Origin of the sequence: Mesonia phycicola, from assembly GCF_900141885.1 — a bacterium.
Lineage (GTDB): Bacteria > Bacteroidota > Bacteroidia > Flavobacteriales > Flavobacteriaceae > Mesonia > Mesonia phycicola.
The window spans coordinates 403,700-461,370 of sequence record NZ_FQYY01000001.1 but is presented as its reverse complement, the minus strand read 5'-3'; the positions used below and the strand labels follow the sequence as shown (position 1 = coordinate 461,370).

General features: G+C 32.0%; 55 protein-coding genes and 1 tRNA gene (2 of these 56 running past the window's edge). 21 read left to right on the top strand and 35 right to left on the bottom strand.

Going from position 1 to position 57,671, the window contains the following annotated elements:
* Positions 1 to 607: the final stretch of a hypothetical protein gene (locus tag BUC03_RS02175; RefSeq protein ID WP_073147769.1), read on the top strand. Its footprint begins 929 nt before the window's first position; the window shows 607 of its 1,536 coding nt (coding positions 930-1,536); its start codon lies beyond the left edge, outside the window; the stop codon is at positions 605 to 607.
* Positions 608 to 623: 16 nt separating this feature from the next.
* Here the strand turns inward: BUC03_RS02175 and BUC03_RS02170 are convergent, their stop codons facing one another.
* The 17 genes from BUC03_RS02170 to BUC03_RS02080 all read right to left on the bottom strand — a co-directional run bounded on the left by BUC03_RS02170 (position 624) and on the right by BUC03_RS02080 (position 22,761).
* Positions 624 to 1,124 (bottom strand): GNAT family N-acetyltransferase, encoded by a 501-nt coding sequence (locus BUC03_RS02170; RefSeq protein ID WP_073147767.1) that lies wholly within the window; start codon positions 1,122 to 1,124, stop codon positions 624 to 626.
* Positions 1,124 to 2,257 (bottom strand): MFS transporter, encoded by a 1,134-nt coding sequence (locus BUC03_RS02165; RefSeq protein ID WP_073147765.1) that lies wholly within the window; start codon positions 2,255 to 2,257, stop codon positions 1,124 to 1,126. The genes BUC03_RS02170 and BUC03_RS02165 overlap by 1 nt, the downstream gene beginning before the upstream one ends.
* Positions 2,258 to 2,385: 128 nt before the next feature.
* On the bottom strand, positions 2,386 to 4,299 hold the full coding sequence (gene acs, locus BUC03_RS02160) for an acetate--CoA ligase (RefSeq protein WP_073147763.1): 1,914 nt from the start codon (positions 4,297 to 4,299) through the stop codon (positions 2,386 to 2,388).
* 12 nt (positions 4,300 to 4,311) lie between these two features.
* Positions 4,312 to 6,213: an AMP-binding protein gene (locus tag BUC03_RS02155; RefSeq protein WP_073147761.1), complete on the bottom strand. Its 1,902-nt coding sequence runs from the start codon at positions 6,211 to 6,213 to the stop codon at positions 4,312 to 4,314.
* A 272-nt stretch (positions 6,214 to 6,485) separates the two neighbouring features.
* The gene (locus tag BUC03_RS02145) at positions 6,486 to 6,851 is read right to left on the bottom strand and encodes a response regulator transcription factor (protein WP_073147757.1); all 366 of its coding nucleotides are present in this window, start codon (positions 6,849 to 6,851) and stop codon (positions 6,486 to 6,488) included.
* Between the two features lie 17 nt (positions 6,852 to 6,868).
* On the bottom strand, positions 6,869 to 9,559 hold the full coding sequence (locus BUC03_RS02140; protein WP_073147755.1) for an ATP-binding protein: 2,691 nt from the start codon (positions 9,557 to 9,559) through the stop codon (positions 6,869 to 6,871).
* Between the two features lie 275 nt (positions 9,560 to 9,834).
* Positions 9,835 to 11,610: a sodium:solute symporter family protein gene (locus BUC03_RS02130; RefSeq protein ID WP_073147751.1), complete on the bottom strand. Its 1,776-nt coding sequence runs from the start codon at positions 11,608 to 11,610 to the stop codon at positions 9,835 to 9,837.
* 27 nt (positions 11,611 to 11,637) lie between these two features.
* Positions 11,638 to 11,895 carry a DUF4212 domain-containing protein gene (locus BUC03_RS02125; RefSeq protein WP_073147749.1) on the bottom strand — a complete coding sequence of 86 codons (258 nt, stop codon included), beginning with the start codon at positions 11,893 to 11,895 and terminating at the stop codon, positions 11,638 to 11,640.
* Positions 11,896 to 11,906: 11 nt separating this feature from the next.
* Complete coding sequence (locus BUC03_RS02120) at positions 11,907 to 13,130, bottom strand: hypothetical protein (RefSeq protein WP_073147747.1); 1,224 nt, start codon at positions 13,128 to 13,130, stop codon at positions 11,907 to 11,909.
* Between the two features lie 108 nt (positions 13,131 to 13,238).
* Positions 13,239 to 13,658 (bottom strand): transposase-like zinc-binding domain-containing protein, encoded by a 420-nt coding sequence (locus BUC03_RS02115; protein ID WP_073147745.1) that lies wholly within the window; start codon positions 13,656 to 13,658, stop codon positions 13,239 to 13,241.
* Between the two features lie 145 nt (positions 13,659 to 13,803).
* On the bottom strand, positions 13,804 to 15,066 hold the full coding sequence (gene ilvA / locus BUC03_RS02110; RefSeq protein WP_073147743.1) for a threonine ammonia-lyase IlvA: 1,263 nt from the start codon (positions 15,064 to 15,066) through the stop codon (positions 13,804 to 13,806).
* Positions 15,067 to 15,212: 146 nt separating this feature from the next.
* On the bottom strand, positions 15,213 to 16,259 hold the full coding sequence (gene ilvC, locus BUC03_RS02105; protein WP_073147741.1) for a ketol-acid reductoisomerase: 1,047 nt from the start codon (positions 16,257 to 16,259) through the stop codon (positions 15,213 to 15,215).
* Between the two features lie 118 nt (positions 16,260 to 16,377).
* Positions 16,378 to 16,917: an acetolactate synthase small subunit gene (gene ilvN, locus BUC03_RS02100; protein ID WP_073147739.1), complete on the bottom strand. Its 540-nt coding sequence runs from the start codon at positions 16,915 to 16,917 to the stop codon at positions 16,378 to 16,380.
* Between the two features lie 12 nt (positions 16,918 to 16,929).
* Positions 16,930 to 18,645 carry a biosynthetic-type acetolactate synthase large subunit gene (gene ilvB, locus BUC03_RS02095; protein WP_073147737.1) on the bottom strand — a complete coding sequence of 572 codons (1,716 nt, stop codon included), beginning with the start codon at positions 18,643 to 18,645 and terminating at the stop codon, positions 16,930 to 16,932.
* Positions 18,629 to 20,320 carry a dihydroxy-acid dehydratase gene (ilvD, locus tag BUC03_RS02090; RefSeq protein WP_073147735.1) on the bottom strand — a complete coding sequence of 564 codons (1,692 nt, stop codon included), beginning with the start codon at positions 20,318 to 20,320 and terminating at the stop codon, positions 18,629 to 18,631. Before ilvD ends, ilvB begins: the two co-directional genes overlap by 17 nt.
* Positions 20,321 to 20,637: 317 nt before the next feature.
* Complete coding sequence (locus BUC03_RS02085; protein ID WP_073147733.1) at positions 20,638 to 21,759, bottom strand: alpha/beta hydrolase; 1,122 nt, start codon at positions 21,757 to 21,759, stop codon at positions 20,638 to 20,640.
* Positions 21,760 to 21,780: 21 nt separating this feature from the next.
* Positions 21,781 to 22,761: a helix-turn-helix domain-containing protein gene (locus tag BUC03_RS02080; RefSeq protein WP_159432687.1), complete on the bottom strand. Its 981-nt coding sequence runs from the start codon at positions 22,759 to 22,761 to the stop codon at positions 21,781 to 21,783.
* Positions 22,762 to 22,999: 238 nt separating this feature from the next.
* Here BUC03_RS02080 and BUC03_RS02075 point away from each other — a divergent pair, with 238 nt between their 5' ends.
* From BUC03_RS02075 to BUC03_RS02060, 4 genes are all read left to right on the top strand, one after another.
* Entirely contained in the window at positions 23,000 to 25,336 is a 2,337-nt protein-coding gene (locus BUC03_RS02075; protein ID WP_073147729.1) for a TonB-dependent receptor, read from the top strand.
* 18 nt (positions 25,337 to 25,354) lie between these two features.
* The gene (locus tag BUC03_RS02070) at positions 25,355 to 26,635 is read left to right on the top strand and encodes a DUF4374 domain-containing protein (RefSeq protein ID WP_073147727.1); all 1,281 of its coding nucleotides are present in this window, start codon (positions 25,355 to 25,357) and stop codon (positions 26,633 to 26,635) included.
* Positions 26,636 to 26,940: 305 nt separating this feature from the next.
* Positions 26,941 to 27,258, top strand: coding sequence for a TRL-like family protein (locus BUC03_RS02065; RefSeq protein WP_073147725.1), 318 nt, complete (start codon positions 26,941 to 26,943; stop codon positions 27,256 to 27,258).
* Between the two features lie 49 nt (positions 27,259 to 27,307).
* Entirely contained in the window at positions 27,308 to 27,802 is a 495-nt protein-coding gene (locus BUC03_RS02060) for a hypothetical protein (RefSeq protein WP_143159121.1), read from the top strand.
* A 400-nt stretch (positions 27,803 to 28,202) separates the two neighbouring features.
* Here the strand turns inward: BUC03_RS02060 and BUC03_RS02055 are convergent.
* Positions 28,203 to 28,276 (bottom strand) — tRNA-Arg (locus BUC03_RS02055).
* 115 nt (positions 28,277 to 28,391) lie between these two features.
* On the opposite strand from BUC03_RS02055, the gene BUC03_RS02050 reads away from it, so the two are divergent.
* On the top strand, positions 28,392 to 28,901 hold the full coding sequence (locus tag BUC03_RS02050) for an adenine phosphoribosyltransferase (protein WP_073147721.1): 510 nt from the start codon (positions 28,392 to 28,394) through the stop codon (positions 28,899 to 28,901).
* Here the strand turns inward: BUC03_RS02050 and BUC03_RS02045 are convergent.
* From BUC03_RS02045 to BUC03_RS02010, 8 genes are all read right to left on the bottom strand, one after another.
* Positions 28,898 to 29,083, bottom strand: a complete 186-nt coding sequence (locus tag BUC03_RS02045; RefSeq protein WP_394333495.1) for an SsrA-binding protein — start codon at positions 29,081 to 29,083, stop codon at positions 28,898 to 28,900. The genes BUC03_RS02050 and BUC03_RS02045 overlap by 4 nt on opposite strands.
* A gap of 75 nt (positions 29,084 to 29,158) precedes the next feature.
* Positions 29,159 to 30,154, bottom strand: coding sequence for a metal-dependent hydrolase (locus BUC03_RS02040; RefSeq protein ID WP_073147717.1), 996 nt, complete (start codon positions 30,152 to 30,154; stop codon positions 29,159 to 29,161).
* A gap of 163 nt (positions 30,155 to 30,317) precedes the next feature.
* On the bottom strand, positions 30,318 to 32,093 hold the full coding sequence (locus BUC03_RS02035) for a MutS-related protein (protein WP_073147715.1): 1,776 nt from the start codon (positions 32,091 to 32,093) through the stop codon (positions 30,318 to 30,320).
* Positions 32,094 to 32,146: 53 nt separating this feature from the next.
* Positions 32,147 to 32,524 carry an MmcQ/YjbR family DNA-binding protein gene (locus BUC03_RS02030; RefSeq protein WP_073147713.1) on the bottom strand — a complete coding sequence of 126 codons (378 nt, stop codon included), beginning with the start codon at positions 32,522 to 32,524 and terminating at the stop codon, positions 32,147 to 32,149.
* Complete coding sequence (locus BUC03_RS02025) at positions 32,525 to 33,166, bottom strand: DUF4230 domain-containing protein (protein WP_073147711.1); 642 nt, start codon at positions 33,164 to 33,166, stop codon at positions 32,525 to 32,527. It abuts the gene before it with no gap.
* A 54-nt stretch (positions 33,167 to 33,220) separates the two neighbouring features.
* On the bottom strand, positions 33,221 to 33,580 hold the full coding sequence (locus tag BUC03_RS02020) for a DUF4260 domain-containing protein (protein ID WP_073147709.1): 360 nt from the start codon (positions 33,578 to 33,580) through the stop codon (positions 33,221 to 33,223).
* A 128-nt stretch (positions 33,581 to 33,708) separates the two neighbouring features.
* Positions 33,709 to 34,455, bottom strand: a complete 747-nt coding sequence (locus BUC03_RS02015; protein ID WP_073147707.1) for a cyclase family protein — start codon at positions 34,453 to 34,455, stop codon at positions 33,709 to 33,711.
* 61 nt (positions 34,456 to 34,516) lie between these two features.
* Positions 34,517 to 34,702, bottom strand: coding sequence for a hypothetical protein (locus BUC03_RS02010; protein ID WP_073147705.1), 186 nt, complete (start codon positions 34,700 to 34,702; stop codon positions 34,517 to 34,519).
* Between the two features lie 34 nt (positions 34,703 to 34,736).
* On the opposite strand from BUC03_RS02010, the gene BUC03_RS02005 reads away from it, so the two are divergent.
* Entirely contained in the window at positions 34,737 to 35,123 is a 387-nt protein-coding gene (locus BUC03_RS02005) for a pyrophosphohydrolase domain-containing protein (protein ID WP_073147703.1), read from the top strand.
* A gap of 234 nt (positions 35,124 to 35,357) precedes the next feature.
* On the opposite strand, the gene BUC03_RS02000 is transcribed toward BUC03_RS02005, so the two are convergent.
* The 4 genes from BUC03_RS02000 to BUC03_RS01985 form a co-directional block, all read right to left on the bottom strand.
* Positions 35,358 to 35,774, bottom strand: coding sequence for a hypothetical protein (locus tag BUC03_RS02000; protein ID WP_073147701.1), 417 nt, complete (start codon positions 35,772 to 35,774; stop codon positions 35,358 to 35,360).
* 80 nt (positions 35,775 to 35,854) lie between these two features.
* On the bottom strand, positions 35,855 to 36,247 hold the full coding sequence (locus BUC03_RS01995; protein WP_073147699.1) for a hypothetical protein: 393 nt from the start codon (positions 36,245 to 36,247) through the stop codon (positions 35,855 to 35,857).
* 126 nt (positions 36,248 to 36,373) lie between these two features.
* On the bottom strand, positions 36,374 to 38,077 hold the full coding sequence (locus BUC03_RS01990) for a BamA/TamA family outer membrane protein (RefSeq protein WP_143159120.1): 1,704 nt from the start codon (positions 38,075 to 38,077) through the stop codon (positions 36,374 to 36,376).
* A 310-nt stretch (positions 38,078 to 38,387) separates the two neighbouring features.
* Entirely contained in the window at positions 38,388 to 39,455 is a 1,068-nt protein-coding gene (locus tag BUC03_RS01985; RefSeq protein ID WP_073147695.1) for a branched-chain amino acid aminotransferase, read from the bottom strand.
* 108 nt (positions 39,456 to 39,563) lie between these two features.
* Here BUC03_RS01985 and BUC03_RS01980 point away from each other — a divergent pair, with 108 nt between their 5' ends.
* The 3 genes from BUC03_RS01980 (at position 39,564) to BUC03_RS01970 (ending at position 41,949) form a co-directional block, all read left to right on the top strand.
* The gene (locus BUC03_RS01980) at positions 39,564 to 40,097 is read left to right on the top strand and encodes a DUF4920 domain-containing protein (protein WP_073147693.1); all 534 of its coding nucleotides are present in this window, start codon (positions 39,564 to 39,566) and stop codon (positions 40,095 to 40,097) included.
* A 174-nt stretch (positions 40,098 to 40,271) separates the two neighbouring features.
* Positions 40,272 to 40,952: a tRNA (5-methylaminomethyl-2-thiouridine)(34)-methyltransferase MnmC2 gene (mnmD, locus tag BUC03_RS01975; RefSeq protein WP_200799119.1), complete on the top strand. Its 681-nt coding sequence runs from the start codon at positions 40,272 to 40,274 to the stop codon at positions 40,950 to 40,952.
* A gap of 94 nt (positions 40,953 to 41,046) precedes the next feature.
* Positions 41,047 to 41,949, top strand: a complete 903-nt coding sequence (locus BUC03_RS01970) for a TIGR01777 family oxidoreductase (protein WP_073147689.1) — start codon at positions 41,047 to 41,049, stop codon at positions 41,947 to 41,949.
* 52 nt (positions 41,950 to 42,001) lie between these two features.
* Here the strand turns inward: BUC03_RS01970 and BUC03_RS01965 are convergent, their stop codons facing one another.
* A complete protein-coding gene (locus BUC03_RS01965) occupies positions 42,002 to 42,673 on the bottom strand; it encodes a YceI family protein (protein ID WP_073147688.1) in 672 nt (223 codons plus the stop codon).
* A gap of 160 nt (positions 42,674 to 42,833) precedes the next feature.
* On the opposite strand from BUC03_RS01965, the gene BUC03_RS01960 reads away from it, so the two are divergent.
* From BUC03_RS01960 to BUC03_RS01935, 6 genes are all read left to right on the top strand, one after another.
* Positions 42,834 to 43,409: a nucleotide exchange factor GrpE gene (locus BUC03_RS01960; RefSeq protein WP_073147687.1), complete on the top strand. Its 576-nt coding sequence runs from the start codon at positions 42,834 to 42,836 to the stop codon at positions 43,407 to 43,409.
* Between the two features lie 28 nt (positions 43,410 to 43,437).
* Positions 43,438 to 44,565, top strand: coding sequence for a molecular chaperone DnaJ (dnaJ, locus tag BUC03_RS01955; RefSeq protein ID WP_073147685.1), 1,128 nt, complete (start codon positions 43,438 to 43,440; stop codon positions 44,563 to 44,565).
* 188 nt (positions 44,566 to 44,753) lie between these two features.
* On the top strand, positions 44,754 to 45,683 hold the full coding sequence (locus tag BUC03_RS01950) for an ABC transporter ATP-binding protein (protein ID WP_073147683.1): 930 nt from the start codon (positions 44,754 to 44,756) through the stop codon (positions 45,681 to 45,683).
* Positions 45,676 to 46,977: an ABC transporter permease gene (locus BUC03_RS01945; protein ID WP_073147681.1), complete on the top strand. Its 1,302-nt coding sequence runs from the start codon at positions 45,676 to 45,678 to the stop codon at positions 46,975 to 46,977. The genes BUC03_RS01950 and BUC03_RS01945 overlap by 8 nt, the downstream gene beginning before the upstream one ends.
* A gap of 130 nt (positions 46,978 to 47,107) precedes the next feature.
* Positions 47,108 to 48,007: a DUF6268 family outer membrane beta-barrel protein gene (locus tag BUC03_RS01940; RefSeq protein WP_073147679.1), complete on the top strand. Its 900-nt coding sequence runs from the start codon at positions 47,108 to 47,110 to the stop codon at positions 48,005 to 48,007.
* A gap of 2 nt (positions 48,008 to 48,009) precedes the next feature.
* Positions 48,010 to 49,173: a sigma-54-dependent transcriptional regulator gene (locus BUC03_RS01935; RefSeq protein ID WP_073148010.1), complete on the top strand. Its 1,164-nt coding sequence runs from the start codon at positions 48,010 to 48,012 to the stop codon at positions 49,171 to 49,173.
* A gap of 79 nt (positions 49,174 to 49,252) precedes the next feature.
* Here BUC03_RS01935 and BUC03_RS01930 read toward each other — a convergent pair whose 3' ends face one another.
* Positions 49,253 to 49,858, bottom strand: coding sequence for a hypothetical protein (locus BUC03_RS01930; protein WP_073147677.1), 606 nt, complete (start codon positions 49,856 to 49,858; stop codon positions 49,253 to 49,255).
* A gap of 272 nt (positions 49,859 to 50,130) precedes the next feature.
* On the opposite strand from BUC03_RS01930, the gene BUC03_RS01925 reads away from it, so the two are divergent.
* Entirely contained in the window at positions 50,131 to 51,660 is a 1,530-nt protein-coding gene (locus BUC03_RS01925) for a GH3 family acyl-acid amido synthetase (protein ID WP_073147675.1), read from the top strand.
* A gap of 228 nt (positions 51,661 to 51,888) precedes the next feature.
* On the opposite strand, the gene BUC03_RS01920 is transcribed toward BUC03_RS01925, so the two are convergent.
* Entirely contained in the window at positions 51,889 to 52,488 is a 600-nt protein-coding gene (locus BUC03_RS01920) for a hypothetical protein (protein ID WP_073147673.1), read from the bottom strand.
* 72 nt (positions 52,489 to 52,560) lie between these two features.
* Between BUC03_RS01920 and BUC03_RS01915 the strand changes: the two genes are divergently transcribed.
* From BUC03_RS01915 to BUC03_RS01900, 4 genes are all read left to right on the top strand, one after another.
* Positions 52,561 to 53,280 (top strand): hypothetical protein, encoded by a 720-nt coding sequence (locus BUC03_RS01915; RefSeq protein ID WP_073147671.1) that lies wholly within the window; start codon positions 52,561 to 52,563, stop codon positions 53,278 to 53,280.
* Positions 53,281 to 53,366: 86 nt separating this feature from the next.
* Entirely contained in the window at positions 53,367 to 54,728 is a 1,362-nt protein-coding gene (locus BUC03_RS01910) for an MATE family efflux transporter (protein WP_073147669.1), read from the top strand.
* A gap of 10 nt (positions 54,729 to 54,738) precedes the next feature.
* Positions 54,739 to 54,972 (top strand): hypothetical protein, encoded by a 234-nt coding sequence (locus BUC03_RS01905; protein ID WP_073147667.1) that lies wholly within the window; start codon positions 54,739 to 54,741, stop codon positions 54,970 to 54,972.
* A complete protein-coding gene (locus BUC03_RS01900) occupies positions 54,972 to 55,532 on the top strand; it encodes a phosphatase PAP2 family protein (RefSeq protein ID WP_073147665.1) in 561 nt (186 codons plus the stop codon). Before BUC03_RS01905 ends, BUC03_RS01900 begins: the two co-directional genes overlap by 1 nt.
* Here BUC03_RS01900 and BUC03_RS01895 read toward each other — a convergent pair.
* Positions 55,529 to 57,151, bottom strand: a complete 1,623-nt coding sequence (locus BUC03_RS01895) for an ArnT family glycosyltransferase (RefSeq protein WP_073147663.1) — start codon at positions 57,149 to 57,151, stop codon at positions 55,529 to 55,531. The genes BUC03_RS01900 and BUC03_RS01895 overlap by 4 nt on opposite strands.
* Positions 57,141 to 57,671, bottom strand: partial view of a lipid-A-disaccharide synthase N-terminal domain-containing protein gene (locus BUC03_RS01890; protein ID WP_073147661.1) — the 3' portion only. It continues 93 nt past the right edge of the window; 531 of the gene's 624 nt are visible here — the last part of the coding sequence; its start codon lies beyond the right edge, outside the window; the stop codon is at positions 57,141 to 57,143. Before BUC03_RS01890 ends, BUC03_RS01895 begins: the two co-directional genes overlap by 11 nt.

The window sequence follows — 57,671 nt, the reverse complement described above, 5'->3', positions numbered from 1 at the left end:
AAATATACTGGTTTTGTCTTTTATGTATCTCTACTTTAATAAATTGAATTTACGATTTATGAAAGGTGAATTTGCTAATGGAGATAGCTTGGTAAACGAAATTACACGTAAAATTAAACTTTACCAAAACTCTTTAGATGAACATCATATTATGGTGTTGTATTATAAAATAGCATCGCTATATTTTGGTGATGATAATTATGAAAAGTGTATTGAATTTCTTCAGAAAATAATTCAGAATAAATCGCTAGAAATGCGAGAAGATTTAATGTGTTTTAGTAGAATTTTAAATCTTGTAGCGCATTATGAAGCTGGTTTAGATTATCAATTAGATAAATTAATACGTTCTACCTATCGGTTTTTAATTAAAATGAATGATTTACATGAAGTGCAAAAAGAAATGATTAAGTTTTTAAGGCACTTGCCTAATGTTTACCCTTCTGATATTAAGGCAGAATTTAAAAAACTTAGAGATCGGTTAAAAGTGTATGAAGAACACCCGTTTGAACGTCGCGCATTTTTATATTTAGATATAATTTCTTGGTTAGAAAGTAATTTTGAAAACAGACCCGTAGCAGAAATTATTAAAGAGAAATTTAATGAGTAAAATTGTTTTGGAAAGTTTACAAATTCAATTGTAGAAATACTAAATCTAACCACCTGTCAAATTTATAACCAACCTCTTTTAAATAGCCCACTTCTTGAAAACCTAGATTTTTATGAAATTGAATGCTAAATTTATTTTCAGCATCTATGCCTGCTACCATATTATGGCAATCTCTTTGTTTGGCAAGTGTAATTAATTTTAAAATAAGTTGTTTACCAATACCTTTTCCTTGAAAATCTGGCGATACGTAAACAGAGTGTTCTATACAATATCTATATGCTTCGTGTGGTCTAAACTGTCCAAAGGTACCATATCCCACTACGTCGTTGTCTAACTCTGCTACTAAAATAGGAAACTTCAAGTTTTGTTTTTCTAGAAACCAATCTTTCATTTCTAAAAGACTTTTGGTATTGTAATTATAAATTACTGTGGTGTGTAAAATATGATGATTTAATATTTCTAAGATTGCTGGTAAATCTCTTTCTTGAGCTTCTCTAAGTATTACGTTGTTATCCATTAATTGTAAAGTTTAAAAAGTTTCTTTGAAAAAGGAATAAGCATTACTCCGCAAATTAGAAATAGTAAAAAGGCAAGTCTTAAACTAAAAATTTCAGCTAAATAACCAATTAGCGGCGGACCTAATAGTCTGCCTAAAATACCGTACGTAGAAATGATAGAAATAGCCATACCTGCAGAATATTTTTTAGAGTCTCCAGCAGAAGTAAAAATCATAGGAATTACTGCTGCCACTCCTAAACCTATTAAACTAAAACCAATTAATGCAGGCCAAAAATAAGGTAGAAGTATTACGGTAGTTATGCCAACTACAATTAAACTAGCGCTGAGGTAATAAGATTTTTGCATACCTATTTTTTCTATCACGCGGTCTGAAGAGAAACGAGACAATGCCATAAAAATCATAAATGTAAAGTAGCCTAGCGTAAAAATATCTTCTTCAATAACATCTTTAAAATAAACGCTACTCCAGTCAAACATACCACCCTCACAAACTGAAGCAAAGAAAATTAGAATACCTAAGTAAAAAATAAAAGGATCTGGTTTGCCAAGCTTTATTTTGTTTCCTGCGGTGGCTTTGTCATTTTTTAGTAAATAAAAATACGCTGCAATAGCACCTACAAAAGTTATTGTGGTAACCATTAACATATGAAGCTCAAAAGAAATATTCAGTTTTAAAATTAGTGTACAAAAAGCTACTCCAGCTAAACCACCTGTGCTCCATATACCGTGAAAAGAGCCAATAATTTTTTTAGTGAATTTTTTTTGAAGGGTTATGGTTTGCGTATTCATAAAAATATTAATGATACGCATACAAAATGAGAATACAGAAACTGCCGCAATAAGAACTATAATATTAGAAGTATAGCCTAAAACTAAAAGAGAAGCTCCAAAAAATAACATAGAAAGTACTAACGGATTTCTACTGCTAAATTTGGCTACCATCCATCCAGAAATAGGTAGACCAATTAAAGAGGCTATAGGCATAACCAGAAGAAGGTTTCCTAATTCTGCTTCGCTTAAATTAAAGTTATCTTTAATAGTGGGTATGCGTGAAGCCCAAGAAGAAAAGCAGAATCCAGCTAAAAAAAAGCAAGTGCTTAAGGCAATGCGTTGTTTTACTTTTAGCTCCATATTTTTCAAAATTTTAAAACAGCAAATATGCTTCACTTTAAGAACATAGAAAAGCCTTTTTATTTTTTATAACAAAAAAAAGCCGCATCTTTTATAAGGGCGGCTTTTTGGTAAAAAGTTTCTTCAACTTATTTGTTTAATGAATTCTCTATAATTTCTTGAACAACTTCTGGATTAAGTAGTGTACTTGTATCTCCTAAATTGCTAGTGTCTTTACTAGCAATTTTTCTTAAAATTCTTCTCATAATTTTACCAGAACGTGTTTTAGGTAAGCCAGAGACAAATTGTATTTTATCTAATTTAGCAATTGGCCCTATGTGCTCTGTAATTAATTGGTTAATTTCTTTTCTTACATTTTCGTGCTTACGGTATTCTCCCACTTCTTTTAAAATTACAAATCCGTAAAGAGCATTTCCTTTTACATCGTGCGGAAATCCAACAATAGCAGACTCTGCTACCGCTTGGTGTTCATTAATAGCATCTTCTATTGGAGCAGTACCTAAATTGTGTCCAGAAACTATAACCACATCATCTGCACGACCTGTTATTCTATAATAACCTACATTGTCTCTCAAAGCGCCATCTCCTGAGAAATATTTATTTTCATAAGCAGAAAAATAGGTGTCTTTGTAACGTTGGTGATCTCCCCAAACAGTTCTAGCCATACCAGGCCAAGGGAATTTTATACATAATTTTCCTTGTACTTGATAACCCTTTAGTTCTTTTCCTTCTTCATCCATCAATGCTGGTTGAATACCAGGTAATGGTAAAGTTGCATAAGTTGGTATAGTTGGGGTAGAGTGCGGAATTGGAGAAATCATAATTCCGCCAGTTTCTGTTTGCCACCATGTATCTACAATTGGGCAATTTTTTTCACCCACATTATCATTATACCAGTGCCATGCTTCTTCGTTAATAGGTTCTCCTACGGTACCCAATACTTTAAGAGAAGAAAGGTCATGAGATTCTATATATTCAATATTTTCTTTTGCCAATGCTCTAATTGCAGTTGGTGCAGTGTAAAATTGATTTACTTTATGTTTTTCTACAATATCCCAAAAACGTCCAAAATCTGGGTAACTTGGTACGCCTTCAAACATTACGGTAGTAGCACAATTAATTAATGGACCGTAAACAATATAACTATGACCAGTTATCCATCCAATATCTGCCGTACACCAATATACATCTCCTGTTCTGTAATTAAATACATTTTTAAAGGTATAAGCGCTATATACCATATAACCACCACAAGTGTGCATCATACCTTTTGGTTTACCTGTAGAGCCAGAGGTGTAAAGAATAAATAATGGGTCTTCTGCATCCATCATTTCTGGTTCACAAATTTCTTCTGCTTTGTCTAGTAAAGGCTGCAGCCACTCGTCTCTGCCTTCTTTTAATTGTATATCTGAATTTATTCTTTTAGCAACCAAAACTTTTGTTACTTCTGGACATTTTTCTAAAGCGGCATCTACAATACTTTTTAAATCGATAGTTTTAGAACCTCTGTATGAACCATCTGATGTAATTACCATTTTACAATCGCTGTCTAATATTCTAGTAGCTAATGCAGAAGAAGAGAAACCTGCAAAAACAATAGAATGTATAGCGCCAATTCTAGCACAAGCCAGCATGGCTACAGAAAGTTCAGGAATCATAGGTAAATAAATACATACACGATCTCCTTTTTTAATGCCTTGGTTTTTTAGTACGTTGGCAAATTTGCAAACTCTACGGTGCAATTCATTATAAGAAATATGTTGAGCTTCTTCATCTGGATTATTAGGTTCAAAAATAATTGCAGTATCATCTCCGTGAGAAAATAAGTGTCTGTCTATACAATTTTCTGTAATATTAAGTTTAGCTCCTTGATACCATTTTACTTCTGGTTTGCTAAAATCCCACTCTAGTACTTTATCCCATCTTTTTCGCCATAAAAAATGTTCTTCAGCAATTTCTTCCCAAAATTTTTCTGGATACCTAACAGATTTTCTGTAGACTTGAAAGTATTCTTCTAAATGTTTTATGTGGTAATTGCTCATAGTATTTAAGTTTTAGTTTTTTGTAAATCTTCCTATTTGTTGTTGTTGATATAGTTCTTGAATTTCTGAAATTATTTTGGGATCGTCAATAGTAGAAGGTGTATTAAAATTAATTTCATCGGCAATATTTCTTAAAAGTTTTCTTAAGATTTTACCAGATCTAGTTTTTGGTAAACGCTCTACGACTAATACTTTTTTAAAACTAGCTACCGCTCCTATATCAGTTCTTACACGTTGTATAATTTCTTTTTCTAATAAATTATGATTGGTGTCTACATCAGATTTCAATACAATAAGCCCAATAGGAATTTGACCTTTAATATCGCAATGAATACCAATTACAGCACATTCTGCTACCGTGGGGTGAGAAGCGACAATCTCTTCCATTTCTGCGGTAGATAGTCTATGCCCTGCTACGTTAATAATATCATCTACGCGACCTGTAATAAAAACGTAGCCATCTTCATCTTTATAACCTCCGTCTCCAGAAAAATAATATCCAGGAAATTTTTTAAAGTATCCTGCTTTAAAGCGAGCGTTGTTTCTCCAAATATCTGTTAAGCACCCTGGTGGTAACGGTAATTTAATGGCTACCAAACCTTCAGTATCGTCTGCAGCAATTTCTCCTTCTTCATTAAGTATTTGAATATCGTAACCGCAAACGGGTAAGCCTGCCGAACCTGGTTTTATTTCTTGTAACTCTAAACCAGCCATATTTGCAAGCATTGGCCAACCACTTTCTGTTTGCCACCAATGGTCTATTACTGGTATATTAAGTTTTTGCTCTAGCCAATTAAGGGTAGTAACATCACAACGTTCTCCTGCTAAAAATTGAAATTTATAGTGTGATAAATCGTATTTAAAAATAAATTTACCTTGCGGATCTTCTTTTATAATAGCTCTAATAGCTGTAGGAGCTGTAAACATAGTTTTTACTTTGTACTCACTTATTATTCTCCAAAAAGTAGAAGCATCTGGTGTTTTAATTGGTTTTCCTTCAAAAAGTACGGTAGTACTTCTATTAATAAGTGGAGCGTAAACTGTGTAACTGTGTCCAACTGCCCAGCCTAAATCACTTGCAGCCCAAAAAACATCTTCAGGGTTTACAGCATAAATATTTTGAATAGAAAATTTCATAGCAACAGCATGACCGCCAGTATCTCTAATTACTCCTTTTGGTTTTCCTGTAGTTCCAGAAGTGTAAAGTATATAGTTTGGGTGCGTAGATTTTACAGCAACAGGGGCTGCCGGTTTTGATTTTTTACATAATTCTTCAAAATCTATATCGTAATCTTTCTTCGGAATTTCTACATTTTGTTTTCTATCAAATGTAATGACGTGTTGAGGTTGATGAGAAGAAATTTGAATGGCTTTATCTACATAAGGTTTATACGGAATAATTTTGTTGATTTCTATTCCGTTAGATGCAGTGATGATTGCTTTAGGTTGGCAATCGTCTATTCTAATAGAAAGTTCTTTCGGGGCAAAGCCTCCAAATACTACAGAGTGTGTTACTCCAATTCTAGCACAAGCTAATATGGCATAGATAGCTTGCGGAATCATGGGCATATAAATAATGGTAGTATCTCCCTTTTGTAGACCTAAACTTTGTAGCCCTCCAGCAAGTTTACTTACTTCTTGTTGAAGTTGATTAAAATTAATTTTTTGTTTGGTGTTGGTTACGGGAGAGTCATAAATTATAGCTATTTGCTCTCCAAAACCATCTTCAATATGTTTGTCTATACAGAGGTAGCAAATATTTAACTCTCCGTCTTCAAACCATTGCGGGTAGTCATTTTTATCTTTAGATAAAATAACTGTAGGCTCTTTATACCAAGAAATGTTTTTAGCTTGTTCTTGCCAAAATTTTTCAGGATTATCTATACTGTTTTTATAAAGCTTAGTATAACTCATGAGTTAGATTTTTTAGTTTTAAAAAGTCCAAACCAATTAGGATTTAAAACCTTTAGCTTTACCAAAACCCATAAAATTGTTAAAAAACAAGCGCCTATTATTAAAGAATGAATAGGGGATATGTACGTTTCAAATTCTAATTTAAGACGTATAAATAGAGATATACCCACGTAAAGACAGATAAAAATATCTGAAGCTAAGGGACTTAATTGTATTTTCATAACAAACTCCTTTTAAATTAATTACTGGTTGTTTGCACACAAAACCAATTATTAATCAAGCAGTTGTTTTACTTCGCCAATTACTTTTTTTACAGAAAATGGCTTCGTTATGTATTTGTCTGCTCCCATATTAAGACCTTTCTCAATATCTGAAGCTTTATTTTTTGCAGAAATAAAAACAACTTTTGTATGTTCTAATCCGCTAGTATTTTTTATAAACTTTAAAGTTTGATACCCATCTACTTTAGGCATCATTACATCAAGTAAAACTACTTGGGGTAAAGCTTTTTCTAAAATTATTTTAGCCTCGCTGCCGTCTCTTGCAATAAACACTTCAAAATTTTGCTTTCTAAAAGCGTACTCTAAAGTCATTACAATATTTGGCTCATCATCTACAATTAAAACTTTTTTCTTCATAGCCTTACTCTTGCAATTTAATAAATTGGTAAAAGAAAAACAATTTTTGCGCCACTTTTAAATGTTTTATCTGCCCATATTTTTCCGTTGTGTTTTTCTATTATTTGTTTGCTAATGGCTAAACCTAAACCGCTACCTTCTGGTTTAATGGTGTTTTGGTTTTTAGATTGGTAAAATTTATCAAAAATAAAATCAATATCTTCTTCTGGTATGCCTTTGCCGTTATCTTGTACTACTACTTTTAAAAAGGGATTTTCTCTAGTATATTCAATTTTAATAGTGCCATTTTTTTCAGGAGAAAATTTTATGGCGTTAGATATTAAGTTGGTAAGCACTTGTAAAATACGGTCTTCGTCATAAAAAAGTTTAACTTCTTCAGAAGAGTTGTATTGAATATTAATTCGTTTTTTAGCAATGATGTGTGCTAAGCTTTGCATTGCAAAATCTATTGTTTCTGAAAAATTTTTGCGATGTAAAGATAGTTTTAGTCTACCGGTAGATAGTTTTTCGAAATCTAAAATATTATTGATAAGTCTAGAAAGTCTGTCAGCATCTTTAATAATATTACTTAAAAACTGTGTTTTAAGCTCGTTAGGCATTTCATTAATATCATCTTTTAATATTTCTGAAGCAGCCCTAATTCCTGTAATTGGGGTTTTGAGCTCGTGTGCTACCGTATCTAGAAATTCATCTTTTTGTTTGTCTTTTAAAATTAACTCGTGGTTGGCATTTTTAAGTTGTTGAGTTAGATCTAATAGCTCTGTAGATTTTTGATGAAGCATTTTGTTTTTAGCAAAAGTATCTCTAGATTCTTCTAGAATTTGAAGTACTTCTACTAAACTTATTTTTTCTTCTTTCACCACATTATCTATTAAAATTTTGGCAGAAGCACTACCAATACTACCGGTAAGTAATTTTTCTGAATAATTTATAAGTCTAGCATCTGCTATTTCTGTTTCTGGAGAAATTTCATATTGCAAAAAGAAATGTTGAAGCGCTTTTTCTGTAGCAGTAACTCCTAAAAATTTTATCAGTACATTTTTTATATTACTTACGTAAGCCTCTCCGCGCCAAACCAGTACGTTATCTTGTAGTTTTGCGTAATTTTCGTTATTTACAAACATTTCGGCATAATTTCTTTCTCTGTAATTTCCTTTAGCAGTTAAAGAAAAGATGAGGTAACAAAAAGTATTTACTGTTAAGCTCCAGAAAAAAGCATTAGAAGTAGAGTTAAATAGTTTTAAGCCGAAAAGCTGGTAAGGTTTAAGAAATTCAATTTTCCAAGGGCCATAATCTGTAAAAGAAGAATTTCCTGTTAAAGCTTCAATAGTAAAAGGCAGAATAAGGCAATAAAAGGTAATGAGAAAACCTAAAATTATTCCTGTAATAGCAGCTTTAGAAGAGCCTCTGTTCCAAAATAATCCTATAAAAAACGAAGGAGCTAATTGCGCAATAACTATAAAAGAAATAAGCCCAATAGAATAAAGAGAAAGCTGAATAGAGTATACTAAATAGAAAAAATAAGCAGCAATTATTATTAAGAAAATAGATATTCTTCTAATATTTTTAATAGATGAGGTGTTTTTTGCACTGTGCCTTCTCACAAACTTATCTAAAAACCCATAAGGGATAATTAAGTTGTTACTAACCATTGTAGAAAGGGCAAGTGTAGAGACAACTACCATAGAAATTACGGCAGAAAACCCACCCAAAAAGACAATAAGCGCTAATATTTGGTGCTGATTTTTTAGAGGAAGCAACAACGTAAAATATTCTGCTTGCTCACTACTACCAAAACTTATAATACCACCCCAAGCTATAAAAATTACAAATAAATTGATGAGTAATAAGTATAATGGAAATAACCAGATAGCTTTTGCTAAGTGCTTTTCGTTGCTATTTTCTACCACCATTACTTGAAATTGGCGCGGCAATAAAAAGATGGCGAACATAGAAAGCAACAAAGTTAAATACCAATTTATACCCATTTCTATACCGTCAAATTTAATGAGACTAGAAAAATTAGGGTAGGTGCTTATTTTCTGATAAATATCTTCAGTTCCATCAAACAGAAAAAAGGTAATATAAATTCCTGCTATAAGAAAAAAGATAAGTTTTAAAATAGACTCTAAAGCTACAGAAGTAATAATGCCACGGTGTTTTTCTGAAGCATCTGTTTTTTGAGTACCGTAAAATGTAGCAAACAAAGCTAAAAATACTGCTATGTAAAAAGTGGTATCGTTAAAAATACCAGTAGAAGTTTGTATTTTATTGTCTGCAAAAATAGCGTAGGTCTCAGAAACAGCTTTTAGTTGGAGAGAAATATAAGGAACCGTGCCAATAACACATATTACAGTTACCAAGGCGCCAAGAAAGCGATTGTTACCATAACGCAAAGAAATAAAATCTGCTATAGAAGAAATTTTATGTTGCTTAGAAATTCGGATAATCTTCCGAAGAATAATAATCCATAACGGTGCAACAATCATAGGCCCTAAATAAATAGGTAAAAAGCTAATGCCAGAGGTAGCTGCGTTACCAATACTACCGTAATATGTCCAAGCAGAACAATAAACAGCAATAGATAACGAATAAATATATGGATTGCTTACCCACTTTTTAGGAGCTTTGTTTTCTCCCCAAAATGCAGCAAAAAATAAAATAGCCAAGTAAAGGGCTACAATGCCAAATAATACATAACTATTCATAATGGCGTTTTATCACTATAAATGAAATGATAATAGAAATAACCCAAATGCTAAAAAAAGCTAGATACATAATTGGGATTCCAAAAAAAACAGCTTCTGTATTAAAAATTAAAATGAAAGGAATATTTAGCAATAGAAATAAAGCTAAAGAAAGAATAACTAATTTTTGCTCGTGTCTTTTTTTCATTTTAAATGATGAATAAATTTCAATATACAAAAAGAAACGGTATCAAAATAGCATTGATACCGCTTCTTACTAATCAAACTAAAACAAATTAATGACTTGAAGCTTCTCCAGCTCCACTTGGTATTCTTATATTTTCTACAATATCTTGTACTTCTTGAGGGGTTGGTTTTGTAAATCTAGAAACCACAATAGATACTACAAAGTTAACTAGCATGGCAATAGTACCAAAACCTTCTGGAGAGGTGCCAAACCACCAATCTTCTGCAGGTAAAGGATCCATAATCCCTATTAATCCAGTTTTAAACCTAATCATATAAAAAAGCATTAATAAAAGACCAACTACCATTCCGCAAATAGCGCCTTCTTTGTTCATTCGTTTATCAAATATTCCTAATACAATAGCAGGAAAAAATGATGCTGCTCCTAAACCAAATGCCAAGGCGACGACGGCGGCGACAAATCCTGGTGGGTAAATTCCGAAGAATCCTGCAATTACAATTGCTACTAGAATACTAATTCTAGCTGCTAATAATTCTCCTTTTTCAGAAATATCTGGTTTTATTTGTTTTTTAATAAGGTCATGAGAAATAGAAGTAGAGATTACAAGTAATAAACCTGCAGCTGTAGATAAAGCTGCAGCAAGACCACCAGCAGCTACAAGACCTATCACCCAATTTGGTAAATTGGCAATTTCTGGATTTGCTAATACCATAATATCTCTATCTACATAAAACTCGTTGGTGTCTGCACTTGGGTTTTCTATGATACGCTCTCCGTGTTCTCCACGATTTTCAGTAAAAATTGGTTTTTTACCATCAATAGCGTTTCCGTTAACGTATTGAATTTTTCCGTCTCCGTTTTTATCTGCCCATCCTAATAATCCAGTGTTTTCCCAAGTTTTAAACCATTCTGGCATATCTTCATAAGCCTGATTGTTTACAGTTTCAATTAAATTTGTTCTTGCAAAAACAGCAACAGCAGGTGCAGTGGTGTATAAAAAAGCAATAAATAATAAAGCTAACCCTGCAGATTTTCTAGCATCTTTTACTTTGGCTACTGTAAAAAATCTAACAATAACGTGGGGTAAACCTGCTGTACCAGCCATTAGGGCAAAAGTGATAGCAAAAACATCCCAAGTACTTTTAGAGCCGTTGGTATACTCATTAAAACCAAGTTCTCTGTGTAAAGTGTCTAATTTATCTAATAAATATGTGCCGTCTTCTACAGTGCCACCCATACCTAGTTGTGGAATTGGGTTTCCTGTCATTTGTAAAGAAATAAATATAGCAGGAACCAAAAAAGCAAACATTAGCACACAGTATTGCGCCACTTGTGTGTAGGTAATCCCTTTCATTCCTCCTAAAAAAGAAAATATAAGAACTACTACCATCCCTATAACTACGCCGGTGTTAATTTCTACCTGTAAAAACTGAGAAAACACAATTCCTACGCCACGCATTTGTCCTGCCACATATGTAAATGATACTAATAAAGCACATACCACAGCAACAGTTCTAGCAACGTTAGAGTAATAACGGTCTCCTATAAAATCTGGAACAGTAAACTTTCCGAATTTTCTTAAATAAGGTGCTAGTAATAATGCTAAAAGAACATAACCACCTGTCCAGCCCATTAAGTAAACAGAGCCATCATAACCCATAAAAGAGATTAAACCTGCCATAGAAATAAAGGAGGCGGCACTCATCCAGTCTGCTGCAGTAGCCATTCCGTTTGCTAATGGAGAAACACCACCGCCAGCAACATAAAATTCTTTTGTAGATCCGGCTCTTGCCCAAATAGCAATTCCGAAATATAAGGCAAAAGAAACCCCTACTAGGATCCAGGTCCATACTTGAACACTCATAATATAATATTTTTAGTTAATGAAATTTTACTCGTCGAAACCGTACTTCTTATCTAATTTATTCATCAGTCTTATGTAGACAAAAATTAGAATAACAAAGACGTAAATAGAACCTTGTTGGGCAAACCAAAAACCTAGTTTAAAACCTCCCATTTTTATGGTGTTAAGTTCATCTTTGAAAAGAATACCTGCACCAAAAGAAACTACAAACCATATAGTTAATAAAATTACTAGGTACTTGACATTTTTTTTCCAATATGCAATTGCGTTTTGTTTATCTGTCATAGTTTTAAAATTTATAAGTATATCATTGCTTGAAGAGTAACTACGTTTTGGTTAATATCTCCAAAACTCTCGTTAGAATATTCTAGGCTAAGTTTAGAATTGTGGCTACTTAAAAATAAATTAAGTCCTCCCTTAAAAATATTTCTATTGTCTTCAGAAGCATCATAGCTATTAATAGCGTAAGATAAATAAGGTTGAAATTGAGCTTTGGTATTTTCTCCAGGTAATAAGTAACCAACGTGACTATAAACCATACTCCCTGTACCGTATGCACTGTATAGATAGTTTTCTCCGTAATTATTATTTTGGTAAGTAGCGTATGCAGTAAGAGCACTACCATTTGTGCCTAGTGGAGTGTCATAAAAAGCATCTACAGCAAAAATAGAAACATTATCTCCTTCTAATTCACCATTGTTATTTGTATAAACAGCACCATTAGGATGAGCAAAAAAACCAGCTCCAAGGTTAAATATTTTTTTGTTTCCTAAGTAAGTTCCTACTTTGTAAGGAAGAAAATTAGACTCTTGGTCTAAAAAATGAAAATCAAAATATCCAGCGTAAGCTTTTCCTGCATCTTTAGAGCCTAATAATCTTTTACCTCCATAAACAGCGCTTCCATTAATTTCTGGTTCTCTTAAATCTAAGCTAGAAGTAGTAGCATCATTAATAGCTACTCTATATTGTAGTTTTCCTAAATTTCCTTTTGCATAAATACCAACGTGTCTAGCAAACTGATCTGTTAAACCTAAAGTAGTCCAAGATTGTCTGTTGTTATCTAACGTTAACATATTTAGAGTACTTTGGTTATTTAGTCTAGAAATACCATTAAAATAATGTAAACCTCCACCTATAGAATGATTTTCATTTAAGTTATATTGCGCGAAAACATCGTGGAAAAAAAGTTGTGAACCATCACCGGTTCCTGTGGGACTCATAGAATCACTATTAAGGTTGTTGAGTCCAAAATGGGTAAGGATGAGAAATTTTTCACTAATTTGAGAGAACATTAGTATTCGTGCTCTTCTCAAATTAAAATCAAGGTTACTTTCGTCTTCTGCAACGTCATCTTGATAAACGCTTTGTACCTGTGCCCAAGAAATTATACGGAGGTATTTTTTACCTTCCTCATCAAATTCAACCTTTAGTCCGCCTTTGTAATAGGGGGAGACTTGAGCATAAGATGATTGAAAGATAAAAACCCCAAAACAGAGCAGAATTATGAGTTTTTTATTCATACAAATTAGGATTTAGTGATTAATAAATTGGTTTTGTGTGCATCACTAAATTGCCTAAAAAGTATAGTTAATTAAAACTTAATATATTTTTTTGTTAATTAGATATAGTTAATCTTTAAATCGTTCCCATTTTATCAGCATAAATTTATCGCCAAGCTCTGTAACCAATACGCCTGCACCAGATAAATTTTTAGGGTTTTTAAAGTATTCTGAAAGCTCTTGAGGGTTTAATATTTTGTAAGTTGGGTGGTAGTCTGTCTTGTAAGGGCGCTTAATATTATATTTTTTTACCCAGTTGAGTATAGTAACGTGAGAAATGCCTAAAATTCTTTCAATTTCTCTATAGGTAAGGCCTTCTAAGTATAGCTGTAGAGCTTTGTTTACGTAGTAATCGTCTATTTTTTTACCTAGTTTATTTACAGTGAAATTATAATTGCAATCTTTGCATTTGTAGCGTTGCCGATTGTTAATAATCCCACTTTTTATATTTCTTTCTGAACTGCAATTAGGGCATATTCTAGGCTGCATATACTATTTTAGCATAAATATATTAAATTAGCAATTAATATTTTAAAAATATAGTTATAAAATTGAATTTTTAATTTTTTAATACCATTTAAGTTGTTAATATGATTGATAAAAAGCTAAATTTTTGAATATTTAAAATTAGATTTCACACTAAAATATTCATCAAGCTTTCTTTTTCATTAATATAGTCTCCATAAAACTGAAACTCTTTCATTCTATTTAATAATGGAGTAAAATCTTCTTTTTCTTTTAATTCTATACCAACAACTGCGTGACCTTTTTCTCTAGAATTTTTTTTAATGTATTCAAAATGGGTAATATCATCATTAGGGCCTAATACATCTACCACAAATTGCTTTAATGCACCCGCTCTTTGCGGAAATTTTACCAGAAAATAATGCTTCAATCCGTTGTAAAGTAAAGCACGTTCTTTAATTTCTTCCATTCTGGTAATATCATTGTTACCACCACTAACCACGCAAACCACATTTTTACCTTTAATTTCTTCGGTAAATTGACTTAAAGCAGCCAGAGTTAAAGCGCCAGCAGGTTCTGCAACAATAGCATCTCTATTGTATAATTTTAAAATAGTTTCGCATATTTTACCTTCATCAACGGTAATAACGCTGTCTAAATTTTGTTTGCAAATTTGGTAAGTAAGCTCACCCACTTTTTTTACTGCAGCGCCATCTACAAACTTATCTATTTCAAGAAGCTCTGTGTTTTTGTTATTACGAATAGAGGTAGACATAGATGCGGCACCTGTTGGCTCTACGCCAATAATTTTTGTAGAGGGAGAAAGTTCTTTAAAAACACTACTTACTCCAGAAGCCACACCACCGCCGCCAATTGGCAAAAATAAATAGTCTATAGGTTCTGTAGAAGCTTCTAAAATTTCTAAACCAATAGTACCTTGACCTTCCATAATTTTTGGATCGTCAAAAGGGTGAATTACCGTACAATTATGTAGTTTGCTATAACGTAAAGCCTCGTGTTTAGCATCATCAAAAGTATCACCAAATAAAATTACTTCCACTTTATCATCACCAAACATTCTTACCTGTTCTACTTTTTGTAGCGGAGTAGGAGTAGGCATAAATATTTTAGCATTAATATTTAAATGTTTGCAAGAAAAAGCAACACCTTGCGCGTGATTACCAGCACTAGCGCAAACCACGCCATTTTCTCTTTCTGCAGCGGTAAGAGAAACAATTTTATTATAAGCACCTCTAATTTTATAAGATCTTACTCGTTGCTGATCTTCTCGCTTTAAAAAAATGTTAGCAGCAAAATCTTTAGAATAACTTCTATTTTTTTGTAGAGCAGTTTTCACCACAATACCCTCAATATTTTGCTGCGCTCTTTTTACGTTGCTTAATAAAAGTAAAGGTGCTTGTTGTGTTTTCATATAAATAATCTATTTGTTATTGTGGGCGTTACCCTGCGGGTCAGGCTATTCGTTGCAATTCCTCATAAATTTTTCGCTTACGCTACAATTTACTGCGGGATTTATACTACTATCCTTAACGCAACTACTAGTTGTTTTAAGAAAAATTAATTGTTTTCAGGTCTTAATTTTCTTACTTGTGCTCCCGTTTTCCAGATTTCAGATTCTCTAAGTTCTTTTAGTTCTTCTTCTAATTTTACACGATAATCGTCTTTCTCGTTTGCTTTAATAGTAACTCTAGCTTCTTCACCAGTTTTTACACTTTCATATAAATCGTCAAAAACAGGTAAAGTTGCTTTTTTAAATTTGTGACGCCAATCTAAAGCACCACGTTGTGCAGTGGTAGAGCAATTAGCATACATCCAATCCATCCCATTTTCTGCAACTAGAGGCATTAAACTTTGGGTAAGTTCTTCTACTGTTTCATTAAAAGCTTCAGAAGGGGAGTGTCCATTTTTACGTAATACTTCATACTGAGCTTCAAAAACACCTGCCAAAGCCCCCATTAAAATACCGCGTTCTCCAGTTAAATCTGAATAAACTTCTTTCTGAAAATCTGTTTCAAATAAGTAACCAGAACCAACACCAATACCTAAAGAAACTACACGATCGTAAGCTTTACCAGTAGCATCTTGAAAAATAGCATAACTAGAGTTTAACCCTTTTCCTTCTACAAAAAGTCTACGTAAAGAAGTTCCAGAACCTTTAGGGGCTACTAAAATTACATCTACATCTTTAGGAGGTACAATACCAGTTTGGTCTTTATAAGTAATACCAAAACCGTGAGAAAAATATAATGCATCTCCTGGATTTAATTGGTTTTTTACGGTTTCCCATTGTGCAATTTGGCCTGCATCAGAAAGTAAGTATTGTACAATAGTTCCCTTTTTAGCAGCTTCTTCTACTTCAAAAAGAGTTTCACCAGGTACCCAACCATCTGCTACTGCCTTATCCCAAGTTTTAGAATTTTTACGTTGTCCTACAATTACATTAAACCCATTATCTTTTAAGTTTAGTGCTTGCCCAGGACCTTGAACGCCATAGCCAATTACTGCAACCGTTTCGTCTTTAAGAGTTTCAACTGCTTTTTTTAGAGGAAATTCATCTCTTGTAACTACATTTTCTTCTACTCCGCCAAAATTTAATTTTGCCATGATTTTTTATTTTAAGTTTTATTAATTTATTGTGTAATGGTTAATTTTTATTCTAGTAACTGTTTGTCTAGGCAATTTTTAAATTGAAGCAAACAACAGTTTTGTTTCGTATAGTCATTTAACAGTAAAAGGTAGAGGCTTTTTCTACTTCTTCCATATATTCTTTAAATTCTTTCATGTGTTTAGGTATAGCTACTCTACCAGATCTTACAAAACCTAATAAACCGTAAGGTTCTAGTTTATTATAAAGTGCTTGCGTGTCTGTTTTATGGCCAGTTTTTTCAATTACAGTAAATTCAGCTTCTACCGTAAGAATACGTGCGTTGCTACTTCTAATAATTTCTTCAACGTCTTCTCCAGAGGCTAGCGCAGAGGTCGGTACTTTGTAAAGTGCAATTTCTTGGTGTACCATATTTTTGTTACGATGGTAAAAAGCTTTTACCACATCTACCTGTTTTTCTAATTGCTGTATAACTTTTATTACTAAACTTTCTTCTTCTTCCACCACAATAATATAGCGGTGAATACCTTCAACTTCACTAGCAGAAGCAGTGATGCTTTCTATGTTGATATGCCTTCTTGTAAAAATGATACTTACCCGGTTTAGTAAGCCTATTTTATCTTCCGTAAAAACAGATATGGTGAATTCTTCTTTCATTTTACTCGGTTTTTATTTTAGTCTAACTTCAGATACACTAGCGCCAGTAGGTACCATAGGGAACACGTTATTTTCTTTACCAACCATTACTTCTAGCAAATAGCTTCCTTTGTGATTTAAAAATCTCCCGATAGCTTCCGTTAAGTGCTCTCTTTTTTCTACCTTTTCTGCTTTTATGTGGTAGCCTTTAGCAATAGTTTGAAAATCTGGATTTACCATTTCTGTAAAAGAATACCTTCTTTCAAAAAATAATTCTTGCCATTGGCGTACCATTCCTAAAAACTCATTATTCAATACTAAAATTTTCACATCAATTTGCGATTGAAAAATAGTACCTAACTCTTGTATCGTCATTTGAAAGCCACCATCGCCTACTACGCAAATAACTTCTCTATCTTGCGCTCCTAGTTTGGCTCCAATAGCTGCTGGCAGTCCAAACCCCATAGTTCCCAATCCGCCAGAGGTTACGTGGCTTCTCCATTGGTCATGCTCGTAATATCGTTGAGATGCCATTTGGTGCTGACCAACATCTGTAACGACAATAGCTTTTCCTTTAGTTTGGTCAGAAATATGTTTGATAACTTCTCCCATAGTCATTTCTTCATTTAAAGAAGGAGCAAGTTCTTTTTCAATCACGACAGAAAACTCTTTTTGCTTACAATCGTAAAAAAGCTGTTTCCAATCGGTATGCTTTTTTTCTTCTATCAAATCTGTTAACATTTGTAGCGATTGTTTGCAGTTACCTAGTACGGGAGCATCTGCAAATACGTTTTTGTTAATTTCTGCTGGGTCAATTTCTAAGTGAACTACTTTAGCTTGGGTAGCATATCTGCTTAAATCTCCTGTAACACGATCGTCAAAACGCATACCTACTGCTATAAGAACATCACATTCATTAGTCAATAAATTGGGTCCGTAATTACCGTGCATACCTAACATTCCCATATTTAGTGGGTGATGTGTAGATAGAGCAGAAAGACCTAAAATTGTCCAAGCAGAAGGAATATCTCCCTTTTCAATAAACTTTCTAAATTCTTCTTGTGCATCTGCTAAAACTACCCCTTGACCAAAAAGCACATAAGGTTTTTTAGCGTTATTAATTAATGCTGCTGCTTTTTCTATTTGTTTTTGATTAATAGGAGTTTCTGGTACATAACTTCTTACACTAGCACAAGATTTGTAGGCAAACTCGCAAGTTTGAAACTGTGCATCTTTAGTGATATCTATTAAAACAGGGCCTGGTCTACCGCTTTTTGCAATGTAAAAAGCCTTAGCTATAGCTTCAGGAATATCTTCTGCCTTAGTAACTTGAATATTCCATTTTGTTACAGGAGTAGAAATACCTACCACATCGGTTTCTTGAAAGGCATCTGTACCTAATAAATGACTACCAACTTGACCAGTAATACAAACTAGCGGAGTAGAATCTATTTGTGCATCTGCTAAACCTGTAATTAAATTGGTGGCACCAGGGCCAGAAGTAGCAATACAAACACCTACTTTACCCGAAACACGAGCATAACCTTGTGCTGCGTGAATTGCTCCTTGTTCATGTCTTGTAAGTATATGCTCTAATTGATCTCGATAATCGTACATAGCATCATAAACAGGCATTATTGCACCACCTGGATATCCAAACAAATAATCGGTTTGTTCTAATAAAAGACATTTTACAACAGCTTCTGCTCCTGTAATTACTTTGGTTTTAGTTTTAGTTTGTGTTTCCATAAACTTTATCGGTTACGCATCCTGAAGACGCAGAGGTTACTGATTGTGCATATTTAAATAATGCTCCACGAGTTACTTTTAAAGGTGGGGCTTTCCATTCTTTTTTTCTTAGAGTAAGTTCTTCTTCAGAAAGATGAACATCTATAGTGTTTTTTTCTGCATCAATAGTGATTTTGTCACCATCTTTTAAAAGAGCGATTGTTCCGCCTACTTGTGCTTCTGGAGTAATATGGCCTACCACAAAACCGTGGGTCCCTCCAGAAAATCTTCCGTCGGTAATTAAAGCAACTTTTTTACCCAAACCTCTTCCCATAATTGCAGAAGTAGGTTTTAGCATTTCTGGCATTCCGGGTCCGCCTTTTGGACCTTCATACCTAATAACCACCACATCACCTTCTCTTACTTCTCCGTTAGATATACCTTCGTTAGCTAGATATTCACCTTCGTAAATTTTTGCAGTACCAGAAAATAAAAGTCCTTCTTTACCGGTAATTTTGGCTACAGCACCTTCAGAAGCTAAATTTCCTTTAAGAATACGTAGATGCCCTGTAGCTTTTAAAGGATTTTCTACGGAATGAATTATATCTTGCTCTTCTGTTAATGAAGGAACATTTGCTAAATTTTCGGCAAGTGTTTTGCCGGTAACGGTTAAACAATCTCCGTGTAAGTACCCTTTGTCTAAAAGATATTTCATAACGGCTGGAGTACCTCCAATTTTATGAAGGTCTTCCATTAAATATTTTCCGCTAGGTTTTAAATTAGCTAAATATGGAACTTGATCACTTATACGTTGAAAATCATCAATTCTGAAATCTACCCCTGCAGCATCTGCAATGGCTAGAAAATGAAGTACCGCATTGGTAGAGCCACCAAGAGTAATAACTACCGTAATAGCATTTTCAAAAGATTTTTTAGAAACTATATCTGAAGGTTTTAAATCTTGTTTTAATAGCTGCATTACCGCTTCTCCAGCTTTAGTACATTCTGCTAATTTTGCATTTCCTACAGCAGGATTAGAGGCGTTATAAGGAAGTGAAAAGCCTAAAGCTTCGATAGCAGAAGCCATAGTATTGGCAGTATACATTCCGCCACAAGCACCAGGGCCAGGACATGCGTGATGTATTACTTTTTTAAATTCACATTCTTTCATTTTACCTGTAGATCTTTCTCCCCAAGCTTCAAAAGCAGAAACCACATCTAGTTTTTTATCGCCAAGTTTACCAGGAGCAATCGTTCCGCCGTAAACCATAACCGAAGGTCGGTCTAGTCTAAACATGGCCATTAAAGCACCAGGCATATTTTTATCGCAACCTACCACGGTAACTAATGCATCGTAGCTCATCCCTTCTACCACAGTTTCCATAGAATCTGCAATAATATCTCGTGACGGAAGAGAGAAACGCATACCTGGGGTACCCATAGAAATACCATCACTTACCCCAATAGTGTTAAATACTAAACCTACACCATCGTTACTGTTAATTCCTGTTTTTACATGTTGGGCTAAATCGTTGAGGTGCATATTACACGGGTTACCTTCAAAACCTGTGCTACCAATACCAATTAAAGGTTTGGCTAAATCTTCATCTGTTAAGCCTATGGCGTGAAGCATAGCTTGCGATGCAGGTTGGGATGGGTCTTGGGTTACTCGTTGACTAAATTTGTTAAGTTTCATTTATCTTATTTCTTTAAACTAAAAAACCCTTTTCAAGCTGAAAAGGGTTAATGATATATAGTTAAATTATAGCAATACCTTTCAGCTCATTATTGGGATAATAATGACTAGAATAATAATGCGAATAATATTTTTTATGTTTCGATTCATTTTAAATCTTAAATGTTAAGTGAAATTATAAATAGATATTTAACTGAGCAAAGAATAACTCAATTAAAATGTTAAATGTTTGTATTTTTGTGTTATTTGTATTTTTACGCTTAAATATTGAGATATTCTTAGATATTTAAAGTAATTAGTATTAAAATAATTATAGTTTACTTATTCAATTTCTCTTTTTGGTATTTTTTATATTTAGATTGAGCAGATTTGCTTTGCGGGTAATTTTTACTGTTTTTTAAAAGTAATTTTTCTGCTTGAGTATATAAACCTTGTTTAATACATACGTTGGCTAATTGATCTATCAAGGCTTCATCTGGTATTATTGCATAGCCTAATCTTGAAGATATTTTTTGGTAATGTGTATCTATTAATTGAGGGTTTTTCATAGCTTTTTTTACCGGAAGTTGGTATCCTTCAAAAATAAATCTATAAGCATCATACTCTGCTGGTACCACTACAGAGCCGTGGTCTTCGTTTTCATATAATTTAAATTGCCAGTTAAAATTTGTAGGGGTAGCAAGATTTTTTAAAATATCATGAAATGCAAGTATAGCTTGATGATGTTCTTCACCTGAGCCTGCATCATTAGCTTTAGCAATAAATAGAAGTTTATTTTGATGTTTTTTAGTCACACAGTTTTCTTCTAAATTGTTTAAAACTGTAGTATTATCCCACCAAATACTTGGGTCTATGGCAATGTAGGCATTGTAAAGTTCTGGTGTGTTTATAAAGCAATTAACTGTAGATAAACCGCCGAAAGAATGACCGCTTAAAATTTCAAATCCGTTAGTGCGGTAATTTTTGTCTACAAATGTTTTTACTTCTTCTTCTATAAAAGACATAAATTTTTGATTACCTCCACTAGTAGAAAAATTAGCTCTTTTCCAGCCTTCGGGAGTTTCCATGTGGGTTGGAGTGAGCTCGTTTGTTCTGTCTTTTTGTAGAATACCAACTAATATTATTTCTGGCATAGTAGCATAAAGATTGCGAGTTAACCAATTGCGTTGTGCAACCAAATTTTCAAAATGAGAGTCTCCGTCAAAAAAATAAAGAACGGGGTAATTTTTTTTACTGTAAATGTTGTTGTTGTAGCTTTTAGGTAGAGAAATATATAATTCTCTATTTTCATTTAATTTTTTTGAATGAAGAATAACTTTTTCTCCAATTTTAATTTTCTCTTGAGCTAAAACGGAATGGTGACTCAAAATAATTGTAAATATTATAAATAGAATTGTTGATATTTTTTGAGGAAGTTTTTCTTGGGCAAAATTTTTCATGAGGGTATAAAATAGATTAATTTAACTTTTTAAAGAACTGGGTAAATAATTGTACTTTCTTTTAAATGCTGCTGTGAAATGTTGCGGATTTTTATAACCAATTTTATAAGCAGCCTCACTAACGGTATAGCCTTTATCTACAATTAAGTGTATAGCTTTTTCCATTCTTAAATTGGTGATATACGTAAATATTGGAGCGTGATATATTTTTTTAAAGTTTTGCTTGAGTTTATATTGATTTAAACCCGTTAAAAGTGCTAGCTCTGAAATAGTTGGTGGGTTTTTAATATCTTTTCTTAAAATTGCTTCTGCCTCTACAATTTTTAAATAATCGGTATTATCTAGTTGTTTAGGTGGTTCATGATTTTGCTGAAGCTCGTTAAAAAGTATGGTTAAAATTTCTGTTACTTTAGATTCTAAGTATACTTTTTTTATAGCTCCTTCAAAATTGCAGTTGATAATATCTTGTATAATTATCCATAAATTTGGAGTGATAGGCTTACTCTCTTTATACATTAAGTAAGGTATATTTTTCTCGATAGCTACTCCGTAAGGATTACTAATTTTTAGCAATGAATTACCAAAAACTTTTTTTAGAAATTTTTTCTTAAAATTAATTTCTAAGGCTCTTCTAGTAGGGTGGTCATAGTTTAAAGTGCCTTTTACTTTAGGTAGAAAAAACAAATTGTAATGCCTGCTAGGAATATTTACACTTGGAAAATTTTTATTTTTAGGTGTATAATTGCTCCCGCCTTCTAATTCAAAATGCAGTTTCATAAACGGAAAATCATGCTCTACATCTATAATAAAAGGAGGAGATAATTGCACGTTTCTAATAGAAATACGCATTCCGTCTAAAATTATTTCTTTAAGGCTAGTTTGTAGAGCAGCATTAGTGTAATTGGTGTTCTCTTCCACTAAATCTTCACTTCTAAGTTGATTATTATATTTTTTAATAATCTTCTTTTCTGTAAAATGATTACTTTGATAAATAGACTTCATATTTATTCTTTTCGCGGCATTTTTAATCCAAATCGCGTAGGTATTTTTTATTTCATTTAAAATACTTTTGCATTTATTTAAACTAAATATAAATAACAAACATAATTTATTTTCTTGAAATTTATTGATTTTGCTACAAAATCTTACCATAAAGAATTTTTGCAAAGCATAATTAAATAAAATAGGAGGAAGTAATTTTTTTTTTTTAGGGTACTTAACCAATAGCGTCTTTTATTATATGAAAGCATCTTTTTTTTCTATATTTTTCTTATTTACCGTTTTTACAAGTTTTAGCCAAAAAACTACTATTTCTGGATTTGTAAAAGATGCTGAGGGTAGTCCATTAATAGACGCGAGTGTTTTTGTAGTAGGTACGCAAAATGTTGCTTATACCGATGTAGATGGAGCGTATCAACTGCAAGTAACTAGCAAATCTCAAATTTTAGCTTGTAAGTCTTTAGGCTATTTGCAGCAAGAAATTGCCATTGATAAAAATAAAAATACATACAACTTCAGCTTAAAAAGAGATCCTAGTTTTTCTTTTGATGATATATTGATTGTAGGAAAATCTTCTGTAAAACAAATAGAAGAGTCTGGGTTTAATGCCATAGCAATAGATGCTAAACCTTTTCATAATGCAACGGTAAGTATGACGGAGGTGTTAGAACGAGCACCGGGTGTAAAAATTCAAGAAGCAGGCGGTTTAGGTTCTAGAACAAATGTTACCATAAATGGTCTTAGTGGTAGGCATGTGAGGTTTTTTATAGACGGTATGCCTATGGATGCAATGAGTTCTGCATTTCAGGTAAATAATTTACCTATAAACTTAGCAGAAAGAATAGAGGTTTATAAAGGTGTTGTGCCTGTTAAGTTTGGATCTGATGCTTTAGGTGGAGCTGTAAATATTGTTACCAAAAAAACAAAAGGTACTTATTTAGACGCTTCTTACTCTTACGGAAGTTTTAATACGCACAGAACTTTTGTTAACGCAGGTTATACTTCTAAAAGCGGATTTACAGCTCAATTAAATGCTTTTCAAAATTACTCTGATAACGATTATTATGTAGATGCTACGATTAAAGATTTTGAAACCAATTTACTCTCTCAAGAAACGCAACGTGTTAGACGTTTTCATGATGTTTACCATAATGAGGTAGTAATTGCAAAATTAGGATTGGTAAATAAGTCTTTTGCAGATCAATTATTATTTGGGTTCACTTTAGGTCATGAGTATGATGAAATTCAGCACCCTGCATATCTTAATTTAGCTTTTGGAGAAAAATATCAAACTTCAAATACAATAATGCCTTCTTTATTGTATGCTAAAAAAGATTTAGGTTTAGATGGATTAGATTTTAGCATTGCTGCCAATTATAATTTTGGTGGTGGTAATAATTACGATTTATCAGATCGTGAATACAACTGGTTAGGGGAGTGGGTTATCTCTAAGTCTTTAGGAGAAAGTAGTTACTCAGATTTTGAATATAAAGATAGAAACGGTACCATAAACGCCAACCTAGATTATGAAATTAATAGTAAAAATAGATTAACTATTAATAATGTTTCTAACTTCTTTTCTCGTAAAGGAGATGAAAAAAAAGCAGTAGACGATTATATAAATGAAAAACCTAGAGTTAATAATCGTAATATTTTAGGTGTTGGTTTAAATACAGAGTTTAGTCCTAAGTTTAATACTTCCATTTTCGGAAAAATGTATTCTTATCATGCATCTGCTTATTTAAATCTTTCTCAATTAAACGGAATTGAAAATTTTGAAACTGTAACAAAAGACGACTCTAAATATGGTTATGGTTTTACAGCTACCTACTTTCTTAAAGATAATTTACAGTTAAAAGCTAATTATGAAAATACGGTAAGGCTACCAGTTAGTGAAGAGTTATTTGGAGCTGTATTTGGTTTTTATTTAGCAAATTTTGACTTAAAACCAGAAATTAGTAATAACTACAATTTTGGTGTTAACTATAACTGGAATATTAATGAGGATAACGTTTTTAGTACCGATGTTAATTTTTTCTATAGAAGAACTTCAGACTATATACGTTTAAATATTTCTTATTCACAAGGAGAGGGTTCTTATGAAAATACAGAGCTAGTAAAGACTCCTGGAGTAGATTTAGAAATGCGCTATTCTTATAAAAATCGTTTTGTAGCGGGAGTAAGTGCTTCTTATTTAGAGCCTAAAAATTATACAGAAGGCTCTACTTATTATAAATCTACACTGCCTAACCAACCCACTTTATTTGGGCAGTTTAACGCTTCTTACTTTGTAGATAACGTTTGGTTAAACCAAAGCAAACTAAGTTTTAATTATGTGTTAGAATATGTAGACGCATTTTTATATGATTATGATGCATACCAAGCAGCAAATAGAGCAGAAGTGCCTAAGCAAATAAGTCACAATATATCTACTACCTATTCTTGGAAAAAAGGTAAATACAACCTCTCTCTAGATGCTAAAAATATTTTAGATGAAACGTTGTATGATAATTTTAGCCTACAAAAACCAGGTAGAAGTTTTTCAGTAAAATTCAGATATTTTTTTAATAAACTATAAATTTTAATAACCCAAATTATGAAAACACCAATTAAATATTTAAGATTCGCTGTGGTAATAGTAGCGCTTAATTTTATGTCTTGTTCAAGCGATGATGATGGAGCAAGTGCATCTGATGATGACGAAGTTTTAACTACATCTAAGTATGTGGTAGCTGCTTCTTCTGGAGAAAATGATTACATAGTTTCTGGAGACGAAGTTTCTGCAGATGCTGTGTTTGATGCAACTTCTGTAGATGCTGTGCAATCTCCAGGAGATAGAATTTGGTCTTTTTACCAAGATGATGTTTTATATGGTTTCCTTTACAATCAGCAAGATGCAGGTACAACCGCTTCTTATGTTTTAAATGCGGACGGTACAATTACTAAAAGAAACGAACTTGCTTTAGATGTATCTACTCACATTAAAGAAGAAGTAGGAGATTATTTAATTTTAGGATATTCAGATAGATTATCAGATCCTACTGTAGATCAATTAGGATACTTTCATAAAGTAGATCCAACTACAGATGCTTCTACAGAATATACAATTGTAACAAACGATTTATTAGAAGAAGGAGAAGCTGCTTACTTTACAGATATCGCTTATTACGAAGACCATATTATTGCTGGAGCAAGAAGTATTAATGCAAGCGCATTTACATCAGATTATTACAATAATACTTATGTAGTAGTTTTTAATGACGATTTTACATTAAATCAAGTAATTAAAGATGAAGGAAGAACTGGTTTTGTAGCAGGGCAAAAATACTCACAAGGAGATACAGGTTTAGAAGTAGTAGATAGCGGAGATTTATATGTGTTCTCTTCAGGTCAAACAAGTTATGCAGATCAAGATTTAGTAACTGTACCTTCTGGAATTTTAAAAATAAACCAAGGGACGTTTGAGTTTGATGATGATTATTTCTTCAACATTAGTGAAGCTTCTGGAGGTTATAATTTATTTAGAACTTATTATATGGGTGGTTCTACCTTTATTGTAGCTATGTACCCTGGTACAAATGCAGATGCTACTTTTGGTATAGACGCAGATCGTTTTGCTGTAGTAGATGTTGAGGCAGAAACTTTTACTTGGGTAACTAACTTCCCAGAAAATGCATTACCAAATTGGGAATTTAGAACTCCTTATGCAGATAAAGATAACGGAAGATTGTTAATCACAGCAGTTCCTTCTGAAGGAGAAAATTATTTATATGAAATAGATGCAGCTACAGCAACTGCTACTCAATTATCAACTATTGAGGCAGAAAGTGTGAAAATTGTAGGTAAATTAACTACAGAGATTTCTACTGAAGAGTAATAAGTTAAGTTAAATAAGAAAAGCCCCAAATACTTTAACTAGTAGTTTGGGGCTTTTTGTTATATAATAAACGAAATAATAATATAATTAATTCTCAATTTCATTTCGAACTATTTTGATTATTACATAGCTACACCTAGAGAATATTTTGATAAATAATAATTGTCTATAAAAATTGTTAAAAAAAATACGTGATTGTATATGAAATATTTGAGCATTAAATATATTTGCCTCAAATTTATTGGGAACAAGTCGAAAAGCCAATTAAATTCTGAAGTAGACATGAATAACTAATTTAATCTATTATGAAAAAAGTTAAAAATTTAATGTTTGCTGCCGGTGCAACTTTATTACTTTCAAGTTGTGCTTCTGTTAAAAGTCCTTTAACAGGTGTATTGTACTCTGATGTTAAAGCTCCGTTAACAGCGACAAGCAATTCTAACTCATCAAAAGTTGGATCTGCAGAAGCAACATCTATATTAGGTGCTGTGGCAACTGGAGACGCAAGTATTGATGCAGCTGCAAAATCTGCAGGTATTACAAAAATCCATCACGTAGATGAGCAATCAACTAGTTTTTTAGGTATTTTTGCAAAATACAAAGTTTTTGTATATGGTGAGTAGTCTACCAAAAAGGGTGTGTTTTTCACGCCCTTTTATACTTATATCTTTTTTGATTGGAATTTGTAGTACAGTTAATGCTCAAAAAATTTCAAAGTATTTCACTTCTTCGATGCAAGATAATGGAGTTCTCTATTTTATAGAGCCTAAGCAAGAATTTGAAAACGATAAAGAAGATAGTAGTTTATTTTATGATTTGACTTATTTAACATCTAACGATACTGTTACATTTAACTTTACTTATGTAGATAAGAAAGTAAGAGAAATTGATAGTATTACGTTTGTTTTAGAAGATAATGAAATAACCATTCCTGTAAACAAAATTTTTATAGAATCTAGTAAAAATGTTTGGAAACATAGATATTCCGCAAAATTTTTATTTGAAGATTTAACTTTAATTTTTCAACAAAAAGGCAGAGCTTCTTTATTGGTGCATTATGAAGGAGAAGAGGTGAAACTTAAAATAAAGCAAAAAAAATGGGATAAACAATCAAAAATATTATCAAAAATATTATATATGATCAAGGCAAATAGAAAAGAAAATTGATCTTAAAATTATAAATTTTTGTTTTAATAATAGAAGAAGTGGTTATCTTATTTAAGATATTAGAATAAATAATAACTTCTTCTAATTATAACTTATTTTATTGCTTGCATATTCTAGATACTTATTAATCCACCTTTTCTAGCTCATTAAGGGAAGAAAAATTTTATACATCTTCTCAGAAATATCTATAGTTTGGATTTCTAATTTTCAATAAAAATAATCTTTGCTTTTTTCATAAATGTACACTTAACTGTAGCTGTAGATAATTTATTTATATTAATATGTGATTGTAATAGCTGCTTTTGTGAGGTTTTGGCTCATTAGATGAAAGAGAGAATGTTAAGTACTTGTTATAAACAACAAAACCCACTGAAAATCAGTGGGTTTTGTTTTTAAATAGTGACCTCGACAGGATTCAAACCTGTAACCTTCTGAGCCGTAATCAGATGCGCTATTCAGTTGCGCCACGAGGCCTTTTTGCGGGTGCAAATATATTTCTTTTATATAAAACTACCAAGAGATTTTAAAGAAAATCTAATTTTACTTTCCAAACCTAGTGTTTATCTTCGCTAAAGCTAAATAAGTACCTATGAATATAGAAGAATTTATTAGAACTATTCCCAATTTTCCTAAAGAGGGAATATCCTACAAAGACATTACTCCACTTTTACAAAATCCGCAAGCTTTAGATTTTTGTGTAAAGAAATTTGCAGAAAAAATAAATACAGAAGTAGATGTAATTGTTGGTATAGAGTCTAGAGGTTATTTTTTTGCAACTTTATTGGCAAAGCATTTTAACGCAGGTTTTGTGCCTATTAGAAAAAAAGGAAAATTACCCTATAAAACCTTACAAGAAACCTATGATTTAGAATACGGTCAAGATATTTTAGAAATCCACGAAGATGCCATAAAAGCAGGGCAAAAAGTACTTATTCACGATGATGTTTTAGCTACCGGAGGTACTGCAAAAGCAGCGTGTAATTTAGTAGAAAGACTAGGTGGAGAAATAATTCAGTGTAATTTTTTAATTGAATTATCTTTTTTAGATGGCAGAAAAAAGCTTGTCCCAAACAAGGTAAATTCTTTAATCACCTATTAGTTACTTAGTAATTTTTGATTAGGATTGTTAGCAACATTTTTTGTAACCCAAGCTTTCCAACCAATAATTGCTAATTGTACTTTGCTAGCCTTGGCTAAATCTAATCCTTTTTTGGTATAATTAGGGAGCACCAATTTATTCAATTTAGATAATCCTCTAAAGAAAGATGTTTTTATACTCATGGTTTTTATTTTAAAGATATAAAATCATTGATAATCAATACTTAAGTTGGTGTGTATTTAAGAAAATTATAAGTTTTAGTTGCCTAAAATACGTAGCCATAATTCTTGCATTAATTTTTTAGCATCTCGAGTATTTTTTTCTTTTTCAGTGATAATTACCTCTCCGTTCTTTTTTTCTAAATGAAAACTGAAGGTGAAATTTTTTGCAGAAGGAGAAAAACTCAAAAGTCCAAAACGCAAGTCATTTAAATAGAGTTGATTGTTTTCTTTAGTAATAGTGTACCAGCCTTTTGTAATTTTAATGAGCTTTTGCACGTTTTCTTCATTTTCAAGATCTCCTAGCAATTCGTGATTTTTCGGGTAAGCGGTAAATTGAATAGGTTTAGAATCAAAGAATGAGTAATGACCAATTAGGTAAGCATTTTTTGTATCTACATTTGCTGTCCATAAAACGGTGTTGAAAGGGGAAGGTTTGGTTTCTATTTCTGTATAAGCAATGTTTTGTTGCTGAAGTGCTTCTGTGAATTTGTGATAAGTAATTCCTTTCAGAATAAGCGTTAACAACATATAAGCAGAACTTATAATAAGTCCTAGATTGTTTAATTTTCTACGCTTTGAAGAAGTTCTTTTTTGTCGCATCGCTAAAATCACAAAAACCAGAAAAGGTAAAGTGTAAAGCGGATCGATCACGAAAATATTTTTATAAGCTAAGCGTAAATCTAAGGGCCAAAAAAGCTGCGTACCCCAAGTGGTGTGTGCATCGAGTAACGGATGCGTGAGAAAACCCCAGAAAAAGAGCCATGACCAATTTTTCCAATTAGCATTTTTTTCCCATCGGGAAACAAGCCAACCAAAAATAGGCGCAAATACTACCGAAAATACAATTGAATGTGTAAAACCACGATGAATTTCTAATGCAGTTACCGTATCTGTAAAATAAGAAGCAAAGGTGTCAAGATCTGGTATGGTACCAGCAATAGCTCCATAAAGCATGGCTTTATTGCCTACTTTTTTCCCTAAAACCGCTTCACCTACGGCAGCACCTAAAACAATCTGTGTTAATGAATCCATTATTTAATTTTTACTTTAAATATTTTCCTTCTCGATATAATTTTATTTTCGTTATCGCTGTAATAAAATCACTAGAAATGATTTAGCGATCAATAACTCTTAATTTATCGTCATTCTGGACTTGATCCGGAATCGCATCACAGTGAGTATGAATTAAATCTTTCTAACTATCTACAATATTCATTTTACGAAGTAAAAACGAGGCATTCATATTTTGACAAATTCCATCTTTAAATTGATAATCAAAATGCAATTCATCATTAATAATTTCGGCATCAAAATAATGGTTTTTTACTTGAGGTAATTGGTTTGCTACTTCGCATAAACTTAAATCGTGTGTAGCAATAATTCCGGTAGAGTAAGAACCCACTAATTTTTCAACAAATTTTCGAGAACCGATCGCTTTATCGGTCGAGTTGGTTCCTTTTAAAATTTCATCTAGAATAATAAAGTACTTATCATTTTTAATTTCATCTACAATAAACTTTAATCGGCTTAATTCAGAATAAAAATACGAAGCTTCATCTGCCAACGAATCTACCGTTCGCATACTCGTGATGAGTTTGATGGGAGAGTATTCACAGGTTTTAGCACAAACGGGAAGCCCAACATTACCCATCACAATTTGTAAAGAAACCGTTCTTAAAAATGTACTTTTTCCCGCCATATTAGCGCCGGTAATAATAAAAAATTCTTGCTGATCGATCTGATAATCGTTGGTAACCGCATCTTTCGGATTAATTAACGGATGCACCGCTTCCGTAGTTTTTAAGACCGCTTTATTTTGCTGAATTTTTGGAAATGTATATTCTTGATGGTTGAATGCAAAACCACCTAACGAGTTGTAGGCATCAAACTCATCAATGGCTTTAAACCAATGTTCTGTATGGTGTGAGTAGGTTAAAATCCATTGTTCAAGCTCGTAAGCTTTCCATAAATCCCAAAGCATAAAACCGCTAATAAGCTGTCCGAAAATCATGAAATTTTTTCGCTCTAAACCATCAATAATTTTTGAAAATTCTTTAAAAACAACAGAAGCTTTTTTATTTTTAATTTCAATTTTTTGCTGCTTATTTTTATTTAATTCTGCTTCAAAAGAGTTACTTTCAATTAAAGCTAATAATAAATGATATTGCTGAAAAGTACTTTGTATTTCACTCACATAGCCAGAAATTTCATTCACTTTTTTAGCATAACGGCCAATAATTAACCATCCAATAATAAACCAAGCACCTAAATAATACCACGTAATTATATCTAATGATAAAGCAATAAATAAAAGGAGAGAAACCACAGAAAATACCTTTGGTAGCCATTTAAAAACCGAAGGTACAAATGCTTGATAATTGCTAAACCAGTCTAAAATAATAGAAGATTTTATTTTTGCTTTTACCATTTTGGCAACCGCGGTAAACTCTTGCCTAAAATCTATTTTTTTAGCAAGCTCTTTGATGCTCTCCTGTTTTTCTTCAATATGAGTAATATCGTTGCTGCTCAATAAATCGGCTAACTTTTGCTTCCCAGAAGCGAGTGCGGTTCTGTTTAAATATTGAAAAAATGATCGATTACCAAATAGATCTATATCTTGACTAAACTCGTGCTGCGGATTAACAAATTCTTTTCCGTTAGGTAAATCATGAAAATCACGATCTAGTACTTTTATTTCTGTTTTATTCAGCTCAATAAGTTGTTTCAGTTTTTCTTTTTCTTGCTGAAGATCGGTATGTCTAGCTACTAGAAATAAAAAACTGGCAATACACAAAAATACGAACAACAAAACTAGTGCGGTGTTGCTAGAAAAGAGATAAATTAAAAACGCAAAAATTAAAAAAACCGCCAAGCGTAGCATACTGGAAGCAAAAAGTTTTTTTTTAGTATTACTTAAAGAAGTTTGGTAGCGTTGTATGTTATCTTGATAAACCGATAAAGGTGATTTCATGAAATTCTTATTGAAGTGTATTTCGTGCTAAAATACAGAACTTCCAGAAGAATTTAAGACTCCATTTCTTTTAATTCTTGTTTTTGCTTTTTAGTAAGTTTACTCACCACTAACTCGTAACTGTGGTTAATAAAATGCTTGATTTGCTTCTCGGTAAGTAGAGGCCCATTAATTATCACCGTATTCCAATGTTTTTTGCTCATATGGTAACCGCCGTAAATTTCTTCAGGATATTTTTCGCGTAGCTCGATAGCTTTTTCTGGGTCGCATTTTAAATTGATAGCTGGTTTGCCCATTTCCCATTTTTCTAAACCAACGAGCGCAAACATTTTACCCATCACTTTAAACACTAAAGTATCTTCATCGAAAGGAAAATCTTCTGTAGCACCTTTAAAAGTTAGGCAATATTCTCGAAGCTGAATAATATCCATTTATAATTTTTCTAGTTCTTGTTCTACTTTGGCTGAAGATATTTTTTGTTTGCCAGAATCTAATTGCAAAGCTGTATAATCTAACTTCCAATTGATGGTTTCTACCAACTTTTCAATCAGCTGGATGGTTTCTAGAGCTTGCGAAGAGGCTTCTTTTAACAAACCGCTGTTGGGTATTTTATCAATAATATGTTGTTTAGCTTCTCGGTTAATATCTGTTAAATCTGAAGAAGTAAATGGGTTTGCCCAACCTTCACGTTTGTCGTAATATTTAAAATCGGTTTCTATAGTAAGTAATTCTGGTTGTGGGAAATTACTTAAATAAATAGTTTTTTTCTCTACGTCAGAATTCATTTTAATTTTAGTCAAATCAAAACCTACATACGCTTTTGCTTCAATTAAAATAAGTGCTTTTTTGCTTCCTAACACCAAATTTATCCATTTGTCTTTTACATTTTGGTAATGGTAAATTTCAGAAAAATCGCCTTCAACCGTAATAAATTTACAGACAGCTCTTATTTTTTCCATCAAAACAACAGACTGTTTTTCTTCTTTTTCTTTGCGTTTAGAAGAGTTGAAGAAAGAATAAATAAAATACGCAGCAATGGCACCGGCAGCTAAACCTATAAAAAGTAATTCCATAGTTTGGTGTAAGCTTTAATTTTTTAGAAAAACTTAAAAGATTAGGGTAAGGTATTAATTATTTCCTAGTTCTCCTAAATGGGTAAGCTTAAAACCATCTTCTAATTTTAGTCCGTAGCCTAACATTCTATCAAAACTAGCGTGAGAAAAAAGTATAATTCCTATCATTTGTACAATTTCAGAAGTAATAAATATTCCGAAGAGATATATAGCAATTGCTATAAATTTATGATGAAATATATTGTACGTATAAGCTCCAATCTTAGTATTTACTAAATACCCAAGCATACCAAGGTCTGGAGCTAAAAATAAACCTGCAAACCACCACCAAGAAAGCTGAAGTTGTGAAAATAGAAAGATGCCAAGTAGGAGCATCGCGAGTTCTTCGAGTTTTAAAGATGTTTTTAGATTCATTTAAAAATGCTTTTAGATTGAATGGTTTATTTTTAACCGAATAGATTCTTTTATTTAATAGACGTTTAACGCTATTAAATGTAACATGAAAGTCTAAAGATTTTAAAATAACACTATTAGAAACAGCTTTAAATAATTTTATAAAGTACGGGTTTGCTGGGAGAAGCGTCGTTTTTTATAGAAGCAATTTGCAAATTAAGTAAATAATTACCGTCTTCAATTTTATTAGAAACATAAATAAGCTCGGTTATGGTAGCATCTTTTCTGGTGTTTTCTGGGTAATTCCAAAAAGCGCGGTGTGCTAGTAATTGCCCATCATCTTTTTCTTTATCTACCGAGGGTAAATCTATTAATAAATGCTTAATGCCACATTCTCTAATATAAATAGCTGCTTCTTCTAATAAATAAGGCCAATTGGTATGGCTGTATTTTCTTCTTCTTTTCTTTTTGGTATTGGGTAACGTTCTAATCACTAAAGCTTCAGCTTCATTTTTAGATAAGTAGTGTTGCAATTGTTTTTTAGAAATTACCGCATCTTCGCCATAATTTTCTGGCACTAAAGAGATTACTTTTGCGGTAAAGAAAAACTGTTTTAAAGCCTTGTTTACACTGTAAAACTCTTCAGAAATATGACCAACACATTCGGTATGCGTTCCGTGTGCGTGCGGATTAAAATAAAGGTTATTAAAATTTACCGATGCTCCTTCACTCACTTTGGCAATCCATTTACCTTCTTGTACAGGAGTAATTTTTGGCTCGTCTAAATACCAAGCAATTGGGTTATTCTCATCTCCACTTAAAGTAATAGAAAGGTCTAGTGGCTCAGATAAATCTACAATTATCTTTTTGTTAGAAAGCTGAATTTCTGTAATCATCAATTTTTCTTTTTACTAAAATAGCCAAAAAGCAAAGAAGAATTGTTTCGGTAAAGTTTTATTATCGTAAAAATGTTTTAATCACAAAGAGAATACCTATAAATAGAATAAAACCACCTAAAATAAGTAAACTACCTTTATAATATTTTTTATGCAGTTTAATGTCTTTGCGATAGCTATAAGTAATAGCGCAAATAAAAGCAACTACAAAAAAACCAGTAAAAATCCATTGACCTTGCGTGAACATTTTTTCTATTTTTATGCAAAATTAATCTATTATTATGAAGAAACGTATTGACGCCGTAAAAGAATTTCATACCGCCTTTGGTTTAGGGTATAAAGAAAAGTTAACTGCCAGTTTGGGAGAAGCCAAAAATTTACTTCGATTTAATCTTATGAAAGAAGAAAACGAAGAATATTTAGAAGCTGCCAATAATAACGATATGGTAGAGGTAGCAGATGCGCTAGGCGATATGCTTTACATACTCTGCGGTACCATTATAGAGCACGGCATGCAACATAAAATAGAAGAAGTTTTTGAAGAAATACAACGTAGTAATATGAGTAAATTGGGAGCAGATGGCAAACCAATCTACCGCGAAGATGGTAAAGTGTTAAAAGGCCCTAATTACTTTAAACCAAATATTAAAACCATCTTAGAAAAATAATTTTTTGGTGTTGCCTGCGGCCGGGCTATCTGTTACAAGTACGCAGTAAAAAACCAAAAAAATCTAAGCCTGCAAAAAGCTTCTTAGGTCGCTCTTTGCAGGCTTGTTTTTTTATAGACTTTTACTTTACGGGCTTTTCACGGCTATCCCTAACACATAAAATATAGCAGTTTTTATTTTAATTTTAAGAGAGGATAGTTAAGCTTTTTTAAACGAAATATAGTTGAAGAATTTTTATAGTTCGTCAACTATTCCACCAATAAAACTTCCAATTCCTTCTAATAAACCTCCAAAAATAGATCCAAAATCTAGCCAAGAAGCATCAATATCTATATCTGAAATAGAAAACCAATTAGCAGTAGAACTAATAGCAAAACCACTTAACATTTCGGTTTTCATAGCTACATAATCGCAAGCTTCCCCAGTTAATTTATGATAGGTCTCAAAATCGGAGTGAGAAGAAAAGATACACATTGCCCAGCAATGCCAATCGATATAATTAGAAACGTAGTAGTTAGATTTATTAGATGCTTTTTTTACTTCTTCAGGTTTGTAGTATTCTTTTTTACCATAGTCTTTAACGAGTATTCTGCCAACATCTGCAATATATTCTTTCTTATTTGGTGGGGCAGGATGACATTTTAAATTCATGTTTTTGTTGAGTAATTTATATTAGTTGTTGTTTTATCTCTTCGTAAAGTTTTATAAATAAATATTTGGAAGTTATATGTTTATAAAAGTTTAGATGATACTATGTTATGAGTTCGTCCTTTTAATTTTCTTCTGTTAAAATCTGAAACTCGTGTTTGATCCTGCTTAGTCAAAATTAAATAAATAACTAGCGGTAAGCCAAAAGCAATGATTACATATTTACTATCGCTAAAAAATATGAAATATAATGTTACAATTACAATAACCAAAGTTGCAAAACCTGTTATTAAATATGGCATTTTTGAAGGTTGGGCATATAATTCATCAACATGAAAGTTTGTGTTTGTTCCACAACTTTTGCAATTTAAATTTTTGTTTTCGCCATCTTGCATCGCAAATTCTACTCGAGTATTCGCATTGGTTCTATATGAGATTTCGTTTTTACAATTTTTGCATTTACCATAAACCTTCATTCAGTCTAAATTTTGATTAATGTATTTTATAACGGTTGTGAATAACCTAATTTTGTAGGAAGGTAATAAATTATTTCTAAAAACTATTATTATCAATTATTTATAACCAATATCAAAGTTTTTTACTTAACGATATTCTACAATATGAGGTTCTTCATAATTGTAATTATCTAAATTGAAAAGATTATCGTAATTACCATTAAATTTCATAATGTTTTCACCTTGGCCAGGTATACTAGGGTAAACAGAAAAAGAGAGTTTAATAGTATCAAAAACAAAATAATCGTTACTAATTAAAAAGCCAGCGCCAAACCTGCTGTATAAATCATTAGAAAAAAATGATCTAGGTTCTTCTCCAATAAAACCTAAATCAAAAGAAATAAACGGACTCATTCTAAAGCCTAACCAACTAAATGGCACGTAAGACTGTGTTTGAAAACTGAAAACAAATTTTCTGGTACCGTATACTTCTTGACTATTAAAGCCTTGAATACCTCTATCTCCATCTAAATCTATTCTGTCTTTTATAATTTCTTTTCTATTAATACCAACTACTACATTAGACTTTACAAATTGCCTCATGTACCAATTGCCTATAGTAAAAATAGGGGAGAAGTATGTTCCTTCAAATTTAAAAACAGATCTAGAAACGTCTCCACTATTAAAGTAACTTCCATATTCTGTACTAGCTGCCAAATAGCCAAAGTCTTTGTAATAATTAGAGAAAGTTAAGTCTATACCAAAGTAAAAATTATTTTGGTATAGGTTTCTTTGTATACCAGAATGTATAAAATAGCTATTACCAATAGCGATATCTTCTATATCTCCATTTCTAAAAATATATCTATCTCTTACATAATTTATGTTTCTAATACCTATAGAGCCTAAGGCAACATTTTCATTAGAGAAATAAGCTACAGAGTCAATTTGCTCGTTAGGGCGTTCTATATAATCTAATTTAGAGTATCTGGCAGCTAAAATTAAGTTGGTAGGCAGTTTTTCTTTAGAGTTTTTATTAGCAATTGGTATAGCGTAACCACCCCAAATATTTAGTGTTTTTGTTTTTAAAGGATCTAGTATTACAGAATCTATAGTGCTGTTATAAAAATTTTCATAATAATAACGTTGTTGCAGGCTAATTTCTCCTGCCCATCTAGCATATGGAGAATAAAATGTTCTGGTTAAACTAGCTAAGTTTCTGTAAGATTGGTTGGTTTCTACATCTCTTAATACTTCTGCATCTATAAAAGTATTATATAAATTTCTTGCTCTATAACCAAGAGTGAAGCCAACTTCGTCTTTGTCTTGAAAATCACGTTTATAGGTAGTGGTTACTTGGTGGCCTAAACCAAAAAAATTGAATTCTCTTAATCTTAACTCTCCTTTGCTGGTAGAGATATCTCCATCTACATCTAAGCTCCAACTATCAAGTACATAAACGTGCAAGTCTATAGAGTCTTTTACATTAGTTATTTTTTCAGGTCTTATAATTGCTCGTCTTATAAACTTTCGCTGTCTTAATAATCGTTCTGTCTCTAGAATTTTTAGAGAATCTAAGGCTTTGTTTTTTTTAATTAAAAGTAACCCTCTAACGGTAAAAGATTTTGTGCTTGCGTGAAGGGCATTTCCTATTTTATCTATTCCTTTTTGAGGAGATACGGTTGTATCTTTTTCATTATAGCCAAATGGGTCTAGCGTGGTAATTTGTATTTTTCTTATAATTTTACCTTGGTGTTCTTTAAAATTTCTGTTAAGTTGATTTTCAATTTTTTTTATAGTCTCTTTCTCATTAGCAGGATTTACAGGTTCAAACATCAAGCTGTGTAACATCTTGGTGAATTGGCTGTTTTTTGATTTTATTTGAATATTTCTGTAAAAATCTTCGCTTCTTTTAAGGTATAAAGAGTCTTTCTTAGGCACGCTACTAAGGCTGTCTTTTTTTTGGGCAAATGCCGAAAAGCAAAAGAAGAATAATAGTATGCAAGCGTATTTCAAAAGCTTTTATTTTAGGGTGTAAACAAACTTATTAAAAAATAAGTTACTTCTTTTTTTTTAGAGCAATAAGGTTTCCTTTTTTAAAAGAAAAAAGCCAAGGAATAATTACCTTGGCTTTTAAGTATGTTTTTGGTAAAAGTAAGTATTACTTTACTTCGTATGTCCAATTAAATTTATCTTCTGCAAGATTGTATTGTATGTCTTGTAGTCTTGTTTTAAATCTAGCTCCATAAGAGTTTTCTACTTGTGGTAGCTCAAAATACTCATCATTAAAGTCAAAACCTAAAAATGGCACAATGGTAGCTGCAGTACCAGCTCCAAAAATTTCTTTTAATTCTCCATTTTTAGCAGCTTCTACAATTTCTTTAACAGAAACGCGTCTTACTTCTACAGTAACGCCTTCATCTTCAGCAAGAGCTATAATACTTTTACGTGTGATACCATCTAAAATACGATCGTTAGTAGGTGCAGTAATTAATTTATCTCCTACTCTAAAAAATACATTCATTGTACCGCATTCTTCTAAGTACTCGTGTGTATTAGCATCTGTCCAGATTACTTGATCGTACCCTTTTTCTTTCGCTAAGTTGGTAGGGTAAAATTGAGCTGCATAGTTACCTGCGGCTTTAGCATAACCAACACCTCCATCTGCAGATCTACTATATTTTTGAGCGATAGTAACTTTTACAGGATTAGAGTAATATGCTTTTGCTGGGCAGCAAATAATTATAAATTTATACTCGCTTGATGGAGAGGCAGAAACACCATTTTCTGTTCCAATAACAAATGGTCTAATGTAAAGAGAGTTTCCTTTACCTGTTTTAATCCAATCTTTATCAAACTTTAAAATGGTTTCTAATGCTTCAAAAAAATATTCTTTAGGGAAGGCTGGCATTGCTAACCTTTCTGCAGAAATATTAATACGCTTAAAATTATCTTCTGGTCTAAATAACCAAACTTTATCATCTTCATCTTTAAAAGCTTTCATTCCTTCAAAAACAGCTTGGCCGTAGTGAAAAACTTTAGAAGAAGGATCCATAGATAAAGGTCCGTAAGGCAAAACTTGAGGGGTTTGCCATTGACCATCTTTATAGTCACAAATCATCATATGGTCTGAGTAGTGTTTACCAAATGCTAAGTTGTCAAAATCAACCTCGCTGATTCTAGAAGAAGAGGCTTTTGTGATGTCTAAAGTGGTACTTTGAGTTTTCATTGTGTTTGTTTTAATTTTTTACAAAAGTATTAAATTAAAAATTCTTGAAAAACTTCTAATATTCTTAAATTTGTATTAAATTATAATCAGTCAAATAACAATTATATTATGAAAAGAATAATATTTTCACTTTCTGTGTTAGCTTTAATTAGTTGTAAAGATGTTTCTAAAGAACCTTCACAAGAAAATACCCAAGATGCTAAAGATATGGCAATTGCATCTGAAACTAAATATGCTAGTTTTGGTGAAAAAATAGACGAAGAAAATGTAATTAGTGCTTCAGAAATGAAAGCAAAGTTTGACGCTATGAGTGTTGGAGATACATTAGATGTGAAATTTAAGTCTACGGTAGATAAAGTTTGTAAAGAAAAAGGATGTTGGATGAAACTAAAATTGGCAGACTCTTTAACATCTTTTGTAAAATTTAAAGATTATAAATTTTTTGTACCTCTAGATGCAGAAAACAAAGAAACTATTGTAGAGGGTAAGGCTTATATAACAGAGACTCCTGTAGAAGAATTAAAACATTATGCGCAAGATGCTGGCAAAACAGAAGAAGAAATTGCTGCAATAACAGAGCCTAAAAAAGAATATGCTTTTATGGCTACCGGTGTTTTAATGGAAAAACCTACTAAGCAATAATTATAAATCTAGTGTACAATGTACAAAGCCATTTTAGATGCACTTCATATCTAAAATGGCTTTTTTTAATTTATGTAAAAAATAATTATAAAGTATATTGTTTATAATGAATAACTAAATTTTTATTTTTTTAGTTGTTAATAAAATAGAAATTTAAAAATACAGCTACTACTTTTGAAAAGAGAAATTATTACTACAGCAGATGGTTCTACAACCATTCATCTCCCAGAGTGGAATGAGCAATACCACTCTAAACACGGCGCTATACAAGAAGCTTATCATGTATTTATTAAAATGGGATTGTTTTATTTGATAGAAACAAATTTACCTGAGAAAATAAATATTTTAGAAATAGGCTTTGGTACAGGTTTAAACTCTTTAATTACCTTGTTAGAAGCACAAGATAAAAACGTTTTTGTTAATTATACAGGTGTAGAGGCCTATCCTGTGGCAGCAGAAGAGGTGAAAAAATTAAATTATGCCACGCAGTTTAAAAAGAAGGAGGCTATTTTAAATTTTGATAAAATTCACGATGCAGAGTGGGAAAAAGCATCAAGGATAACAGATTTTTTTACTCTTACTAAGCAGAAGAAATTTTTTAAAGATATTGATGACGTAAATGCTTATCAACTTATTTATTTTGATGCATTTGGAGCTAGAGTACAACCAGAACTATGGGAAAAACCAATTTTTGAGCAAATGTATAAGGCACTAAAAGTAAATGGTGTTTTGGTAACCTACTCAGCTAAGGGTAGTGCAAGAAGAGCTATGCAAGATTGCGGTTTTCAAGTAGAAAGATTAGAAGGGCCTCCGGGTAAAAGAGAGATGCTTCGTGCAGTAAAAACAGAAGCATAAATATTAAAAAAAAGAAATTATAAAACAGCTGTTAAACCTGTATTAATTAAAGTACATACTTGTAAAAATATAGCTACATTCAAAATAAAAAAATATGAAAGTTTTAATTACAGGGGCAACAGGCTTGGTTGGTTCTGAGATTGTGAAACTTTGCCAAAAAGAAAATATTGCTGTAAACTACTTAACTACTTCAAAAGATAAAATTAAAAATCAATCAGATTTTAAAGGTTTTTATTGGAACCCGAAAAAAGGGGAGATTGATAGTAATTGTTTAAACGGAGTAGATAAAATCATCAATTTAGTTGGCGCAAGTGTTTCTAAACCTTGGACACCTTCTCACAAAAAAGCAATAATAGATAGCAGGGTAGACTCTGCAAATTTATTATTTAATACACTAAAAAATAATAGTCATGAGATTACTCAAATAGTCTCGGCAAGTGCTATTGGCATATATCCAGATTCATTAACTACTCTGTATAAAGAAGATTATTCTGGTAAAGCAGATAATTTTTTAGGAGATGTGGTAGTAAAATGGGAAGCTTCTGTAGACCAATTTGAGAAATTGGGAGTTGATGTAGCTAAAATTAGAATTGGTTTAGTTCTTTCTGAAAATGGAGGAGCTCTGCCACATATTCAAAAAGTAGTAGAAAATTATGTAGGCTCACCATTAGGTAGTGGTAAACAATGGCAGTCTTGGATTCATATAGAAGACTTAGCTAGGATTTTTATTTTTGCAATACACAAAAATCTAGATGGTGTATTTAATGCAGTAGCACCAAACCCTGTTAGTAATAAAAAACTAACTTATGCCATTGCAAAAATAGTAGAGAAGCCTATTATTTTACCCAAAGTGCCGGCCTTTGTTTTAAAAACGTTATTAGGAGAAAGATCTACTTTAGTACTATCTAGTCAATTAGTAAGCAACTCTAAACTAGATGCATTGGGCTTTGTATATTATTTTGATCACGTAGGTCCTGCTTTAGAAAATTTATTATAAAAAAAGCCTCTGATATTTTTATCAGAGGCTTTTTTATTGAAGACCTTTTAAATTAAGATTTTTTACCTTTTAAAGTAACTTTTAATTCAATATCATCTTTAATAAACTTATCTCCTAAGTTATCAAATACGGATTTAGACCCGTAGTTAATATTCCAATTAGTTCTATCTATTGTAAAAGTTTCACTACTTAAAGTAATACCCTCATCGGTAGTTTCTATAAATACAGGAATACTAATGTTTTTAGTAGTTTCTTTTAAAGTTAAATTACCGTTTAACCAAGTTTTGCCATCTTTATTCTCTACGTTAGTAATTTCAAAATCAGCTTCAGGATATTTTTGAACATTAAAGAAATCACCCTCTTTACCTTCTACAGTACCCATTAAATGAGATTCTAGACTTTCTTTTTGGTCTCCTTCTAAATCTTCAACAGCAATACTCTTCATATCAATAACAAAGTGACCTCCCTCTACTATATCGTTGCCTAATAAAATTTCACCTTCTTTTACATTAATAGTACCGTTGTGAGATCCTGTAGGTTTAGCTCCTAGCCATTCAATTTTAGACTCTTCTGCAGAAACAATATAAACCGCAGCCTCATCAGTAACTTCTGTTACTTCTTCCGCTTCTTTAGCTTCTGTTTCATTTTTAACTTCATTTTTACAAGAAATTACAGACACACCTAATGCTGCAACCATAAACATGTTTAAAAATACTTTTTTCATCTTTTAGATAATTTGGTTTTAAATATAACATTCAAATGTAATCTAAGAAATTACTATTATTCTTAAATAAATATTAAAACTTAACGGTGACATTTTGGCATTTTTAGTAGAAATGGCAATACATTTGCCTACAACAGTCTACTATAAAGAACAAAATAAAATGAGCAAAGATAAAGACCAAAATAATCAAGAAGAGAGCTTGAAAGATAATTTAGAAAACACAATTGATCAAGCTATTGAAGATGTAGAGTCTGCTGAAGAGCAATCTGAAAACGTAGAAGAATTATCTGTCGAAGAAAAACTTAGAGAAGAGGTAGAGAAAGAAAAAGATAAATTCTTAAGACTTTTTGCTGAATTTGAAAACTATAAAAGAAGAACTAGCAAAGAGCGTATTGAGTTATTTAAAACAGCAAGTAAAGATGTAATGGTATCTATGCTTCCTGTATTAGATGATTTTGATAGAGCTATGGTAGAGATTGAAAAAACAGAAGACAAAAATCTTTTGGAAGGAGTGCAGTTAATAAGCAACAAACTAAGAGAGACTTTAAAAAACAAAGGTCTTGAGCCAATGCAAATAAAAGCAGGTGATAGTTTTGATGCAGATTTACATGAGGCAATTACCCAAATTCCTGCTCCAGACAAAAAATTAAAAGGTAAGATTGTAGATGTGGTAGAGAAAGGTTATACTTTGGGAGAAAAAATTATTAGATATCCAAAAGTTGTAACCGGTAAGTAAACCTATTTTTAATTAGAAATTATTATTGATGAAAGAAGATTTTTATGACGTATTAGGGATTAGCAAAGGAGCTAGTGCTGCAGAGATAAAGAAAGCATACCGTAAAATGGCTATTAAGTACCATCCAGATAAAAATCCGGATGATGCTAAGGCAGAAGATATGTTTAAAAAATCTGCAGAAGCCTATGAGGTTTTAAGTGACCCTGACAAAAGAGCACGTTACGATCAAATGGGGCATGCAGCTTTTGATGGTTCTGGCGGCTTTGGTGGCGGTGCTGGCAATATGAATATGGATGATATCTTTAGTCAGTTTGGTGATATCTTCGGGAGCGCCTTTGGTGGCGGTGGCGGAGGTTTTGGTGGCTTTGGCGGTGGCGGAGGTCAGCGTAGAGCTAAAGGCAGCAACTTGCGTATTAGAGTAAAACTTACCCTAGAAGAAATAGCTAACGGGGTAGAGAAAAAAATAAAAGTTAAGCGTAAAGTTCAGGCTGCTGGCACAACGTACAAAACTTGTTCTACGTGTCACGGTACAGGTCAAGTTACACGTGTTACCAATACTATTTTAGGTAGAATGCAAACCGCATCTCCTTGTAATGTATGTGGCGGTAGCGGACAAATGATTGACAAAAGACCTTCAGATGCAGATAGCCAAGGGTTAATACTTAAAGAAGAAACCATTTCTGTTAAAATACCTGCTGGAGTTGTAGAAGGTATGCAGTTAAAAGTTTCTGGTAAAGGTAATGAGGCACCAGGTAATGGTATTGCTGGTGATTTACTAGTGGCTATTGAAGAAAAAGAACATGAATTTCTTCAGAGAGAAGGTGATAATTTACATTATGACTTATATATTAGTTACTCAGAGGCAGTTTTAGGAGCTTCTAAAGAAATACAAACTGTAACTGGTAAAGTTAGAATAAAGATAGATTCTGGTGTGCAGAGCGGAAAAATTTTACGCCTAAGAGGTAAAGGTATTCCTAGTATAAATGGTTATGGTAAAGGAGATTTATTGGTACACGTAAATGTTTGGACGCCTAAAACCTTATCTAAAGAACAAAAAGACTTTTTTGAGAGAATGCAGGGAGATGAAAATTTTACTCCAAATCCAGAAAAAAGCGATAAGTCATTTTTTGAGAAAGTTAAAGATATGTTTTCATAACAGCTTTAATTAACAAAATTTTATATATATTTGAATATCACTATTTAATTATAGTGATATTTTTCTTTTTCATAGCAATTTTTTTCCCATCCTTAGAGTAATAATTTTAAGGGTGGGTTTTATTTTTATAGCAGTTTCTCCACCTTATTTCTATGGAAACCTATATTTTTGCCGAATAATAAAATAGTATGCAAAACCTCTTAGTCGCAGAGAACGTATCCAAAAAGTATGGAGATTTTACAGCTCTCAATCAACTTTCAATAGAAGTGCCACAGCAAAGTATATTTGGTATTTTGGGCCCTAACGGAGCAGGAAAAACCACCTTTATTAGAATAGTAAATCAAATTACTATGCCAGATCAAGGTGAAATTTTACTAGACGGAGAGCCATTAAAACCAGAACACATACAATATATTGGGTATTTACCAGAAGAAAGAGGGCTTTATAAAAGTATGAAGGTAGGTGAGCAGGTACTTTATTTAGCTCAACTAAAAGGTCTATCTAAAAAAGAAGCTACTGTTAGACTTAAATATTGGTTTGAAAGATTAGAAATAGGTGACTGGTGGAATAAAAAAATACAAGAGCTCTCTAAAGGGATGGCACAAAAAATACAATTTATTGTAACCGTACTTCACCAACCAAAACTTTTAATTTTTGATGAGCCATTTAGCGGATTTGATCCCGTAAATGCAAATTTAATTAGAGATGAGATTTTAAAATTGAGGGATGATGGTGCTACCATTTTATTTTCTACTCACAGAATGGAAAGTGTAGAAGAACTTTGTGATTATATGGCACTTATACATAAATCTAATAAATTATTAGATGGTAAAGTTTCTTATATAAAAAAGCAGTTTAAATCTAACACCTACCAAGTAGGTATAGAGCCAACACAAGAAGAGCAGTTTAAGCAATTGTTACAAGAAAAATTTGAAGTTACACCTACTTTTTTTCATAGTATACATCAAGATCTTCAGTTAAATATTAAAATTCCAGAAAAATATTCTCAAAATAATTTATTGTCATTTTTAATGAATCACGGTAAAATTAACCACTTTGTAGAAGTGATTCCGTCAGTAAACGATATTTTTATTAAAACCATAAAATCTCATGCGTAACCTTAAACTTATTATCGTTAGAGAATATTTGGCAAGAGTGCGAAATAAAACTTTTATGATTATGACTTTTTTGAGTCCTATAATCATGGTAGGTATGGTTATTTTAATAGCCTATTTAAGTAGTTTAAATAGTGATGAAAATAAAATTATTGCTGTTTATGATGAAAGTGATAATGCTTTTTTTAACGAATTTAAATCAGATGAAAATATTAGTTATTTAGACTATTCAGATATGTCTTTAGAAGCAGCAATAGATTCTGTTGCTAAAAAAGAATATTACGGACTCCTATTTTTCCCTAATTCTACAGATAACCAATACTTAGCAAAACACACAGAGTTTTTTGCAAATAAAGCTCCTGGTATCTCTTTCTTGTCAGATATAGAAAGCAAAATTTCTACCGTACTAACAGAAAAAGAACTGCAGCGTCGAGGGGTAAATTTAAATGAAATAAATCAAGCAAAGACTAAAGTAAATTTACAAATAGAAAATTTTTCTGGAGAAGAGACTTCTAAGCTATCTAATTATGTAAAAATGTTTTTTGGTGGTGCCGCTGGTTACTTGTTAATGATGTTTATCATTATTTATGGTAATATGGTAATGCGTAGTGTTATAGAAGAAAAAACCAATAGAATTATAGAAATAATAATCTCTTCTGTAAAACCTATGCAATTAATGGTTGGTAAAATTTTAGGTACTAGTCTAGCAGGAATCACTCAATTTGCTATTTGGATAGTTTTTGGTAGCATACTACTTTTTGTGGTTACCTCTATTTTTGGTATAGACATATCTAACTCAAGCCCAGTGGCAAGCACAGCATTAGATATGGGTACGCAAGATGAGATAGGTAAATTAATTATAGATATTGTTCACCTTCCGTTAGGTAAAATAGTATTTTGTTTTCTTATATATTTTATAGGAGGTTACTTTTTATATAGCTCACTTTATGCAGCAATAGGGGCTGCTGTAGATAGTGAAACAGATACACAACAGTTTATGTTACCTATAATTTTACCTTTAATGTTAGGTATTTATGTAGGTTTCTTTTCGGTAATAGATAATCCGCACGGTACAATTAGTACCATTTTTTCTTATATACCGCTTACCTCTCCTGTGGTTATGCTGATGAGAATTCCGTTTGGAGTAGCTTGGTGGGAAATAGTTTTATCTATGGCTATTTTAATTTGTACTATATTCTTATTAATCTGGGTTGCTGCAAAAATTTACAGAGTGGGTATTTTAATGTATGGTAAAAAACCTAGTTATAAAGAACTTTATAAATGGTTAAGATATTAAGCTAAATATTCTAATACACTATTATTCCCCAAAATAACGTTAAGAAGAATACTATTTTAAGACTATTCTATTAAATTGGCTAAAACTGTTCTCAAATTTTTAAATAAAATGGAGTTTGCAAAAAAAATATATGGCCAATTCAAATAAAATAATATGCACAATCTTATGTTGTTTTGTCTCGTATTTTTCTCAATCACAAACTACAGATTTAGCTAGAATAGAATATTTAAGAATACCTTTTTCTAAAGGCAAACAATCTATGAATAGGTTTAGAGCCCTTATACAAGCGCCAATACCTATTAAAGAAGACTATTTAGTAATAGGTTTAGAATACAGAGATATAGATTTAGATTTTGAAAAAGAAGTACCTTTTGATCCTGATAGAATAGGAAATACACAAAGATTTGAAGGGAGTTTAGGTTATATTAAAAAAATTAAAAACTCTAATTGGAGAATTGCAGCTAAAGGTGGAGTAAGAATTTCTTCAAATTTTGAAAAATCTATTGTTAGTGACGATGTAATTTATCAAGCAGCTATTTTTGCCATTAATAATGTAAAAAATGTAGATGATAACGGAGTTGCCGTGGGCAAACCATACCGTTGGATTTTAGGTCTCTTTTATTCTACTACTCCAGGCAGAAATTACCCTTTACCTCTAATTAATTTTTATAAAGAAATTAATCCGTCTTGGTCTTACACTTTGGGAGTGCCAAAATCGTTATTAAGATATAGTTTTAACGAGAAAAATCATCTACAAGGTTTTGCTAGTTTAGATAGTTTTTTTGCTAATATTCAAAATAATGTAGAAATTGATTCGTCAAACAAAATAGGCGAAAATATATCTATGACTAACGTAACATTAGGCTTAGGTTATGAGCACTATTTTACAGATCATTTATTATATTACTGCTATGCAGGCCATACTGTATATAACGAATACAGAATTAGAAATAACGATAGAGAAGATGTATATATAATTGAAAATGACAATACATTTTATATAAGAACCGGACTTAAATTTAAAATATAATGATATCTAAAATACTAGTTATTGAAGATGAAGCAGCTATTAGAAGAGTGCTAAAAAAAATACTTTCCGAAGAAAATGAAAACTATGCAGTAGAGGAAGCAGAAGACGGTCTTGTGGGAATAGAAAAAATAAAGAATGAAGATTATGACCTTGTACTTTGTGATATAAAAATGCCTAAAATGGATGGAGTTGAGGTATTAGAAGCTACAAAAAAAATAAAACCAGAAATACCTTTTGTAATGATTTCTGGTCACGGAGATTTAGAAACTGCTGTAAATACAATGAAGAGCGGAGCTTTTGACTATATCTCTAAACCACCAGATTTAAACAGGTTATTAAATACGGTAAGAATAGCTTTAGATAGAAGAGAGTTGGTTACAGAAAATACCCGACTTAAAAAGAAAGTTGGTAAAAACTATCAAATGATTGGTGAATCTCCACAGATTAACACCATAAAAGAAATGATAGAAAAAGTAGCACCCACAGATGCTAGAGTACTTATTACAGGTTCTAACGGTACAGGTAAAGAGTTAGTGGCACATTGGCTGCACCAAAAAAGTGACAGATCTAAAGGGCCAATGGTAGAGGTTAATTGTGCAGCTATTCCTTCAGAATTAATAGAAAGTGAATTATTTGGTCACGTAAAAGGCGCATTTACATCTGCCAATAAAGACCGCGCAGGTAAGTTTGAAGCAGCTAACGGAGGTACTATTTTTTTAGATGAAATAGGAGATATGAGTCTTACTGCACAAGCAAAAGTATTACGTGCCTTGCAAGAAAATAAAATACAACGAGTAGGTAGTGATAAAGATATTAAGGTAAACGTAAGAGTAGTTGCCGCCACTAACAAAGACTTAAAAAAAGAAATAGCAGATAAAAAATTTAGAGAAGATTTATACCATCGTCTTGCAGTTATACTTATAAAAGTACCAGCCTTAAACGATAGAAGAGAAGATATACCATTGTTGGTAGATTATTTCACTAAAAAAATAGCTGAAGAGCAGGGTACTCACCAAAAAGAATTTAGTGATGAGGCTATAAAACTACTAAAAGATTATGATTGGACCGGAAATATTAGAGAATTACGTAATGTAATAGAGCGTTTAATTATTTTAGGTAGTGATAAAATAGATAAAAAAGATGTAGAGCTTTTTGCAAGTAAGTAAGTCCAGAAAAGTATTTGTAATATTAAAAACCCTCGAAAGAGGGTTTTTTTGTTATTCGTAAAATCTATAGATTATCTAATTAATTTTTGTTTTCTTCTGCTTCCTTCAGTTGAGTAGGCACATGCTTCATAAAATACATGGTTTTACCATCTGGTCTATTCCACGTATGAAAAAGATCAAAACCAAATTTTTGGTATACAATTGTATTTCTTCGTGTTTGTGTTTCTGCGTATAAAGGTAAGTTCAAATCTTTTGCACGCTTTAAAAACTCATCTTTCATTTGTTTTCCTACCTGCGTATCTGCACCTCTCGCTTCTTTAGAAATACCCCAAAACCAGCAATAAAGGTAATCTTCATTTTTTGGACGTTGTTCTTTAATATATTTTTGGTTACGTAAAATCTGTCTTACATTTTTAAAACCAGTTACCTTAAAAACCAATTTTAAATCTTGTATTACTTCTTCAAGCAAACTACCCTTGCTTTTACTATTCTGAAAAACAACCGCAATTCCCATTTCATTTTCAGAAAGTACTAAAGCATCGTATTTAATTGCTTTTTCAACCATATGCTTGGCTAAATACCTAAAACGCTTATCACGATCACCACCTTTTTTTACAATCTGCATAGATGCAGGCGTTTCTTTTAAAATCTCTGCAACTCTATCAATAATTACCTCTTTGTCCAACTTGTAAATCTTTAGATAGCAAATATAACAATTAGCAATGATATTTTTAACGAAATTCTTTTCTCTATGGCGTTACCAAAAGCAAACAAAAGCTTTTGGTCGGGTTTTACACTATATCTTTTTTTGCCACTTGCTAAAGCAAAAAAAGGATGCCGTTACAACCCCTAACGTTTGGTTCTTCTTAACCCTTAATTAACAAATATTTAGGCCGTAGCTTTTTTAACGGTACCCTTTTCAAATTATCTTTGAGAAACTAATCAAATCACGTATCAATGGCTATCATAGGTTCTTTAATTAAGGGTGCAATAGATGTTGCAGGTAATTTTGTTTCAGAAGCAAATCATGTAGATAATCAGCAAAAAGTACTCAAAAACCTATTAGAAAAAGCCAAAGATACCGCGTTCGGAAAATACTACGGTTTTCAAAAAATATTAGATGCAGAGAATATAGAAAAAGTCTTTCAAGAGCAAGTACCTTATTTTGATTATCACCAAATGCAAAAAGACTGGTGGTACAAACTGCACGAAGGTTTAGAAGATATCACCTGGCCAGGTATTCCCTCTTACTACGCATTAAGTTCTGGCACAACTGGTAAAAAAAGTAAAAAAATACCTGTAACAGACGAGATGATTGAGTCTATTAGAAATGCAGGTATAAAGCAAGTAACTGCCCTTTCTAATTTTGATATGCCTGCAGATTTTTTTGAAAAAGAAATCATGATGTTAGGAAGTAGTACTAACTTAAAAGAAAAAGACGGACATTTAGAAGGAGAAATTAGCGGTATAAGCGCCAGTAACATTCCGTTTTGGTTTGAAGGGTATTACAAACCAGGAAAAGAAATTTCTCAAATAGATGATTGGGATGAGCGTGTAAAAAATATAGCAGAAAACGCTAAAAACTGGGATATTGGCGCTTTGAGTGGTATACCATCTTGGATGGAGCTAATGCTTAAAGAGGTAATTAACTATCACGGAGTAAATAATATTCATGAGGTTTGGCCTAATTTACAAGCCTATACCTCTGGAGGAGTAGCGTTTGATCCCTACAAAAAAAGTTTTGAAGCTTTATTAGGGAAACCAGTGACGGTAATAGATACTTATTTAGCTTCAGAAGGGTTTTTGGCTTGCCAAACAAGACCAGATACTACCTCTATGGAGTTAATAACCGATAATGGTGTGTATTTTGAGTTTGTGCCTTTTCAGCCAGAATATATTAATCCAGACGGTTCTTTAGTACAAGATGCACCTGTTAAAACCTTGGCAGAAGTAGAGAAAGATGTAGATTATGTTTTACTTATTAGTACTGTTTCTGGTACTTGGCGTTATTTAATTGGAGATACTATTGCGTTTACCGATGTAGAAAAAGCTGAAATTAAAATTACGGGAAGAACCAAATTTTTCTTGAATGTGGTAGGTTCTCAACTTTCAGTAAATAAAATGAATAAAGCTATACAAGAGTTAGAAGAGCAGTTCAGTATAAAATTGCCAGAATTTACAGTTTCGGCAGTAAAGATAGAAGAAGAATTTTATCACGTTTGGCATTTAGGGACTAACCAAGATATTTCAGTTTCTGAAGAAGAATTGGCCGAAGCTTTAGATAAAAATTTACAAGACGCCAATAAAAATTATAAAGTAGCTAGATCTAAAGCATTAAAAGGTGTGAAGGTAAACTTATTGCCAATGGATGTTTTTTATGAATGGAGCGGAGCTAACAAGAAAAAAGGCGGACAAGTAAAAATGGAAAAAGTAATGGGAGAAGAGAAATACCAAGAGTTTAAAGATTTTGTAAAGCAAAACTCTTAGTTTATTTTTCAACGTCATGCTGAACTCGATTCAGTATCCCATCCTGAGAATGAAAAAGAGATATTGAGACGAATTTTATTTCAAAGTTAGATTAAACATCATCTGTAGAAAACTCAGAGGTAAATCAATCTAAGTGTATAGTACTAGTTTAAACTTTTTTCATTGTATAAAGTAATCAACGTCATGCTGAACTTGATTCAGTATCACACCCTGAGAATGAAAATTAGATTACAAACTTTCTTTCTGAAACTCTTTTTCTACTTTTTGTTCTACTTCAGCAATATCAAGATGGTTTACCAATTCCATAATTTCTTCTGGAGACATGTAGAGTTTTCTAATTCTGTTTTTATACTTAGGCGAAATACTGGTATTGTTTAAAATAAAATTCTTCGTCGCCAAAATATATTGATACATTCCGTGTTTTACAGCATAAGTATCTGCGGCACGTTCTACCTCTTGAATGTGTGCGGTTGAGAATAAATATTTAAATCCAAAGATAATCATCCCGAATGTGCCTCTGTGCAAATAATCTACTATATGGCCTAATTCGTGCCCAATCCATCCAATAAGCACATCATCTTCCACATTTAAAATAGAAAATTCTTCCTCTTCAATTTGAAATTTCTCAGAAATTAAAATTACGTAGGCTCTATTTTTTTTACTTTTAAAAATACTTTTAAAAGCAGGTTGGGCCTGCATGGTAGATTTTTTAATCTCTTTTTTAAACCGAAATGCAATAGGAGTATCTTTTAATTGCGGATAGTAACTCAAAGCAACTTCTACTTGATCTTTTATAGAAAGCGGTATTTCTTTGTTGGTAAAATTCATTTTAATATTATTATCTTCACAAATTAAGTTTTTTAAGACAGAAACCCTGTTAAGCTATTCTAAAACTTCAGTATGAAAAAACTTTTGCTTATTACTCTACTTGCAATTTTTTCAACTTCTTGTAGTAGAATATACCTTGGTTTAGTTAGTTCTAAAAATGTAAAAACAGAAACTTTTTATAATGAAGAATTGGATAAAACATTGGTATGTTTTCCCATGATTCACCTTAATAAGCCTGAATTTTATGAAGATGTGAAAGTGAAGTTGCATGATTTAAGAGAAAAAGGGTATGTGGTTTATTATGAGGGAGTAAAGTTTGATAGTTTAGCCATGTCTAAACCTAAAACTGATACTTTGAAAAGAAAAATGCGAAAGTTGTTAGGTTTTAATTTCACTAATTATGCTGACTCAACAAATAAATCCTTACCTAAATTTTTTAAAAACAAAAAATATACTTTACAAACAAGAGAATCTATAGGCATAAATGAAAAAGATATTAATGTAGATTTCTCCGTTTCAGAAATCATTAATAATTATGAAACCAATCACGGTAAAATAATTTTAACAGAATGTGATTTAGAAACTCCGCTTAACGATAAATATGAATGCAATACTCTGCCAAAAGTGTATGAAAATGAAGTTATTGTTTATGCTAGAAATGATAAAATTTTTGAAGCAGTCAAGAATAGTCGTCATCAAAAAATAGCACTTGTTTATGGTAGAAAGCATTTTACCAATGCTCTGTATGGTAGATTTCAAGGTAAGGCAGGCTATAAATGGTTGGATAGATGATAAAATATAACTCTTAAAACTTCCTAGCTTTTTAAAATAGAATTCGGCTAAATCCAATATCTTTGCACGCCAAATCAAATCGAGCGATGCAACTTACTGCTTACACCAAAGAATTTAAAAAAAACCTGAATATTGCTTTCCCAGTGATGTTAGGTCAGCTTGGTCATGTATTAGTCGGACTTGCCGATAATATTATGGTCGGTAGACTTGGTGCAGCTCCATTAGCTGCTGTTTCTTTAGGAAATAGCTTAATTTTTATTGCACTATCTGTAGGGATTGGTTTCAGTTTTGCCATTACACCTTTAGTAGCAGAGGCAGATGGGAGTCAAAATATAGAAAAAGGCAGATCCTACTTTCAGCATGGCTTGGTAATGTGTGCCATTAGCGGAATCATTTTATTTTTAGCAGTATGGTTTGCTAAACCGTTACTTTACTATTTAGATCAGCCGCCAGAAGTGGTAGACTTATCGTTACCATACATAGATATTGTAGCTTTTTCTTTACTTCCATTAATGATTTTTCAGGGGTTTAAGCAATTTGGAGACGGACTATCTCAAACCAAATATGCTATGTATGCAACCATAGCCGCTAATGTGGTGAATGTGTTATTCAATTATTTATTGATTTACGGATTTTGGATTTTCCCAAGGCTAGAGTTAGAAGGTGCAGCTATTGGTACGCTTATTTCTAGATTTTTTATGTTAGCCTTTATTTATTTCATTTTAAAATCTAAAGACAAGTTTAAAGATTATTTTATTTGGGCTAAAAAATCATTGCAGAAAGAAGTTTTTAAACGCTTAATAGGCTTAGGTTTCCCAACCGCTTTACAAATGCTTTTTGAAGTAGCAATTTTTACTTCCTCTGTATTTTTGGCAGGTACTTTAGGTACTAATCCACAAGCGGCAAATCAAGTAGCGCTTAATTTAAGTTCTATGACGTTTATGATTGCTGTGGGTATCGGGGTAACGGCTACCATAAGAGTAGGAAACCAAAAAGGGCAACACAATTACACAGAGTTAAGACGAATTGCTTACTCTACTTTTTTGTTGGTGTTTATTATAGAAGCTTTTTTTGCACTAGGCTTTATTCTACTAAAAGATATTTTGCCAATAGTTTATATAGATAATGCCGAAGTAATATTTTTAGCAGCACAATTGTTAATTGTAGCAGCTTTATTTCAATTAAGTGACGGATTGCAAGTAGTAATTTTAGGAGCATTAAGAGGTTTGCAAGATGTAAGATATCCTACTTTAATTTGTTTTATTTCTTATTGGATTATTGGTTTTCCTATTTCTTTTTTCTTAGGAAAAGAAGACGCCATGGGAAGTATGGGTATTTGGATAGGTCTGCTGGCAGGTTTGTCCGCTTCTGCAATAATGTTGTATATTCGGTTTAATTATTTAAGTAAAAAATTAATAGAAAGAGGTGTAATTAAAGACCTCATTTAACAAGCATATAATGGAGTTTCCAAAGTTTTTATTAGGAGATAATACAGATTATCCTGAAGCAATTTTTGTAGTACATACAGAGTTTCCGCGTTTTATTATTAATCTTCAAGACGATGAAGTAGAGTGGCTAGAAGATTTTGATAAAAGTGACCAAGAAGAGTTAGAGAACGAAGCAGAAAATTTAATAAGAGAAGCTTCAGAGTTTTATGATCGTGAAGTAGAACGTTACCAAGAAAATGAGTAATGAATGAATTACTTCAGCTAGATCAAGAGCTATTTTTATATTTAAATAATCTCGGTTCAGAAACGTGGGATTGGTTTTGGGTATTTATTACGCATAAATTATCCTCTATTCCGCTCTACGCATTTTTGTTATACCTTCTTTATAAAAACTACGGACTAAAGCCTACTATTTTTACCGTGGTTTTGGTGGCTGGTTTAATTACCTGTACAGATCAATTAGCCAATGTGTTTAAAGATTATTTTATGCGCCCCAGACCTTGCAAAGAAGCTTTTATTGCAGAAGGGAGAATGTTATTAGATTACTGTGGTAGTTATGGGTATTTTTCTGCACACGCCGCTAGCTCTATGGCGTTAGCATTCTATCTAGGTAATATTTTAAAGCGCTGGTATAAATATGCTTTAGCTGGTTTAATTTTTTGGGCAGCAGTAGTTGGTTATAGCAGAATATATGTAGGAAAACATTATCCAGGAGATGTACTTACAGGAATGTTAATAGGCGCTTTGTTAGGATTTTTATTTTACAAACTACAACAGTGGTTGGTTGCAAAATATGCTTCTTAGTTATTCTTTTTTAGTAAGTAAAATTTTCTAATTAGTCTGCTTTTGTAACCTCCTTTTTCAGGATTTACATAATTTAAATCATACCTGTCAGAAGCAATAATGGTGTGATTGCTGTATTTTTTTACAATGGTAGAATCTTCTTCTAGCATCATTATTCCGAAGATTTTTTCCTGCGGAATATATAAACTATCTCTTTCTACTACGTGTATAGGTTCTCCGTATTCCCAGATGATTTCAGGCGTTTTTCCGCCGTAATCGTAAATTTTAAAGTTTTCTTTTTCTGCTAATTTGTGTAATTCATCAAAATTGTGAAACTTAGGATTGTCTAGCAGAATATCTACCAAAGGAAATCCAAAGCATATCACCACACAAGTAAAAACAATAGTAGCGTAAAATACTCTTTGGAATAACTGATTTCTAAAACTCTGAACAATCACTACCGAGACACAAACTAAGCCTACTGAAGTCAACAAAAAGTAAATCCAATAAATACCTTGAAGCTCTAAAAAGAAATAGCTGCCAATAGGAAAAGCAAAGCCAATAAAAGCAATTAAACCATAATTAAAATAAACAGGCCATTTTTCTTTTTTAGGTAAATCTTTAAATCTTCTAATTAAATACTCTATGTAAAAGCTAGTGTTAAACCCCATTGGGATTAACACAGGTAATAAGTATCTAGATTTTTTTTCAGGAATAATAGACAGTAAAATAACGGTGATTATAGTCCATAAAAAAGAAAATAAATATGCTTTTTTATTTATTACTTTATTTTTTAAATAAGGGTATAATAGGGCAATAAAAGAAGGGATTGTCCATATTCCGCTCTGCGTGAAAAAACTCCAGTAATAGTAGAAAGGTCTAATATTGTAACTACCCCAATTTGCAGCTTCTTTAGTTGCAATTTCTATAAAAGCAGCAGGGTCTGCCCATCTTACATATACAAACCACCAACCCCCAATAACTAAACCAATGAAGATAAAGAGTAATAATGGTAAAATACGCTTTTTAATATTTGTAAACTTATAAACAATACCATAACTAATTAAAAATGGAAGTAATAAAGCATAAAGAGAAACAGGGCCTTTACTTAACAGCGATAAACCAAAGAAAAATGATGCTAAAATTGCATTTTTATACAAGTTATTCTCCATGCTAAAAAGTTTCCAAAGAAAATAAATAGAAACCATCATAAATGCGTGGGTAAAAATATCCCATTGTCCGTTTCTTCCAGAAAATATAATATAAAAAGAAGTAGCTAAAATTAAAGAAGCATGAAAAGCATGTTCTTTACTAATTTTAAATTTAGGTAGGGTTTTATAAAAACTAAAAATGAGCAACAGAGAGCATAAGGCAGCGGGTAGTCTTAAAAATACAATATTTTTGAACCCTGCAATGCTTCCAAAAATAGCAGTTAACCAAGTTGGTAATGGTGGTTTTTGGTAACGAGGTACATTATTTAAAGTAGTTAATAGCCAATGGTCTAAATTTACCATCTCACGAGCGCTAATAAAATTTCTCGCCTCCATGATGTTTATGTAAATGGCATCTAGATTAACAAAGAAGATTAAGCCAATTACAATAATTAACTGATAACTATAGCTATTTTTTTTATGCTCCATTTTTTCTAATCATCATTATATTACGAATATAAATAAAGCTTCCTGTAATATGACCTATAAACAAAACAGGATCTTTTCTTAAGATAGCGTAAATTAAAATTAATATAGCACCAATTAAGCTAAGTACCCAAAAACCAAGTGGTAAGCTAGACTCTTTTCTTTTTTCAGAATAAATCCATTGATAGAAGAATCTAAAATTAAATATTACTTGTGCAGAAGAGCCTAAAACTAATAACCACAAAGGAATAGCATCATTAGAAAATAATTTTTGAAGATCGTAGGTGTTGTTATTGTAAGAGTAAATAACAATTAATGTAGGGAATATGTATAGAAATATTTGCAACCATTTAGGGGCTTTTTGCCACTCGCCTTGCAGTTGTAAATTTCTAATATAAATAAAATAAGTAATGGCTTGGCCAAGCATAATAGCAAAATCGTTTCTTAAATATCCGTAAACAAATAATAAAAAAGAGGCTATTAAACTAAGCTTCCAGAAAAGAGAAGGGGTAAGAACTTTTTT

Coding starts and splice junctions, on each gene's coding strand:
- BUC03_RS02170 (WP_073147767.1), bottom strand. CDS start 1,124: ATGGATAACAACGTAATACTTAGAGAAGCTCAAGAAAGAGATTTACCA.
- BUC03_RS02165 (WP_073147765.1), bottom strand. CDS start 2,257: ATGGAGCTAAAAGTAAAACAACGCATTGCCTTAAGCACTTGCTTTTTT.
- acs (WP_073147763.1), bottom strand. CDS start 4,299: ATGAGCAATTACCACATAAAACATTTAGAAGAATACTTTCAAGTCTAC.
- BUC03_RS02155 (WP_073147761.1), bottom strand. CDS start 6,213: ATGAGTTATACTAAGCTTTATAAAAACAGTATAGATAATCCTGAAAAA.
- BUC03_RS02145 (WP_073147757.1), bottom strand. CDS start 6,851: ATGAAGAAAAAAGTTTTAATTGTAGATGATGAGCCAAATATTGTAATG.
- BUC03_RS02140 (WP_073147755.1), bottom strand. CDS start 9,559: ATGAATAGTTATGTATTATTTGGCATTGTAGCCCTTTACTTGGCTATT.
- BUC03_RS02130 (WP_073147751.1), bottom strand. CDS start 11,610: ATGAGTGTTCAAGTATGGACCTGGATCCTAGTAGGGGTTTCTTTTGCC.
- BUC03_RS02125 (WP_073147749.1), bottom strand. CDS start 11,895: ATGACAGATAAACAAAACGCAATTGCATATTGGAAAAAAAATGTCAAG.
- BUC03_RS02120 (WP_073147747.1), bottom strand. CDS start 13,130: ATGAATAAAAAACTCATAATTCTGCTCTGTTTTGGGGTTTTTATCTTT.
- BUC03_RS02115 (WP_073147745.1), bottom strand. CDS start 13,658: ATGCAGCCTAGAATATGCCCTAATTGCAGTTCAGAAAGAAATATAAAA.
- ilvA (WP_073147743.1), bottom strand. CDS start 15,066: ATGAAAACACAACAAGCACCTTTACTTTTATTAAGCAACGTAAAAAGA.
- ilvC (WP_073147741.1), bottom strand. CDS start 16,259: ATGGCAAAATTAAATTTTGGCGGAGTAGAAGAAAATGTAGTTACAAGA.
- ilvN (WP_073147739.1), bottom strand. CDS start 16,917: ATGAAAGAAGAATTCACCATATCTGTTTTTACGGAAGATAAAATAGGC.
- ilvB (WP_073147737.1), bottom strand. CDS start 18,645: ATGGAAACACAAACTAAAACTAAAACCAAAGTAATTACAGGAGCAGAA.
- ilvD (WP_073147735.1), bottom strand. CDS start 20,320: ATGAAACTTAACAAATTTAGTCAACGAGTAACCCAAGACCCATCCCAA.
- BUC03_RS02085 (WP_073147733.1), bottom strand. CDS start 21,759: ATGAAAAATTTTGCCCAAGAAAAACTTCCTCAAAAAATATCAACAATT.
- BUC03_RS02080 (WP_159432687.1), bottom strand. CDS start 22,761: ATGAAGTCTATTTATCAAAGTAATCATTTTACAGAAAAGAAGATTATT.
- BUC03_RS02075 (WP_073147729.1), top strand. CDS start 23,000: ATGAAAGCATCTTTTTTTTCTATATTTTTCTTATTTACCGTTTTTACA.
- BUC03_RS02070 (WP_073147727.1), top strand. CDS start 25,355: ATGAAAACACCAATTAAATATTTAAGATTCGCTGTGGTAATAGTAGCG.
- BUC03_RS02065 (WP_073147725.1), top strand. CDS start 26,941: ATGAAAAAAGTTAAAAATTTAATGTTTGCTGCCGGTGCAACTTTATTA.
- BUC03_RS02050 (WP_073147721.1), top strand. CDS start 28,392: ATGAATATAGAAGAATTTATTAGAACTATTCCCAATTTTCCTAAAGAG.
- BUC03_RS02045 (WP_394333495.1), bottom strand. CDS start 29,083: ATGAGTATAAAAACATCTTTCTTTAGAGGATTATCTAAATTGAATAAA.
- BUC03_RS02040 (WP_073147717.1), bottom strand. CDS start 30,154: ATGGATTCATTAACACAGATTGTTTTAGGTGCTGCCGTAGGTGAAGCG.
- BUC03_RS02035 (WP_073147715.1), bottom strand. CDS start 32,093: ATGAAATCACCTTTATCGGTTTATCAAGATAACATACAACGCTACCAA.
- BUC03_RS02030 (WP_073147713.1), bottom strand. CDS start 32,524: ATGGATATTATTCAGCTTCGAGAATATTGCCTAACTTTTAAAGGTGCT.
- BUC03_RS02025 (WP_073147711.1), bottom strand. CDS start 33,166: ATGGAATTACTTTTTATAGGTTTAGCTGCCGGTGCCATTGCTGCGTAT.
- BUC03_RS02020 (WP_073147709.1), bottom strand. CDS start 33,580: ATGAATCTAAAAACATCTTTAAAACTCGAAGAACTCGCGATGCTCCTA.
- BUC03_RS02015 (WP_073147707.1), bottom strand. CDS start 34,455: ATGATTACAGAAATTCAGCTTTCTAACAAAAAGATAATTGTAGATTTA.
- BUC03_RS02010 (WP_073147705.1), bottom strand. CDS start 34,702: ATGTTCACGCAAGGTCAATGGATTTTTACTGGTTTTTTTGTAGTTGCT.
- BUC03_RS02005 (WP_073147703.1), top strand. CDS start 34,737: ATGAAGAAACGTATTGACGCCGTAAAAGAATTTCATACCGCCTTTGGT.
- BUC03_RS02000 (WP_073147701.1), bottom strand. CDS start 35,774: ATGAATTTAAAATGTCATCCTGCCCCACCAAATAAGAAAGAATATATT.
- BUC03_RS01995 (WP_073147699.1), bottom strand. CDS start 36,247: ATGAAGGTTTATGGTAAATGCAAAAATTGTAAAAACGAAATCTCATAT.
- BUC03_RS01990 (WP_143159120.1), bottom strand. CDS start 38,077: ATGTTACACAGCTTGATGTTTGAACCTGTAAATCCTGCTAATGAGAAA.
- BUC03_RS01985 (WP_073147695.1), bottom strand. CDS start 39,455: ATGAAAACTCAAAGTACCACTTTAGACATCACAAAAGCCTCTTCTTCT.
- BUC03_RS01980 (WP_073147693.1), top strand. CDS start 39,564: ATGAAAAGAATAATATTTTCACTTTCTGTGTTAGCTTTAATTAGTTGT.
- BUC03_RS01970 (WP_073147689.1), top strand. CDS start 41,047: ATGAAAGTTTTAATTACAGGGGCAACAGGCTTGGTTGGTTCTGAGATT.
- BUC03_RS01965 (WP_073147688.1), bottom strand. CDS start 42,673: ATGAAAAAAGTATTTTTAAACATGTTTATGGTTGCAGCATTAGGTGTG.
- BUC03_RS01960 (WP_073147687.1), top strand. CDS start 42,834: ATGAGCAAAGATAAAGACCAAAATAATCAAGAAGAGAGCTTGAAAGAT.
- dnaJ (WP_073147685.1), top strand. CDS start 43,438: ATGAAAGAAGATTTTTATGACGTATTAGGGATTAGCAAAGGAGCTAGT.
- BUC03_RS01950 (WP_073147683.1), top strand. CDS start 44,754: ATGCAAAACCTCTTAGTCGCAGAGAACGTATCCAAAAAGTATGGAGAT.
- BUC03_RS01945 (WP_073147681.1), top strand. CDS start 45,676: ATGCGTAACCTTAAACTTATTATCGTTAGAGAATATTTGGCAAGAGTG.
- BUC03_RS01940 (WP_073147679.1), top strand. CDS start 47,108: ATGGCCAATTCAAATAAAATAATATGCACAATCTTATGTTGTTTTGTC.
- BUC03_RS01925 (WP_073147675.1), top strand. CDS start 50,131: ATGGCTATCATAGGTTCTTTAATTAAGGGTGCAATAGATGTTGCAGGT.
- BUC03_RS01920 (WP_073147673.1), bottom strand. CDS start 52,488: ATGAATTTTACCAACAAAGAAATACCGCTTTCTATAAAAGATCAAGTA.
- BUC03_RS01915 (WP_073147671.1), top strand. CDS start 52,561: ATGAAAAAACTTTTGCTTATTACTCTACTTGCAATTTTTTCAACTTCT.
- BUC03_RS01910 (WP_073147669.1), top strand. CDS start 53,367: ATGCAACTTACTGCTTACACCAAAGAATTTAAAAAAAACCTGAATATT.
- BUC03_RS01905 (WP_073147667.1), top strand. CDS start 54,739: ATGGAGTTTCCAAAGTTTTTATTAGGAGATAATACAGATTATCCTGAA.
- BUC03_RS01900 (WP_073147665.1), top strand. CDS start 54,972: ATGAATGAATTACTTCAGCTAGATCAAGAGCTATTTTTATATTTAAAT.
- BUC03_RS01895 (WP_073147663.1), bottom strand. CDS start 57,151: ATGGAGCATAAAAAAAATAGCTATAGTTATCAGTTAATTATTGTAATT.